Annotated in this window: 53 protein-coding genes (2 of these 53 only partly in view); 23 read left to right on the plus strand and 30 right to left on the minus strand. The window is 58.0% G+C overall.

The genetic code is table 11. From position 1 onward, the window contains the following. Positions 1-510, minus strand: partial view of a hypothetical protein gene (locus tag KTT_RS22330; protein WP_126598380.1) — the 5' portion only. Its footprint begins 123 nt before the window's first position; only the first 510 of its 633 coding nucleotides appear in the window; its start codon is at positions 508-510; the stop codon falls past the left edge of the window. A 293-nt stretch (positions 511-803) separates the two neighbouring features. Continuing rightward, on the minus strand, positions 804-2,069 hold the full coding sequence (locus KTT_RS22335) for an MFS transporter (RefSeq protein ID WP_126598382.1): 1,266 nt from the start codon (positions 2,067-2,069) through the stop codon (positions 804-806). Between the two features lie 477 nt (positions 2,070-2,546). On the opposite strand from KTT_RS22335, the gene KTT_RS22340 reads away from it, so the two are divergent. Next, positions 2,547-2,750 (plus strand): hypothetical protein, encoded by a 204-nt coding sequence (locus KTT_RS22340; protein WP_126598384.1) that lies wholly within the window; start codon positions 2,547-2,549, stop codon positions 2,748-2,750. Between the two features lie 25 nt (positions 2,751-2,775). Here the strand turns inward: KTT_RS22340 and KTT_RS22345 are convergent, their stop codons facing one another. Next, the gene (locus tag KTT_RS22345) at positions 2,776-3,342 is read right to left on the minus strand and encodes a GNAT family N-acetyltransferase (RefSeq protein WP_126598386.1); all 567 of its coding nucleotides are present in this window, start codon (positions 3,340-3,342) and stop codon (positions 2,776-2,778) included. A gap of 644 nt (positions 3,343-3,986) precedes the next feature. Between KTT_RS22345 and KTT_RS22350 the strand changes: the two genes are divergently transcribed. Both KTT_RS22350 and KTT_RS22355 read left to right on the plus strand, forming a co-directional pair. After that, positions 3,987-7,499 (plus strand): ATP-binding protein, encoded by a 3,513-nt coding sequence (locus KTT_RS22350; RefSeq protein WP_126598388.1) that lies wholly within the window; start codon positions 3,987-3,989, stop codon positions 7,497-7,499. Positions 7,500-7,821: 322 nt separating this feature from the next. Further along, complete coding sequence (locus KTT_RS22355; protein WP_126598390.1) at positions 7,822-8,580, plus strand: carbon-nitrogen hydrolase family protein; 759 nt, start codon at positions 7,822-7,824, stop codon at positions 8,578-8,580. Positions 8,581-9,105: 525 nt separating this feature from the next. Here KTT_RS22355 and KTT_RS22360 read toward each other — a convergent pair. After that, a complete protein-coding gene (locus KTT_RS22360; RefSeq protein ID WP_126598392.1) occupies positions 9,106-10,317 on the minus strand; it encodes a HEAT repeat domain-containing protein in 1,212 nt (403 codons plus the stop codon). Positions 10,318-10,688: 371 nt separating this feature from the next. On the opposite strand from KTT_RS22360, the gene KTT_RS22365 reads away from it, so the two are divergent. After that, complete coding sequence (locus tag KTT_RS22365; protein WP_126598394.1) at positions 10,689-12,176, plus strand: HlyD family secretion protein; 1,488 nt, start codon at positions 10,689-10,691, stop codon at positions 12,174-12,176. Between the two features lie 107 nt (positions 12,177-12,283). Here KTT_RS22365 and KTT_RS22370 read toward each other — a convergent pair whose 3' ends face one another. Beyond that, positions 12,284-12,817, minus strand: a complete 534-nt coding sequence (locus tag KTT_RS22370; protein WP_126598396.1) for a GNAT family N-acetyltransferase — start codon at positions 12,815-12,817, stop codon at positions 12,284-12,286. Positions 12,818-13,118: 301 nt separating this feature from the next. Here KTT_RS22370 and KTT_RS22375 point away from each other — a divergent pair, with 301 nt between their 5' ends. Further along, positions 13,119-14,156, plus strand: coding sequence for an alpha/beta fold hydrolase (locus tag KTT_RS22375; protein ID WP_160146052.1), 1,038 nt, complete (start codon positions 13,119-13,121; stop codon positions 14,154-14,156). Here KTT_RS22375 and KTT_RS22380 read toward each other — a convergent pair. The 6 genes from KTT_RS22380 to KTT_RS22405 form a co-directional block, all read right to left on the minus strand. Then, complete coding sequence (locus KTT_RS22380; RefSeq protein ID WP_126598400.1) at positions 14,153-14,518, minus strand: VOC family protein; 366 nt, start codon at positions 14,516-14,518, stop codon at positions 14,153-14,155. The genes KTT_RS22375 and KTT_RS22380 overlap by 4 nt on opposite strands. 112 nt (positions 14,519-14,630) lie before the next feature. Further along, positions 14,631-15,569: an AraC family transcriptional regulator gene (locus KTT_RS22385; protein WP_126598402.1), complete on the minus strand. Its 939-nt coding sequence runs from the start codon at positions 15,567-15,569 to the stop codon at positions 14,631-14,633. Between the two features lie 158 nt (positions 15,570-15,727). Continuing rightward, positions 15,728-16,396 carry a TetR/AcrR family transcriptional regulator gene (locus tag KTT_RS22390; RefSeq protein WP_126598405.1) on the minus strand — a complete coding sequence of 223 codons (669 nt, stop codon included), beginning with the start codon at positions 16,394-16,396 and terminating at the stop codon, positions 15,728-15,730. A 1,124-nt stretch (positions 16,397-17,520) separates the two neighbouring features. Then, positions 17,521-18,381, minus strand: coding sequence for a carbohydrate ABC transporter permease (locus KTT_RS22395; RefSeq protein ID WP_235845800.1), 861 nt, complete (start codon positions 18,379-18,381; stop codon positions 17,521-17,523). Positions 18,382-18,393: 12 nt separating this feature from the next. Next, entirely contained in the window at positions 18,394-19,356 is a 963-nt protein-coding gene (locus KTT_RS22400) for a carbohydrate ABC transporter permease (protein ID WP_126598407.1), read from the minus strand. Between the two features lie 2 nt (positions 19,357-19,358). Continuing rightward, positions 19,359-20,684 carry an ABC transporter substrate-binding protein gene (locus KTT_RS22405; RefSeq protein ID WP_160146053.1) on the minus strand — a complete coding sequence of 442 codons (1,326 nt, stop codon included), beginning with the start codon at positions 20,682-20,684 and terminating at the stop codon, positions 19,359-19,361. A 545-nt stretch (positions 20,685-21,229) separates the two neighbouring features. On the opposite strand from KTT_RS22405, the gene KTT_RS22410 reads away from it, so the two are divergent. After that, positions 21,230-21,757, plus strand: coding sequence for an NADH-quinone oxidoreductase subunit B (locus tag KTT_RS22410; protein ID WP_126599819.1), 528 nt, complete (start codon positions 21,230-21,232; stop codon positions 21,755-21,757). Here KTT_RS22410 and KTT_RS22415 read toward each other — a convergent pair. Beyond that, complete coding sequence (locus tag KTT_RS22415; protein ID WP_126598411.1) at positions 21,749-22,654, minus strand: RNA polymerase sigma-70 factor; 906 nt, start codon at positions 22,652-22,654, stop codon at positions 21,749-21,751. The genes KTT_RS22410 and KTT_RS22415 overlap by 9 nt on opposite strands. Before the next feature lie 324 nt (positions 22,655-22,978). On the opposite strand from KTT_RS22415, the gene KTT_RS22420 reads away from it, so the two are divergent. From KTT_RS22420 to KTT_RS22430, 3 genes are all read left to right on the plus strand, one after another. Beyond that, a complete protein-coding gene (locus KTT_RS22420; RefSeq protein ID WP_126598413.1) occupies positions 22,979-23,920 on the plus strand; it encodes an NAD-dependent epimerase/dehydratase family protein in 942 nt (313 codons plus the stop codon). Between the two features lie 318 nt (positions 23,921-24,238). Next, positions 24,239-26,641, plus strand: a complete 2,403-nt coding sequence (locus KTT_RS22425) for a glycoside hydrolase 5 family protein (protein WP_126598415.1) — start codon at positions 24,239-24,241, stop codon at positions 26,639-26,641. A gap of 242 nt (positions 26,642-26,883) precedes the next feature. After that, on the plus strand, positions 26,884-27,255 hold the full coding sequence (locus KTT_RS22430; protein ID WP_126598417.1) for a VOC family protein: 372 nt from the start codon (positions 26,884-26,886) through the stop codon (positions 27,253-27,255). 147 nt (positions 27,256-27,402) lie between these two features. On the opposite strand, the gene KTT_RS22435 is transcribed toward KTT_RS22430, so the two are convergent. From KTT_RS22435 to KTT_RS22450, 4 genes are all read right to left on the minus strand, one after another. Further along, complete coding sequence (locus KTT_RS22435; RefSeq protein WP_126598419.1) at positions 27,403-28,236, minus strand: alpha/beta fold hydrolase; 834 nt, start codon at positions 28,234-28,236, stop codon at positions 27,403-27,405. A 419-nt stretch (positions 28,237-28,655) separates the two neighbouring features. Further along, complete coding sequence (locus tag KTT_RS22440; RefSeq protein WP_126598422.1) at positions 28,656-28,913, minus strand: hypothetical protein; 258 nt, start codon at positions 28,911-28,913, stop codon at positions 28,656-28,658. Positions 28,914-29,367: 454 nt separating this feature from the next. Then, entirely contained in the window at positions 29,368-29,604 is a 237-nt protein-coding gene (locus KTT_RS22445; RefSeq protein ID WP_126598424.1) for a hypothetical protein, read from the minus strand. An 866-nt stretch (positions 29,605-30,470) separates the two neighbouring features. Continuing rightward, positions 30,471-30,674 carry a hypothetical protein gene (locus KTT_RS22450; protein WP_126598426.1) on the minus strand — a complete coding sequence of 68 codons (204 nt, stop codon included), beginning with the start codon at positions 30,672-30,674 and terminating at the stop codon, positions 30,471-30,473. A 173-nt stretch (positions 30,675-30,847) separates the two neighbouring features. Between KTT_RS22450 and KTT_RS22455 the strand changes: the two genes are divergently transcribed. Continuing rightward, positions 30,848-31,051, plus strand: a complete 204-nt coding sequence (locus KTT_RS22455) for a hypothetical protein (RefSeq protein WP_126598428.1) — start codon at positions 30,848-30,850, stop codon at positions 31,049-31,051. A gap of 22 nt (positions 31,052-31,073) precedes the next feature. On the opposite strand, the gene KTT_RS22460 is transcribed toward KTT_RS22455, so the two are convergent. Continuing rightward, complete coding sequence (locus tag KTT_RS22460) at positions 31,074-31,340, minus strand: hypothetical protein (RefSeq protein WP_176599823.1); 267 nt, start codon at positions 31,338-31,340, stop codon at positions 31,074-31,076. Between the two features lie 356 nt (positions 31,341-31,696). Here KTT_RS22460 and KTT_RS22465 point away from each other — a divergent pair, with 356 nt between their 5' ends. Next, on the plus strand, positions 31,697-32,512 hold the full coding sequence (locus tag KTT_RS22465; protein ID WP_126598430.1) for a helix-turn-helix domain-containing protein: 816 nt from the start codon (positions 31,697-31,699) through the stop codon (positions 32,510-32,512). A gap of 350 nt (positions 32,513-32,862) precedes the next feature. Here KTT_RS22465 and KTT_RS22470 read toward each other — a convergent pair whose 3' ends face one another. Beyond that, the gene (locus KTT_RS22470) at positions 32,863-33,189 is read right to left on the minus strand and encodes a hypothetical protein (protein ID WP_126598432.1); all 327 of its coding nucleotides are present in this window, start codon (positions 33,187-33,189) and stop codon (positions 32,863-32,865) included. 194 nt (positions 33,190-33,383) lie between these two features. Here KTT_RS22470 and KTT_RS22475 point away from each other — a divergent pair, with 194 nt between their 5' ends. Next, a complete protein-coding gene (locus KTT_RS22475) occupies positions 33,384-33,968 on the plus strand; it encodes a TetR/AcrR family transcriptional regulator (protein WP_126598434.1) in 585 nt (194 codons plus the stop codon). A 104-nt stretch (positions 33,969-34,072) separates the two neighbouring features. Here KTT_RS22475 and KTT_RS22480 read toward each other — a convergent pair whose 3' ends face one another. After that, a complete protein-coding gene (locus KTT_RS22480; protein WP_126598436.1) occupies positions 34,073-35,548 on the minus strand; it encodes an MFS transporter in 1,476 nt (491 codons plus the stop codon). Positions 35,549-36,281: 733 nt separating this feature from the next. Here KTT_RS22480 and KTT_RS22485 point away from each other — a divergent pair. Further along, entirely contained in the window at positions 36,282-37,055 is a 774-nt protein-coding gene (locus KTT_RS22485) for an aminoglycoside adenylyltransferase domain-containing protein (protein ID WP_160146054.1), read from the plus strand. A gap of 65 nt (positions 37,056-37,120) precedes the next feature. Here KTT_RS22485 and KTT_RS22490 read toward each other — a convergent pair whose 3' ends face one another. Beyond that, positions 37,121-37,864 carry a hypothetical protein gene (locus tag KTT_RS22490; protein WP_126598440.1) on the minus strand — a complete coding sequence of 248 codons (744 nt, stop codon included), beginning with the start codon at positions 37,862-37,864 and terminating at the stop codon, positions 37,121-37,123. Positions 37,865-38,153: 289 nt separating this feature from the next. On the opposite strand from KTT_RS22490, the gene KTT_RS22495 reads away from it, so the two are divergent. After that, a complete protein-coding gene (locus KTT_RS22495; protein WP_126598442.1) occupies positions 38,154-38,768 on the plus strand; it encodes a hypothetical protein in 615 nt (204 codons plus the stop codon). Positions 38,769-38,975: 207 nt separating this feature from the next. After that, on the plus strand, positions 38,976-40,382 hold the full coding sequence (locus KTT_RS22500) for an IS4 family transposase (RefSeq protein ID WP_126596114.1): 1,407 nt from the start codon (positions 38,976-38,978) through the stop codon (positions 40,380-40,382). A gap of 70 nt (positions 40,383-40,452) precedes the next feature. Here the strand turns inward: KTT_RS22500 and KTT_RS22505 are convergent, their stop codons facing one another. Next, positions 40,453-40,758 carry a hypothetical protein gene (locus tag KTT_RS22505; RefSeq protein ID WP_126598444.1) on the minus strand — a complete coding sequence of 102 codons (306 nt, stop codon included), beginning with the start codon at positions 40,756-40,758 and terminating at the stop codon, positions 40,453-40,455. A 258-nt stretch (positions 40,759-41,016) separates the two neighbouring features. Here KTT_RS22505 and KTT_RS22510 point away from each other — a divergent pair, with 258 nt between their 5' ends. Beyond that, positions 41,017-41,649 carry a histidine phosphatase family protein gene (locus KTT_RS22510; RefSeq protein ID WP_126598446.1) on the plus strand — a complete coding sequence of 211 codons (633 nt, stop codon included), beginning with the start codon at positions 41,017-41,019 and terminating at the stop codon, positions 41,647-41,649. A gap of 99 nt (positions 41,650-41,748) precedes the next feature. Here the strand turns inward: KTT_RS22510 and KTT_RS22515 are convergent, their stop codons facing one another. Continuing rightward, complete coding sequence (locus tag KTT_RS22515; RefSeq protein ID WP_126598448.1) at positions 41,749-42,057, minus strand: RNA-guided endonuclease InsQ/TnpB family protein; 309 nt, start codon at positions 42,055-42,057, stop codon at positions 41,749-41,751. A gap of 120 nt (positions 42,058-42,177) precedes the next feature. After that, positions 42,178-43,575, minus strand: coding sequence for a multicopper oxidase family protein (locus tag KTT_RS22520; RefSeq protein WP_235845803.1), 1,398 nt, complete (start codon positions 43,573-43,575; stop codon positions 42,178-42,180). Between the two features lie 667 nt (positions 43,576-44,242). Between KTT_RS22520 and KTT_RS22525 the strand changes: the two genes are divergently transcribed. Next, positions 44,243-44,629, plus strand: coding sequence for a PadR family transcriptional regulator (locus tag KTT_RS22525; RefSeq protein ID WP_126598452.1), 387 nt, complete (start codon positions 44,243-44,245; stop codon positions 44,627-44,629). Positions 44,630-44,633: 4 nt separating this feature from the next. Further along, entirely contained in the window at positions 44,634-45,392 is a 759-nt protein-coding gene (locus KTT_RS22530; RefSeq protein WP_126598454.1) for a hypothetical protein, read from the plus strand. Positions 45,393-45,486: 94 nt separating this feature from the next. Here the strand turns inward: KTT_RS22530 and KTT_RS22535 are convergent, their stop codons facing one another. From KTT_RS22535 to KTT_RS22550, 4 genes are all read right to left on the minus strand, one after another. Further along, on the minus strand, positions 45,487-46,011 hold the full coding sequence (locus KTT_RS22535) for a GtrA family protein (protein ID WP_126598456.1): 525 nt from the start codon (positions 46,009-46,011) through the stop codon (positions 45,487-45,489). A gap of 138 nt (positions 46,012-46,149) precedes the next feature. Further along, a complete protein-coding gene (locus tag KTT_RS22540; protein ID WP_126598458.1) occupies positions 46,150-46,869 on the minus strand; it encodes a TetR/AcrR family transcriptional regulator in 720 nt (239 codons plus the stop codon). A 550-nt stretch (positions 46,870-47,419) separates the two neighbouring features. Next, the gene (locus KTT_RS22545; protein ID WP_126598460.1) at positions 47,420-49,078 is read right to left on the minus strand and encodes an NADP-dependent oxidoreductase; all 1,659 of its coding nucleotides are present in this window, start codon (positions 49,076-49,078) and stop codon (positions 47,420-47,422) included. Between the two features lie 30 nt (positions 49,079-49,108). Further along, complete coding sequence (locus KTT_RS22550; protein ID WP_126598462.1) at positions 49,109-49,741, minus strand: NAD(P)-dependent oxidoreductase; 633 nt, start codon at positions 49,739-49,741, stop codon at positions 49,109-49,111. A gap of 119 nt (positions 49,742-49,860) precedes the next feature. Here KTT_RS22550 and KTT_RS22555 point away from each other — a divergent pair, with 119 nt between their 5' ends. The 3 genes from KTT_RS22555 (at position 49,861) to KTT_RS22565 (ending at position 51,961) form a co-directional block, all read left to right on the plus strand. Further along, positions 49,861-50,445, plus strand: a complete 585-nt coding sequence (locus KTT_RS22555; RefSeq protein ID WP_126598464.1) for a TetR/AcrR family transcriptional regulator — start codon at positions 49,861-49,863, stop codon at positions 50,443-50,445. Positions 50,446-50,604: 159 nt separating this feature from the next. Beyond that, positions 50,605-51,207: a GNAT family N-acetyltransferase gene (locus KTT_RS22560; RefSeq protein ID WP_126598466.1), complete on the plus strand. Its 603-nt coding sequence runs from the start codon at positions 50,605-50,607 to the stop codon at positions 51,205-51,207. 355 nt (positions 51,208-51,562) lie between these two features. Continuing rightward, positions 51,563-51,961, plus strand: a complete 399-nt coding sequence (locus tag KTT_RS22565) for a PPOX class F420-dependent oxidoreductase (RefSeq protein WP_218030963.1) — start codon at positions 51,563-51,565, stop codon at positions 51,959-51,961. A 15-nt stretch (positions 51,962-51,976) separates the two neighbouring features. On the opposite strand, the gene KTT_RS22570 is transcribed toward KTT_RS22565, so the two are convergent. Together KTT_RS22570 and KTT_RS22575 are read right to left on the minus strand one after the other, a co-directional pair. Further along, a complete protein-coding gene (locus KTT_RS22570) occupies positions 51,977-52,546 on the minus strand; it encodes a P-loop nucleotide/nucleoside kinase family protein (RefSeq protein WP_126598468.1) in 570 nt (189 codons plus the stop codon). A 91-nt stretch (positions 52,547-52,637) separates the two neighbouring features. Then, the gene (locus tag KTT_RS22575) at positions 52,638-53,213 is read right to left on the minus strand and encodes a TetR/AcrR family transcriptional regulator (protein WP_126598470.1); all 576 of its coding nucleotides are present in this window, start codon (positions 53,211-53,213) and stop codon (positions 52,638-52,640) included. A gap of 204 nt (positions 53,214-53,417) precedes the next feature. Here KTT_RS22575 and KTT_RS22580 point away from each other — a divergent pair, with 204 nt between their 5' ends. Then, positions 53,418-54,695 carry a YbfB/YjiJ family MFS transporter gene (locus KTT_RS22580; protein ID WP_126598472.1) on the plus strand — a complete coding sequence of 426 codons (1,278 nt, stop codon included), beginning with the start codon at positions 53,418-53,420 and terminating at the stop codon, positions 54,693-54,695. Between the two features lie 98 nt (positions 54,696-54,793). Continuing rightward, on the plus strand, positions 54,794-55,345 hold the full coding sequence (locus KTT_RS22585) for a PadR family transcriptional regulator (RefSeq protein ID WP_126598474.1): 552 nt from the start codon (positions 54,794-54,796) through the stop codon (positions 55,343-55,345). A 26-nt stretch (positions 55,346-55,371) separates the two neighbouring features. On the opposite strand, the gene KTT_RS22590 is transcribed toward KTT_RS22585, so the two are convergent. Then, on the minus strand, positions 55,372-56,123 hold the 3' portion of the coding sequence (locus KTT_RS22590) for a transglutaminase domain-containing protein (RefSeq protein WP_126598476.1). The gene runs 127 nt beyond the window's last position; the window shows 752 of its 879 coding nt (coding positions 128-879); the start codon falls outside the window, past its right edge; it ends in the stop codon at positions 55,372-55,374.

Genomic DNA, 56,123 nt, shown 5'->3' on the forward strand with positions numbered 1-56,123 from the left:
GAGCACGCCGAAGGCGTTCTGGGGCTGGATGGTCTGGTTCATGGTGCCGCTAGCCACCAGCTGCCGGGTGGGCGTCGCTGAAATATTGACGCAGCGTCCGACGGGGGTCCAGTTGCCGTTGACGAGCATCTGCAGCTGGGCGAGGGTGCAGCTGGTTCTGGGGGTGGTGAGATAGATGGTCTGGCCCAGGCCATTGCTGATGGTGATGCTGATGGCGTCCGTGCGTGAGTAGCTGGCCTGGTTGACGGCGACCTGGAGGCCGCCAGGGTTAGGATTGGGATTGCCGGGCGTCGGGGTTGCCCCCGGCTGAGGATCGGGTCGTGGCGTCGGATCGACCGGGACCTTGCGATGTGGCGGCTGGACATGGGGCGGCTGCGTCGGCTGCGTGGTTGGCGCCGGAGGAGGCTGCGAAGCCCTTTGATCATCCTGGCTCGTGTTGCCACAGGCGGCCAGCATGCTCAGACACAGCACGAACATAACGGAAATGATGGCGGAACGTTTGTTTATCATGATAACCTCCTCCTTCTTCTATTAAAAATAGACGAACAAGAACATAAAAAAGTTCCCGATTCGGGAACTTTTTTATGTTCTTGTTGGTAAGTTCTGGCTGGTGTGTCTGCGACCCCTGACTCTACGCGCCTTCGGCGCTCAAAAGTTAGTATATATGAGGGTTGAGGCAAAAACGCGCGTTGAACGCGCGTTTTTGCCTCAACCCTCATATATACTAGCCAGGGCGGCCGCGTATGCGGACGCCCGAGTGGGGGCGCTCAAGCGCGCCAGTAAGAGGTGTGCCTGGCACTCTCTTAGATCTTGCGCAGGCGGGTGCAGGCGGCGAGGAGCAGGGCGGCGGCCAGGCCGGCTGTTATCAGGCCGAAGACGGCGCGGACGTCGAGGGTGACAAGCAGGAGACCGCCCAGGGCCGATCCGAGCGGCTCGCTGCCATAGGTAAGGTTGCGAAAGGCGCTATTGACGCGTCCCTGCAGCGCATCGGGTGTCTGGCGCAGGCGGTAGGTGACCACCGTTACGCCGTAGGCGGGCCAGCTAAAGCTGAACAAGAACTTGCCGATCAGCAGCGAGCCGGGCCAGGGCGAGAGCGCCAGCAGCAGCGCCGCGCCGATCCAGACGAACAGCGAGGCGCCCAGGATCTGTCCGCCGCGCAAGCGTGCATGCAGCCAGGGGGCGAGCAGGCCGCCCAGGATGCCTCCCAGGCCGCCGACGCTGAAGATCAGGCCGACGAACTGGACGCTCAGATGCAGCTGACCCTGGGCTCGGATGATCAGCGCCAGTTCCAGCGGGCTGAGCAGGAAATTGACCAGCGCCGTGAGCAGGGCCAGCAGGCGCAGCACGCGCTGTCGCCACAGGAAGCGCAGCCCCTCAATGATCTCGTGATAGAGTCGGCGCGGCGCCCCATGGTCCGCGCTCGCCACCTGGAACGAAGCGCGCACGCGCAGCAGCGAGAGTCCCGAGAACAGGTACGAGGCGCTATCGACCAGGTAGCCGATGATCGCCCCTACCTGTACCGCTGGAGCCAGACCGATAATGAATGCCCCCAGGCCGGGACCAAGCAGCGTACCCGTATACTCGGTGGTGGTATCCAGCGCGTAGGCACGCGGCAGCTGTTGAGGCGCCACCACGTGGGGCAGCGCCGAGATTTGAGCCAGGCTAAAGAGCACATAGGCGCTCCCCTCGAACAGGGCCACCAGATAGAGCTGGAGCAGCGTCAGATGTCCCAGCGCGAAAGCCAGCGGCACCGAGCCCAGCGCCAGCCAGCGCAGCAGGTCGCAGCAGATCATCGTGCGCTTGCGATCCCAGCGATCGATCAACGCGCCGGCTGGCAGGCTGATCAGCAGATAGGGCAGCTGGCGCACAGCCGCGAACAGGCCCGCCTGCGCCGGAGAACGCGTCAGTGCCAGGATCAGCAGTGGCAGCGCCAGCCCCGAGACACTGGTGCCCAGCGTCGAGATAAGCTGCCCGCTCCACAGCAGTAGGAAATCAGCATTGCGCCACAGCGGCCGCGCGATCGGCGGCGTCCCGGGTCCCTTTTCGGACGCCGTAGAGGTGTGATCCATGAGTAGGTATTCCTTCCCAACAAAGCTTTCGTAGCGTAGAAAAACGAGTTTTGCGGGACGGAAATGGAGGGGAGCGGGCACTACAAATAACGCCCGCCGATCGTGGCGCGCGTCTAGCGTATGTATGCCGGCGTGTGATCGCGTGAGCCGGCCAGAACCAGAAGATGCTACCTTATAGAGGTATGGTCCAAAGTGAGCTCCTGATGGTGAAATTGATCATTGATTTTGTGATGAGTAACTGCTTACAAGCATGCCACAAAGGGGTCACGCTGTCAAACAATCGCGGCCGCGCAGTTTGGTGGATCGGATAGACGGCGGTCAATGCAAGCCAAAACGTGGTATGATGAAGAGGCTTGCAGTGAAGCCGGGCCAGGGTTGTCAGCGTATTAGTAGAAGAGTAGAAAGAGGAACCTACAGGAGCGCAGAGCGCAATGAAAAACGTATAATAGTGCACATCGCAGTTAAAGGATGGATACCATGTTCCAGCGTTGGCCAAACGAAAATATCTTGATCGTCTTTGGAGGTGTTGCCCTGGCTGTATACATTATCGATCGTATTATGCCAGGAATCACAGGACTGTATTCCTTCTTTACCAGCGAATGCCTGTTTAGCCTGGTTGGTATCTGTGCCGTCGTGCTGGGTTGTGCTGGCCTCTATAGCACCTGGAGACGTGGCTACTAGCCGCGCCCCGAGCGGAATAGATGTCCTAACTATCCGCGCGGCTCGCCAGCGACTTTGCCATCAGAATATCGGGTTTGCCGATGCCACTAGCGTCGGGGACGACGCCAACGATGGTGTAGCCCAGCTTCTGATAGAACGCATAGGGATGGTGTCGCAGGTTCTGGATACGCGCGATATGGGTATAGACATCGGGGAAGAGATTGACGCCCGAGAGAGTCGTCTGCCCATGGTCATCATCGGTCCCCAGCATCATCGTCAGGCCGCCACGCTCCCGTACCTGTTCCTCCAGATCGCGAACCAGCGCCCGCCCGATCCCCTGTCCCTGATGGTCCACATGCACCACCAGCGGATGCAGCTCCCACACATGGCCGTCGTACTGGCTGACGCCACCGATCCACCCCAGGACCGCTCCATTCTCGTCGCGTGCCACGCGGCTCAGGCGATCGGTCGCCAACGACTCGCGCACCTCGGCCAGCGCCGTCTCCATATCCGGCCACGGATGGGGTGAGTGATCGCGAAATCCCTCCACCAGGAGCGCCGCCGCCTGCTGCACGCCGTTTGTGTCCCCGTCCATTAGATCAATAATCCGCATCGCAAAATCCCTTCACTGTCTTTTTTGTTCAAGCGTCACTACCTGCCATATTATATATTTTGGTCGTTGCATCACACCCAATTGAATTGCGCGCAATTCAATTGGGTGTGATGCAACGACCAAAATATATAATGCTATCCCCTTCAGGGAGGGAAGTTCGGGCGAGAAGAACGCAGCATATTATGCGTTTCAAGGTGTAGGCAGGTCCCATCGATTTGAGCGCGAAGATTAGCCGGGGTAAGGCCGCTCTACGTCCCCATTCACGTCCGCCATCATCTCGCACAGGGCCGTCGTCTGATAGACGGCGACCCCTTTTCGCGATACAATGATACCGTCTGTAATGGTTCAGCTGGCTAACGGCGGCTCATCACTTATTGTATAGTTTGGATCTCGCATTCCTGGTCCCCGTTTTGGATAGGATATGCATCTCATAATATCATAATAGAGAGACATAGCAGGAAGACATGGTCGCGAGCCAGAGAGGGTTGTGATGCTGGCATACAAACGTTACAATAAGGGGATAGCCTGGATCTATGGGAGAGGATTGACGATATACCTGATATTTGGATGTGGCGATACGAGCAGGCACAGAAGCGCCACATGACGCGCTCGCGGAGCAGGCGGCACAGCAGAGGAGTAATGTTATGGATGATATATCGGCTGATATGATCTATCTGGATGATGAGGATCATACATTTGCAAATGGTGGCAACGTAGGCCAGCTGATGCGAGCGTATGACTGGGCCTCATCTCCGGTAGGGGCAGTGGAGGACTGGCCGCAGAGTCTGCGTACCGCGGTCAGCATCTGCCTGGCGTCTCAGTTCCCGATGCTCATCTGGTGGGGACCGGAGTACGTGATGCTCTACAACGACGCGTACGCCGCCATCCTTGGCGAAAAACATCCGCGCGCGCTGGGACGACCCGGCTTCGAATGCTGGTCGGAGATCTGGGACGTCATCGGGCCGATGTTAGACGGGGTCATGCGTGACGGGAAAGCCACGTGGTCCGAGAACCTGCCACTGCTGATCAAGCGCAGCGGCTTCATGGAAGAATCCTATTTTACATTTTCTTATAGTCCCATGCGTGGTGAGGATGGCAGCATTGCGGGTATCTTTACGGCGGTGACCGAGACGACGGCGCAGGTGGTGGGTGCGCGTCGCATGCGTGGTCTACGCGCCCTGGCTGCCAGCACCGCTGAGGCGCGCACCCTGCAGGATGTATGCGAGGTGGCGGCCCATACGTTGCTTGAATATTCTGACGATGTGCCATTCTCGCTGCTTTACCTGCTGTCACAGGATGGGGCGTGGGTGCGGCTGGCCGCCGCCAGCCACTGGCCGGACGACATGCGAGCTCCGATTGCAGAGTATGAAATAATGGATGAGGAGCGTGAGCTGTGGCCATTTTCACAGGTCCAGCAACAGCGGCGCCCGCTGTTGCTGGACGATGTGGCGGGGCGCCTGGCGGGTGTTTGGGGAGGTGGGGGACTGGCAGACGCGGGTTTGCCAGAGAAGGCGCTGGTGCTACCGGTGGCTCAGGCGGGCCAGGCGGAGCCTTATGGCTTCCTGGTCGCGGGCATCAATCCGCGCCAGGTATTTGATGATGACTATCGCGGCTTTCTGACGCTACTGGCCGGCCAGGTCGCCACCGCCTGCGCGGCGGCGCGCGCGTACCAGGACGCACAGGAGCGGGCTGAGGCGCTGGCCGAGCTCGACCGCGCCAAGACCACCTTCTTCCACAATATCAGCCACGAATTTCGCACACCGCTGACGCTGGCGCTGGGTCCGCTGGAGGCCGTGCTGGCGGACCGCACCCATCTCCTGACCGAGGAGCAGCGTACGCACCTGGAGATGGTGCGCCGCAACGAGTTGCGCCAACTCAAGCTGGTGAATACACTGCTGGACTTCTCGCGCATTGAGGCTGGCCGCATCGATGCTTTCTATATGCCGACCGACCTGGCTCAACTGACCCGCGACCTGTCCAGCTCATTTCGATCGGCGATTGAGAAGGCGCACCTGTGGCTACAGGTGGATTGTGAGCCGCTCCCCGAGCCGATCTATGTCGATCGAGAGATGTGGGAGAAGATCGTTCTCAATCTGATCTCGAACGCCTTTAAATATACCTTGAGAGGCGGCATCCATGTCTCCTTGCGCCTGGAAGGTGCGGACGCCGTGCTGATGGTGCAGGATAGCGGTATTGGCATATCGCCGGAGGATCAGAGGCATCTCTTCGAGCGCTTCTACCGCGTGCGCCAGGTTCAGGCTCGTACCCAGGAGGGATCAGGCATCGGCCTGTCGCTGGTGCAGGAACTGGTACGCCTGCATGGAGGGACCATCTCGGTCACCAGCCAGCCGGGTGTTGGTACTACCTTCACCATTCGTATCCCGCGTGGCTACCTTCATCTGCCAACTGATCGCGTGGAGATGGAGCGCACGTTGCCTCCCTCCTCTGCCATAGGAGCGCTCCCCTACGTCGAGGAGGTTCTGCGCTGGCTACCTGAGGAGCAGCGGCGGCCAGCTGAGATCGCGCCCTCGCTCTCGACCGGCGCGCTGATATCGACGCGCCATCCCGTCAATGATCATGAGGGCCGGGCGCCCAGGTTGCTGGTCGTGGATGATAACGCCGATATGCGCGACTACCTGGACCATCTCCTCTCCCCTACCTACAGCGTATCCCTGGCCTCTAACGGATACGAGGCGTTAGAAGTAGCCAGGGCCGAGCGACCGGATATGATTATCAGCGATGTCATGATGCCCGGCATGGATGGTTTCGCCCTGCTATCCACCCTGCACGGCGACCCGGCCACGCACAACATTCCGTTCCTGTTGCTCTCGGCCCGAGCCGGAGAGGAAGCCACCCTGGAGGGACTGCTGGCTGGCGCCGACGACTATCTGACCAAGCCCTTCTCCGCCCGCGAACTGCTTGGCCGAGTGCAGGCGCGGCTGGAAATCGCCCGCCTGCAGCGCGAGGCCGAAAGCGCGCGCCAGCGCCTGCACGATCTATTCATGCAGGCCCCCGCCGTCATCGCCGTCTTACACGGTCCCGAACACGTCTTCATACTGGCCAATCCCGGCTACGCGCAGATCGTTGGCCGTCCCGCTGAGGACCTGCTTGGCAAGCCGATCCGAGAGGCACTGCCAGAACTGAATGGGCAGGGCTTCATAAAGCTGCTGGACCGTGTCTATCGCACCGGTGAGACCTTCTACGGCAACGAGATGCTGGTGCGACTCGACCGCCAGGGCAATGGCGAGCTGGAAGACGTGTACTTTAACTTTGTCTACCAGGCCGCGTACGATACCACGAGTAGCATCGACGGCATCCTGGTCCACGCGGTCGACGTCACCGAACAGGTGCGGGCGCGCAAGCGGGCCGAGATCCTGCTGGAGGCGCTGGAGGAGGCCGACCGGCGCAAAGATGAATTCCTGCACATGGTCAGCCACGAGCTGCGCACCCCGATTACCGCCATCAAAGGCAACATTCAGCTCTCCCAGCGACGCCTGAAGCGGCTGGCGGCGGATCTGCAGCAGTCGACGCTGCCCTCGCTCGACGAACTGCGCCAGATGCATAGTCTGCTGACGCAGTTGTTGGAGCGGGCCGCCCGTCAGATCGAGACGCAGAAGCGCCTGATCAACGACCTGCTGGACGTCTCGCGCATCCAATCGGGCAAGCTTGATCTCTCCCTGCAAACATGCGACCTGACCGATCTCGTCAGGGAGGTCGTGCTTGATCAGCGTTCCAGCACCCCCCATCGTCAGATTGAACTGCTGCTAGAGCCCGGGCTGGAATCGCTGGCGGTCATGGTGGACCCGGGGCGCATCGAACAGGTGGTCAACAACTATCTGACCAATGCCATCAAATACGCGCCAGCTGACAAAGAGATTACCGTCGGCGTCGAGGTCGTGGACCGGGAGAGGCAGGCGCGCGTCTGGGTGCGCGATCGCGGGCCGGGGCTCAATGCCCGCCAGCAGCAGCAGATCTGGGAGCGCTTCTACCAGGACCCCGATATCCCGGTTCAGGCTGGCAGCGGGCAGGGTATGGGCCTGGGACTGCACATCTGCCAGACGATTATCAACATGCACAATGGCCGGGTTGGCGTTGAGAGCGAGCCGGGTCATGGCGCGACCTTCTGGTTTACCCTTCCCCTGCTCGAAGCCCAATAAAAAAGCCTGGGGGCGTGGCGCCCCAGGCTGGCCTCCAGTCGGCAAACGCGGGCACGCAGCCGGAGCCGCGTGCCCGTATGGCGAACCCCAGAAGGACCAGGGGGTGGGAGGAATGCCGCCAGTGAGCCTCTGCTGACTCTTTCTTGCTTTCTCTCTCAAATCTGGAAATCTGGCGCGAGGCTCAACACTTTCAACGTAACACGCTGGCGCACCTTTGAGAGGGGAGATGGTATCTTTAGTGGAACGTGCGCGCCCGGGCACGGGGCGGCTTTGCGGCCAATCCGGGGCAAGCCCAGCACCTACGAGATGGAGAACAAAAGGTATGAAGGTGACCGTGTGTGAATTTCCTGATGAGCGCAAGGCGTTCGCGCAGGTCTGGGAAGAGTTTGTTGTCTATGTTCGCGAGCAGCGGAGCGAGCTGGTGCTGCTGCCGGAGTTGCCGTTTTCCGCCTGGTTCGCCAGGACGCCGAGCTTCGATGAGCAGGTCTGGCAGCGGGCGCAGAGAGAGCATGATGAGGGGATGGGTGCGCTGTCCGCGCTGTCCCCGGCGACCGTGCTGGGGACCCACCTGGTAACCGAAGAGGGGCGGCACTTCAATCGCGGCTTCTGTTGGACGCCGGATGTGGGCTATCAGGGGGTGCACGACAAATATTATTTCCCTAACGAAGAGGACTTCTACGAGCGCAACTGGTTTGATCGCAACCGGCGCGACTTCTCGCTGGTGCGGCCAGGGGGTGAGCTGGCCATCGGCTTCCTGATCTGTACCGAAGTGATGTTCAATGAATGGGCCAGGTATTATGGCCGGCAGGGAGCCAATATCATTGCCGCGCCGCGGGCCTCAAGCATGAACTACGAACGCTGGATCGTCGCCCTGCGCATGGCCGCCATCGCCTCCGGCGCCTTTGTAATCTCGTCCAACCGCGTCGATGAGCACCTGTTCCTTGGACGTGGAGTGATCATTAATCCCGAGGGAGAGGTGCTGGCCGTGACCTCGCGCCAGGAGCCGTTTATCACGCTGGACATCGACCTGGAGGAGAGCGCGCGGGCGAAGCGGAGCTATCCGCGTGATGTGTGGGAATAAATGGGTGAGCGTGAATGTCGGGGGGATGCCGAACCGGCCGGGTACGGGGCCGCAATCGCTGGCGCTCGCGGCCCGGACGACCGTTGAAGGTCGTCCCTACAGGTGCGTGTCGCGTTGGGGTGTGCGTTACGCGTTGGGGTGCGTATTACGCGTTGGGGTGCGCGTTGCGTGTTTTGGCGCGTGTCACGTTGGGGCGGGATCATCATATATGATTGCAGCATGCTCGCCCGCACGTACTCTCGTCATTTTTCTTGTTGCTTGCGCTAAAGTTGAAAGTCTTGGCGCTAAAGGCCGCCCTTTTATGGATGCGGCACCCTTCCTCCTGGATGCGACACCCTTCCTCCTGGATGCGGCACCCTTCCTCCTGGATGCGGCACCCTTCCTCCTGGATGCGGCACCTTTCCTCCTTGAATAGGGATGCGGCAGGGGCGCGACAGCGCCCCTGCCGCATCCCTATAAAAAAACAGCGCGGCCGCGTAGCGGACGCCCGTGCGGGGGCGCTCAAAATCCCCCGCAGCGCCATCCTCAAGAAGATTTCTTACTGACGGCTTCCTTATCAGAAGGCTGCTGGCGCTGTATCTCCTCCTCATCGGAGGAGATAACCGGCTTCCCTTTGAGGAAGCGCACAATATCCTCGCGGTTCCAGAGCGAGAGCTCCAGGTTGTGCTGGGGTGGAAAATAGTGTCCAACGGTAATGAGCATGTTGGCGCTCTCCCAGATATGCTTATTTTTGACCAGCGCGGTCAGTACGTCCTTCTGCGTATCGGAGAGGTCATCGATGGTTGTGTCCTTGCTGAGGGTGCGTCCCTCCAGGGCCAGGTAGAGCAGGTTATCGACCAGAACCACGCTGCTCAGCGCGTCACAGTGGGGCAGGGCTTTGATCAGGGTAGGGATGACCAGGGGAGCGACCGAGAAACCGATGGCGCAGAAGGCCTTGCTGAGGGTGGCATCCATGTTGACATCGGTAAAGGGGAGGGTAGCGAACTTCGCCTTAACCTCTGGCGGCTGCTCGTAGCTCTCGAGCAGAATGCGCACCACCTGCCGTGGCGTATCCTCCTCCGCCAGCAGCGCGTAGGCCAGGGCTGCCGCGATCGTCAGCACCGGCTTCTTCTGCTTCTTAAGCAGGTGCATAAAGTAATCGTGCGTCTCCTTAATGGCCGGCATCAGGCGTCCCAGTGTCATTATCATGGAGGCGCGCACCGACAGCTTATCCTCCTGCTTCAGGCGTTCTTTGAGGGTCGGGATCACCTCATCGGCGTGTGAGCGACAGCACGACAGCGTCCAGGCCGCCATCGCGCGCAGTCGTGGCTGATCGGCGTGCAGCAGGTTTAGATAGGTCGGATAGCCCGCGCTCACCGCCTCCTTCGCCTGCCTGACCCACTTGAGCTCCTCGGCCAGTCGGGCCTGGAACTCAGGCGTATTGCGCTCCTGTGGGCGGCGATAGTGAACGTCCAGATAGGACGAGCCATGGGCGATCGAGGTCAGCAACTGCAGCAACCAGAGCTTATGTGCCACCTGCTCTTCATCCAGCAGCTCGCAAAGGAAAGGAACAATCGAGGCCGTCGAGCTATACACCGTCCCCTGGTGATAGACGCTGCTCCCCAGGTGGCTGCGCGCCTGCTGGCGAACCTCCTTATTGGGGGAGGCCAGATCCCTGATCCACCCCGGCACCTCGCTGGCATCTCCATAGGCATGCTGGAGCTGTTGCCAGGGGATCGTATCCAGTGTTTCTAACATTTACTACCTGCTCTTCTCTCAAAACGGTTGAGAGCACCATCCTATGCGCCTACATATGGAACATAATCAGTATACGTAGCAGTATGCATATGTGTATATATGCGTAGTACATTTCAGAGATAGACCCATCTCGTAGTATAAGCGATATGCTCCTTATTTTATACTATCATGCAAGACCCCTATCCTATGGGAAGTGCGTATGCAAAACCCCTTTGCATTATTCTTTTTCAATTCAGCACCTCTATATACTAAAGCTGAAATACCGTAGTGTACGCCATGGATATGGTTTGTTATTTATATGTTTGTTTGCCGTACAGACGGTCATTTTCTTGTCAGGTCAACAGCTTCTATAATGAGGAGATGATCGGTGCATGATACAGACACCCACTAAACCACCAGGTCCAGCACCTGATGAAGCAACTGAACAGATAGTCTCTATGAATGAAGCGCCGGTGCGGCGAGGCAGGTGGCGCGACCCCCGGAACGCCATCTGGATCTCATTGATCCTGCTGGGGGTGCTCCTGATCGGGGTGCTCTTCGGACCACTGCACTGGGCGGCGGGCTTCCAGGGGCGCCTGGCATCGAGAGGGATGATGGCGGCGCCGGTCAGCGCCACCGGCTTCTTGCAGGCGCCGGTGTACAATCTAAACTTCAGCTCGGCCATCGGTGGTTTGATCAGTGACATTAATGTGAACATGGGCCAGCATGTTGTGACCAACCAGGTATTGGCGCACCTGGGATACAATACCTATGGTGAGCAGGTGAACGAAGCCCAGGTCGCCATCGACGCGGCCCGTGTTGAGCTGAATGCCGCCCGGGCGTATGTCGATAACGAGATCGCGCATAGGCATTTTGTTGTCGTACTGGCGCAGGATACGTTGAAGGCTGAACTCAACAATCGCCAGGCATTGCAGCGCCAGGCACAGGCGAATATTCACTTTGCCCAGGTAGCGTTGGATCAGGATGAGGAGACGCTTGATGCGGTAATGAGGAGCTCTGATGCCGCGATCAGATCGGCCAGGCAGACCGAAGCCAGCGCCATCGCCGCCTGCCAGGCCGCGGCATCCAGTTCGTCACCCGGTGGCGACAGCGGCCCCTCGGCGGCCAGTAGCAGTGGTCCCGAGAACGCGGGGGGGAGCACGCAGGACGCGTGTATACAGGCGGCCCAGGATGCCTTCCGCGCCGCGGTGGCATCCGCGAAGCAGGCGGTAATCACGGCACAGGGAACGGTCGCCAAAGACCGGGCGGCGCTCAAGCAGGCGCGGGCCAACGCCGACGTCAACCTGACCGACATCAATGGACGCATCGTTGAGGCCCGCGACAGCATTGACGTAGCCAGGACCAATCCTGACGTCTCAAATGCCTATATTGCCCTCGCGGCCGCCGAGTTCACCTATCGCACCTCGCTGGCCACGCTGCTCACCGACGAAAGGCTGCTGGCGCTGACCGTGATGCACGCGCCCCATCCCGGAGTTATCACCGCCGTTATCGGCACCGTGGGTGGTGTGCCGGGCGCGGTCACCAACCTGGTCCCCGCCGGTGGCCTCGAGAGCCAGGGTGTTCATGGTGGCCTCACCTTTATCCAGATCACGGATACCAGTTGCGTGAACCGCGTTCTCACCTTTGTCGACGAGACCGATATCCCCAAAGTGCACCAGGGACAGGGGGCCACCTTCACCCTGAAGGCCTTTGGCAGCCACCAGTTCTCGGGTCATGTGATCACGATGTCGCCCAACGGGTTGGGGTATCCTGGCAGCCAGACGAGCATCAAATACCAGGTCATCGTGGCCATCGATGGCGACAGCGTGGGCTCCTACGATCTTTTGTCGGGGATGACGGCGAACGTCTCCTTCACTTAGCTGACCAGCTTTATGAGAAATACAATGGCGCCCTGGAGGGGGCCCGGTGATCCAGCCGGGTCTCCTCTTTTGTACGGCTCGCCCACCAACTGAACAGTGATAGAGGCTCAGGTGGTGGGCAGGTTTTTGTAGAAGTAGATGGTGCCGTCGAGGGTGCCGGAGGAACTGATGGCGTAGCCCGGGATGCGACCGGCCTCGATATAGCCCATCCTACGATAGAGCTGTTCGGCGGCGTCGCCCTCGCGCGTATCGAGCACGAGCAGGGTACGGCCATGGGCGCGGGCCGCCTCCTCCACCGTCTTCATCAGACCGCGACCGATGCCGTGACGGCGTTGGGAAGGATCGACAAACAGCTTCTGCACCTCCGCCCGGTGACGTCCGTTGGGCTTCATAGCCAGCGCCAGCTGGACCGAGCCCAGGACCTGACCGTCTGTATCCAACGCCACCAGCAGCACCTGTGAGCCGTCGGTGACATCCTGCAGCGTCGCCTGCCAGTAGCGCCGGGCCTCATCCTCGGCCAGCGGTGGCAGGAAGCCGACCGAAGCGCCACCGTCGACGGTTGCCCGCAGCAGGCGGATGAGATCCGGCAGGAGCCGCTCCCCATTCTCTGGTTTTACAGCTTCGATTGATGGTGTGCTCATGTACGCGAAACCTCCTCAATCATTGAATTTGTGCCTATCCTAGCAAAGGTGGGCCTGTCTGACAATAGATAGCCCAACATTCGTGGTCATAATTGATAGTGATCGCCAGGAGGCGATACATAGATCGCGATCGAATGACTTGTGGACGCGCAAGGTATACTTGAAGAAGAACAGATTAGCGTTGTTTCAGATGCGTGAATGCACTATATAGATAGATGCGTATCGTGTATGCGCTATGTCCGCCATAGGTAGCTGATTGTGCTGCAGGTGGGCTGGAAGCTGGATGAAGGAGCCGCTCTCTATGCTTGTGAAGGAAGTTGAAGCCAGGCGTGGGGTCGCGCCATGGATCAGGCCGTTAGTGGGTTCAGCGATCGGGCTGGGCGTGATGGCGGCGGGCGCGGGCGCGCTCTACCAGGTGCTGGCCGAGGCGAAGGATCGGCGACGCTATCCGCCGCCGGGCAGGCTGATCGATGTCGGAGGGCACCGTCTGCACTACCTGGATATGGGCAAGGGAGGACCGACCGTGGTGCTCGACTCGGGTCTGGGCTGTTCGATGCTGGATTGGTGCTATATCCAGCCTGCGGTGGCGCGCTTCACGCGTGTGTGCGCCTATGATCGCGCCGGCTATGGCTGGAGCGAGCCCGGACCAAAGCCGCGCAGCGCCGGGCGCATCGTGGATGAGCTATTGACCCTGCTCAGGCGCGGCGGCATCCCGGGTCCCTACGTGCTGGTGGGCCACTCGCTGGGCGGCCTGCACATGCAGCTCTTCGCGCGCAGGCATCCCGAACTGGTGGCTGGACTCGTCCTGATTGACGCCTCGCCGCTCGACCAGCGCCGGCGCGTGCCCAGGCCGGCGCGTGCCAGGTGGTTGCAGCAGCAGCTACGCTGGCAGCTCTTCTGCTGGAGTAGTCCCCTGCTGGCCCGGATCGGCGTGGTGCGCCTCCAGAAGCGCCTGCAGCGTCCCAAAACGGGTCCCACGCGCTATCCCGCCACCGTCCAGCCGATCGCCGAGGCGCAGCGGCTGCGCTCCCGCGCCTTCGACTGGACGTTTGGTGAGGCCAGGGCTATCGAGCGTAGCGAAGAAGAGGTGCGTACCGCTCCCGCCTTTCCGCCGATTCCCCTGATTGTGCTGGCCGCCGAAAACAGCTCCAGCGGCGCCATTCAGCAGCTCTGGCTGCAGCTGCAGGGCGAGCAGGCGCTGCTCTCACCCGAGAGCAGCCTGCGCATCGTCAAGCAGAGCGGCCACTTCATCCAGATCGACCAACCGGACAGCGTCATCCAGGCCATTCGCGACATCATCGTAGGTGCCGGGTTGGCTCCGGCTTGTCCAGGCGTTTAATCAGCGGTGAGCATGACGATATTGCCATCGGGATCGTTGATCATGGCGAAGTAGGCGTTGATGGTCTCTGAAAAGTTGGGTGCCTGGTAGCTGTGGTAGCCGAGTCCGGTGAGCTCGGCGTATTTCGCTTCCACGATCGCGCGGTCCCGGACATAGAATTCGAGCACCACGCCCTGGGCGTGCTGGCGATCCAGCGGGATCATGCTGTTGAGGAAGAAGGTAATGTCGCCCTTCATCTGCACCTGAACGTGTGGTCTCCCCTCGCTGTCCGCCGGGAGCTCCAGACCGAGCTGGCGATAGAAGGCCAGCGACTTTTCCATATCACGAGGGAGCAGGCCAACCATGTAGAGGTCAAGTGGCATTGTACGGTTCCTTTCCTATCTGGCGATGCGTATCAACATCGCCGTTCGCGTTATCATGTGTCTATGATAGCGCAGAGGAAGGAGAACGATCTTGCACATCCGTGCGCTTCTATCACAAACGTGCGCGAGTAGTGTATTGCTGGCGAAAGGCGCGTGGCGTCAGGCCGAGGTAGCGCTTGAAGACACGTGTCAGGTGGCTCTGATTGGAGAAGCCGCACGCTAGCGCGACCTGGGCCAGCGGCATCTCGCTTTTCTCGCACAGGTGTTGCGCCTGCTCGACCTGTTGCCGCAACACGAACTGGTGCGGACTCTCTCCGGTTGTCTGGCGGAAGAGACGCGCGAAGTGATAGGGACTGAAGCCCACCTGCCGGGCCAGCGCCTCCAGTGAAAGCTCCTGATCGAGGTGTGCCAGAACGTAGTCGCGCACGCGTCCTATCTGCCGCTCCGTCAATCCCTGCGTGGGCTCCTTGATGGTGGGTGGCTTCGCCGTATAGTGGCGCAGCAGGTGAACAGCCAGCAACTGGGAAGCGGTCTGCGCGTAGATGTTTCCGGTCGGCGAGCCCTGTTCCAACTCCTGCCAGAGCGTCAGACAGATCTGCGTCAGCAGTGGATCTTTAAAACCCGAGTGTGCCAGCAGTGATAGTTGAGCGGGATCTCCGGCCGCCACCTCCGCGGCGGTATTGGCGAGCAGCCGGGGGCTCAGCTGTAGATGAAAGGTCCGCGTTGGTGCCCCGACAAGTCCCTGCCAGCGTATCTCATGGGCTATGTCCGTCGCTGGCTGCAGAATAAGTTCCCCCTGATGAATATACTGCGATTTCCAGGGACCGTTGATTGGACGTTGCTCTATGTGCATGGTTCCCCCGGAAAAAAGGACCAGTGAGATATCCGGTATATCCTGTGCCATCCAGCCCTCTAGCTGTGTTGGTTCATGGAAGGCACGCGCCACCAATCCCTGCCAGCCCGCCTCCTCGCTCGAAAGGTAAAGCAGCGGCGCGGTCAGCCGATCGTATATGGTGGTGTATGATCCGATCCGTGAAGGCTGCGTATCCATCTATGCTCCTGCCATCCTTTTCTTTTTTTGGTGTGCTTGATTGTGTACAAATCAATTGTACTCAATTTAATTGCGTCAAAGCAAAGCCGGTTATAAAACAAAAGATACCAGGTGTATGTCCTCTGCGAGAAGCATCGTGGGAGCCACAGGATGTGAGATCACGGGTTTGGCGCCGAGGCGAGCAGGTGGTGGGCGGCGGGCATGAGATAGGGATGGATGAGGGCGCGCACCTGTTCGATGCCGGCCTGGATCTCCTGCTCGGTGATCTGGTGGTGGATGTGGCGGCTCTGGCAATAATCGATCCAGTAGCGATTGATGATCCAGATATTGGTTGCCAGCAGCGGGATCTGCTGTGGCTCGATCTGGAGCAGGCCAGCCTGGCGCATCCGTTCCAGCACACGCTCGATGAAGTTGTGTCCCTCGTTGGTCAGGGTGATCAACTGTGCATAGACCTCGTGCTGGTCGCTGGCCCAGTTGATATGATCGCGGAAGAGGAAGCGGTACTCCCACATCAGTTGAAAGCCGCGCACCAGCAGACCGCGCAGATTGCTGGTGAGGCTCTGCTCGTCCAGGTTGATCTGCTGATTGGCCTGGGCTCTGGCCTGCAGCTCAGCGAAGAGGGCAATGATCAGATCGTGCTTGGTATGGAAATGGTACCAGACGTTGCCCTCGCTGATGCCCACCTGCTCCCCGATATGGGCCAGCGTCACATTGGCCTCCCCCTGCTCATTAAACAGCCTGCGCGCCATCTCAAGGATTAAATCGCGCGTCTTCTTACGCTTTTCGCCGCCCTGGCGCCGGGCCCGCGCACCAGCTGGTGTCTGCATATCTCTATCCACTTTCTAGCCTGCATTGCCAAGTTTAGTAATGAGTCTTATCCTCGTTGCGCTTAGGGAAATGACTGTAAATAGCGTATTCATGGGTAGTATAGCACATGCGACCTGCTGGCGCTGATGATATGGGTAGCTCCGGCCGGAGCGATCATGCAGAGAGCGCCAAACGGTTTTGTGGGCGTGATCGTATGGGGAGGGGGGGCATATGTGATTTTTTCTATAGGTAGAAGGTGTATAATGGATATATACAGGATTTGTTGATTTGAGGTGAAGGCTTCGTTTCAACAGGGGAATGCGGTGCCGCGTTTCCATTCCATCCAGGGCGCAATATGGGGCGGAGCTGGCAACGATCAAATCGCTGATAGGGCCTGTGGTTATGTGGATATGGGTATATCCAGGAGGAGTAATGATGCGTAAAACTTTGTTTCGCATGTTGCTTGGAGCGTTCCTTATTGTAGGAATAATGATGACCGTCCTCGCGGCTCCCCATGCATTTGCCTCGCCGGCTGCCTCATCTTCTATTCCAGGGTGCGCTGACTCGGATTACAGCTGCGGTTATCTGCGTGGTTTCGCTGATGGGAGAACCGCGGCGGTCAATGGTCTCTGTTCTAACTCGCCGTACCTGTATTCGTCTAACATGACGGCTAGCGAACGCGGTTATCGGGACGCTTTCTCTTATTATTGTAAACCGTAGTACCTACCACCTACCATACGAGAATGCCCCGGGGCGTGGAGAGCCTATGCTCCCCACGCCCTTTGATGTGAGCACCCTTTTTAATATGGTACAACAGGCTCTCCACATCCTTTGATGTGCGACCCCTCTTCTCCTCTTTATAATAGGGATGCAACATATGAGTCATCCCGGATTTTTGAAAAATCCGAAAATGGATTTCGCGCTCCCAATGCGGGAGGTGCAGGAGGGCGGCGAGCCCTCCTGCCGGGGGGCGGGGAGGACCCTGCACCCCGGTTTTGGGAACTTTTTCAAAAGTTAGTGATGACTCATATGTTGCATCCCTATTAAAAAAACAGTGCGGCCGCGCACGCGGACGCCCGAGCGGGGGCGCGCACGTCCCCCGACCAGGAGCCGCTTCGCGGCAAAGCCAGGGCGAGTCCGGCCCCTACCCTTTGAGCCCCGTGGTACTGATCCCTTCGGTGAGCAAGCGCTGGAAGAGCAGGAAGAAGACGATGATGGGGACCAGCGCCAGCAGCGACATGGCGAACAGGGACCCATACTGCGAGACGCCCGTACTATCCAGGAAGGCATTGAGGGCGACGGGCAGCGTAAAGCTGCTCTGATTATTCAGGAAGATCAGCTGACTGAAGAAGTCGCCCCAGGTCCAGATGAAGGTGAAGATGGCGGTCGTCGCCAGCGCCGGCCGGGCCAGCGGCAGGATGATGCGCCAGAACATCTGGATAGGCCCGCAGCCATCGATCTGCGCCGATTCATCCAGCTCGCGCGGCAGGGCGCGGATAAACTGGACCATCAGGAAGATAAAGAAGGCGTCGGTCGCCAGGAACTTGGGCACGATCAGCGGCAGGAACGTATTGATCCAGCCGACGCTCTTGAAGAGGATGTACTGTGGCACCACGATGGCGTGGTAGGGCAGCATGATCGTGCTGAGCATGATGGCGAACCAGATCGACTTGAACTTGAAGTTCAGGCGCGCGAAGGCGTAGGCCACCATCGAGCAGGAGATGACGTTGCCGATAACGGCCCCCAGGCAGACCAGCAGCGAGTTCCAGAAGAAGGTGCTGAAGGGAGTTCCCAGCGCCATCCAGCCGCTGGTATAGTTCTTGAACGTCACCTGCTCGGGCAGCAGGTTGGCGTTGCTGAAGATCAGGTTGTTGGGCTTGAACGACGCGCTCAGCATCCACACCAGCGGATAGAGCATCAGGATGGCCCCGACAATGAGCACGATGTGCAGCAGCGGCTTCGACCAGCTGGTCGAGCGGCGCGCGACGGAATAGCTTTTGATCATATCACTCCCTCCCTATTTCTCATCCTGATAGAACACCCACAGCCGGGACGAACGGAACGCGACGGCCGTAAAGATAGCGATGATCAGCAGCAGCACCCAGGCCATCGCCGAGGCATAGCCCATATGGAAGTAGCCAAAGCCCTGCAGATAGATATAGAGCGTATAGAACAGCGTCGAATCGTAGGGTCCGCCGTTGCCGTTACTGACGATAAAGGCCGGCGTAAAGGCCTGGAAGGCGCTGATCATCTGCAGCACCAGGTTGAAGAAGATGATCGGGCTCAGCATGGGCAGCGTGATGCGGAAGAAGCGCTTCCAGACGCCGGCGCCATCGATGTTGGCCGCCTCATACATCTCCTGCGGGATCTGCTTGAGGCCGGCCAGGAAGATCAGCATCGGCGAGCCGAACTGCCAGACGGCCAGCACGATCAGCGTCAGCAGTGACGTATTGGGGTTGGCGACCCAGCTGCCCAGGTTATGGAAGCCGAGCAGGGCCAGGCCAGCGTTGACGATGCCGTCCTTGCCGAAGATCTGCTGCCACAGGATAGCGATCGTCACGCTCCCACCCAGCAGCGACGGCACATAGTAGATAGAGCGATAGATAGCGAGTCCGCGCAGCCCCCGATTGAGAACCATGGCCACCAGCAGGGCGAAAATAAGCTTGAGCGGTACCGAGAGCAGCACATAGATGGCCGTCACTTTAAGCGCGTCAAGGAAGCGGATATCCGCCAGCATGGCGCCATAGTTCTGCAGGCCGATCCAGCGCGGGGCCGACAGCAGATCGTAGCTGGTGAAGGAGAGATAGAGCGAGCCGAGCATCGGGCCCAGCGTCAGGGCGATCAGGCCCACGAACCAGGGCAGCATAAAGAGGTAGCCGACCAGGTTCTCGCGCCGTGCCCGGCTGGAAACGGTCTTTCGGCGCGGCTGCTTCGCCGATCGCGTCTCGGCCACCTGTTGTGGCTGTACAACACTGCTCATCGTTACACACCATCCCTTTCTAACGCTTTATCGGCCTGTGTTACCAGCGTACTGGCGGCCTCATCGATGCTCATCTTGCCGAAGCCCAGTCCCTGGGCGATCAGCACCAGCAGATCGCTCACCTCGCCGGCGCCGGGAGGATCGAGCACCGACTTGGGGCGCGTGATCGCGGCCAGCTGGTTGACCATGGTGAGCTGCTTCAGGTCGGCTGATTTGAGTGACGGCTTGAGCAACGCCTGCGCCCGCGCCGAGCCCGGGATGCCGCGCTCGATCTTGAGAGCCTTCACCAGGGCTGGATCATTGAAGACCGCGTTGATAAACTGCGTCACCGCGTCCGGATTTTTTGTGGATGAGGAGGCGCTGAGCAGCATCGACGCCTTGAGGTAGTTACCATTGTCTTTGACGCCCGCTGAAGACGGCGTCGAATAGAGTCCCAGCTTTGTCGGCGTGGCGGCCTGGAAGGCCTGGATCTGGTTAGAGGTACTGAAATTGATAGCCGCCTTACCCGCCACGATCGTGGTCAGCGCTGGCGTGGCCCCGCTGTACTGCACCGAAAGATCGGGTGGGATGCACAGGCCGGCCTTGCGCAGATCGCTCCAATAGCCAAACCAGTCGAGCGCGTCCTGTTTGTTGAAGGCCCGCTGACCGGCATCGGTATACAGCTCCTTGCCGCGCTGGCGGATAAAGACCTCGAAGGCCGTGATATTGCTGCTGGCGTCGTCCACCCCATAGACGCCGGGTCCCGCCGCCTTCACGATCTCCTGCGCCACCTGCTTCATCGCGTCCCAGGTCCAATCGCTGAAGTTGCCCGGCATCTGATAGCCAACCTTCTGGAACAGAGACGTATTGTAGAAGACGCTGGTAAAGTTACCGCCGAACGGAATGCCGTAGATTTTGCCACGTGCCTCGCTGCCCTTGAGCAGCGGCTGATTGAAGTCGTGCAGGTCGATCGGCTGAGGGATATATCTGGTAAGGTCGAGTAGCAGGCCCTTGCGCACATACTGATCGATGTAGCGCATATCCATTTGAATCAGATCGGGGGCGCTGCCTCCGGAGATCTGGGTGGCTAGCTTTGGCCAGTAGGAGCCGAAGCCGGTAAACCAGGTCGAGATCTTCACCTGAGGATGGCTCTGCTCATATGCGTGAATGGCTTTGGTGGTCAGACCGGCGCGCACCGACGAGCCCCAGAACGAAAACTGGAGCGACGACGCCCCGGCCTGTGCCTCTGAAGCGTCTCCGCAACCTGCCAGACCCAGGGCCGCCGCACCGGTGAGCGCGCCAGCCCCGATCCTCAAGAAGTCACGTCGGCCTAAACGTGTAGCTACCATAACTGTAACCCCTTCGTTACGCATGCATTCTTATAGTCTGGAAGCGCCTGTCTCGGCAGATATCTTGTGTCGCAGACCTTGCGTGCTTCCCTTCCACATGAATGTACGCGGATATAGAGATATATGTCTGCAAACATACATCAATACACGGCATAATAATTGACCGTAATTTCAGCAGCGATGGTATTTGGATATATAGTAGAAAATGTAACTACTATAGCGAAAGTGTAGTGTCTCATCCTTTGCTTTGTCAAGCGTGATGCTCATAATCGAAACAATCCGAAAGGGACGCGCGCTTTTGAATCGCAGGTGTAAAGCAGGTGCATAAGGATTATGATGCCTGTCTTTATAGCGCAGGAATATGTCACAATTTCGCACCCTGTCCTGTCTACTGTTTGGTGAGCATGTGTCTGACTCTCGTCACATGGAGGGTTCGTGCGCACCCCACGCACCACTATATAACTGAATAATGAATAAGAAGTACGATGAAAGGACAGTGACATATGTTGGAGAAACAAGCGACGCGCAGGCCGGTACCTTTGACCATGGCGAGCGGCCCAGACGGGTACCTGCCGGGCCAGCAGGAGGCGCCGGTCGTTTTGACGACGATGAAGGACATGTTGCAGTGGGCGCAGAACTGGACCCGTTCAAGGTCCGTCTGGCCCTTTATGTATGCTCTGGCCTGTTGTGGTATCGAGATGATGGCCGCCGCCTCGGCGCCGCAGCACGACCTGGCGCGCTTCGGGTCCGAGGTCTTCCGCGCCAGTCCCCGGCAGGCGGACCTGATGATCGTGGCCGGAACCCTCTCAGTCAAGATGGGTCCCCGGCTCAGACTGCTGTGGGAGCAGATGCCTGATCCCAAATGGGTGCTCAGCATGGGGCAGTGCGCCAACTCCGGCGGCGAGTTCTACGACAGCTACTACACGGTGCAGGGCGTGGATAGTATCGTACCCGTCGATGTCTATGTGCCTGGCTGTCCGCCCCGCCCCGAGGCGCTCATCGAGGGCATCCTCAAGTTGCGCGAGAAGATCGAGAAGCAGGGATTGAATATCCAGGCTCCATCCTCACGATGATGAGGATGGAGGTTGCTGGTTCCATTGACGCTGCATGAAAGCGAGCTTGTCGGGATTGAGGACGCTGCGCAGGCCGACGATGCGGTCGCCGGACAGCTCGAGCGAGAGGATCGAGTGGAGCTGTCCGGCGCTGCGCGTGATGATGGCCGGAGCGCCATTGACCTCCTCGATGGAGAGCTGGTGGTCCGTCGGCAGCTTGCGCATGAGCGTGATGAACAGCTTCGCTATGGTCTCGCGACCGGTGACGGGCAGCAGACTGGCGTGGACCTTGCCGCCGCCATCGGCCCAGGCGGTAACGTCGTCGGCCAGCAGTTCTTTGAGCGCGGCCATGTCACCGGACTGGCAGGCGGCGATAAAGGAATTCAGCAGCTGACGATGGGACTCCGGTGTGGCGCTGACGCGGTGGCGCTTCTCGCCGACGTGCTTTTTGGCCCGATGGAAGAGCTGGCGGCAGTTCTCCGGGCTCTTCTCGATGATCTCGGCGATCTCATGGAAGGAGTAGTCGAATACCTCGTGGAGCAGGAAGACGGCGCGCTCAGGCGGCGTCAGGGACTCCAGCAGGACCAGAAAGGCCAGCGAGATCGATTCTTGCCGCTCGACCTTCGTCTCCGGGGCCTCCTCAAGCAGAGCTGAAGTCAGCACCGGTTCGGGCAGCCAGATCCCGACGTACTCCTCACGCTGCACGCGCGCGGACTTTAAATAGTTGAGGCAGAGGTTGACGACGATAGTGGTAAGAAACGACTTCGTGGAATGGATGGCCGTCCTATCGGTCTGCTGGTAGCGCAGATAGGCATCCTGCACAATATCTTCGGCCTGGCTCGCACTTCCCGTCATGCGATAGGCGATCGAGAACAGGAGCGGGCGGTACTCCTGAAAAGCATCGACGAGGATATTCACAAAGCTCCTCCTTGCTAATGTATAGACCTATCATAGTCGAGCAACGGCAAATCTACAAGTTTTCCGCAGTTTTTGAAGAAAGCTGTCACGTTCCTATCGACTCAGTTGTCCCCTATATAGAAGCGCCCGGAAAGTGTGCCGGGGGCAATGTATATCTGGTGCTTACAAGTTTATTGTGTTGGTGCAACAGGGGCGCATCCGCGCCCCTGTTGCACCAACACAAAACCAGTGCGGCCGCGTAGCGGACGCCCGTGCGGGGGCGTTCACTTGCCCCCAGGGTGACGAGAGTCAGACTCATTCTGAGTACAAGGGAGAAAGATAGAGATGAACATTTTTGTGACTGGCGCGACAAAGGTTTTAGGTCAACCGGTAGTACGGATGTTAGTCGAGAACGGTCATAACGTGTATGCTTTGAGCCGTTCGCCGGAGAATGACGCCATCATACGGGGGCTGGGGGCTGAGCCGGTAGTAGTGGATCTGTTTGACGCGGCCGCGCTGACGAAGGTGTTGCGCCAGATCAGGGCCGAGGCCGTGGTGCACCTGGCGACGAAGATCCCGCCGACGGCGCGCATGGGGAAGGCGGCCTCGTGGCGCGAGAACGACCATATCCGCCGCGACGGCATGCGTGCCCTGGTCGATGCCGCCCTGGCATCAGACGTGCGCACCGTGGTCTATCCCAGCTTCTATTATGTCTACCCCGATAGCGGTGAGCGCTGGATCGATGCCGCCTCGACGCCGGCGCAGTCTCATGTGACGCAGCAGGCGACCATCGATGCCGAGGCCGAGGTGGCCCGCTTCGCGCGGGATGGTGGAGGGCGGCGCGGCATCTCGCTGCGCATGGGTAATCTCTACGGACCCGGCGTGCCATCGGCGCTGGAGCAGCTGCAGATGGCGCGCAAGGGGATGGCCATGCTGCCGGGTCCTGGAGGCGCGTATCTCTCCTATGTCTGGCTGGAGGATGCCGCCCACGCCATTGTGACCGCGCTGAGCGAGGCTCCATCTGGTGTGTATGATGTCGTCGATGACGAGCCCGTCACGCGCGACGAGTTCGCGGCCGCCCTGGCGCGTAGCGTCGGCAAGAAGCGCCTGTTCCGCGTCCCCAACGGCCTGATCAAGATGCTCTCTGGGGTGTCGGCCGACCTGATCACGCGCAGCCAGCGCGTCTCTAACCGCCGCTTCCGGCAGGCGACCAGCTGGCGGCCTACCGTGTCGACGGTCAAGCAAGGATGGTCTTTGATCGCCGATCCTTCGGTGGTGGCGGCGTAATTCCTTTAATGCCTCTCCATATCCCGAATGGTATCGGGCTTATGGGGAGGTTGTCATATGGGGGGTAATCGGACGCGAGGTCCGAAGCTATGTAGGGGGGATTTGGGGAAAGGGGGTATTTTTGGGTACTTGACTTTATGGGGGGCTTTGGATTACTATTGTGTTCACAATGAAATATTTGACGTTTCACCGTGTTTTTATTGGTGAATAATGCGGTTTTGTTCATTGAACGTGGTGAACGGCAGGTGTGGTGCATGATCCTGTGGAGCCTGACTCGATGGATGTGAGGCATGGCTCGGCGAAAAAGGAGTTTTGAGCATGAAGCAACGGCGCCATATTGGGAGCATGTTCTGTGTGCTTGTCTGTGGATTAGCTTTGCTGGGGGCGAGCCTGTTCACGCAGACAGCATCGGTACATGCCGATCCAGCTCTCTTTTATGGGTTTGAGGATGGTACGGATGGCTTTACGGCGCCCGGCTGGCTGGGCGCTAACGCGGGTCAGCCGACGCAGAGTTCCGCCCAGCATTCTGAGGGGGCTAATAGCCTGGCCTTGCCGGTGAACTTTAGCGGCGGCAGCTGGGACCAGGCGGGGGTGGACAAGGTATTTGACAATTATAATCCGGTCGATCTTACCCCCTACTCGGCGATCACGTATGATGTCTACGCGCCGGTCGCCAATATCTCGACCGACCTGGTCTTTAATGATCCCTGGCTGCAGCCGGCCAATCCGAAGCCGCTGAACGTCGGCTGGAATACAGTCACCTTCGATATCAGTCCGACCAGCCAGGATTTCGTGAACGCGGGCAGCTATTTTTCGACCGCCAAAGAGTTTCTGCTGCGCGCCATCGGGCGCGGCGCTACCTATAGTGGTCCCGTCTACTTTGATAACGTGCGTTTCGTTCCGACCACGCACCCCGTGATTCGCACGCTGGCGCCGCAGGCCGACGATGTGCTCTCGACGGCGCAGGGGCAGAGCTATACCATTCAGGCCAGAGTCACACCGTCGCCGGGACGCCAGATCAGCAGCGTCACGTTTAAGACGGCCACACAGTCGGGGGCGCTGACCTTCGATAGCGCCAACGATGTCTACACCGGCGCCTGGGATCTGTGGAAGGAGGGCGATGGCCTCAAGACGCTGACGATCAGCGCCACCGACTCGACGGGGGCCTCCTCAACCAGCCAGACGAGTGTGCTGGTGCAGAATAGCCAGCTGCAGGTACACATCACGACCCCCACCTTTGATCAGCAGTTGAAGGGAACGGTCACCGTCAGCGCCCAGATCAAGGCGGATCCTCGCTTCGCCCTGGGATCTGTGATCCTGCAGGCAGGGGAGCATGAGACACGCATGATGGCTGGCGTCTCGGGTGTCTATAGCGCCCGGCTTAACACGCGCGAGCTGCAGGACGGCGTGCAGACCCTCAAGGTGGTGGCCCGCGACGCCCATTTCACGGTCAGCGACCTGGTAGATGTGCTGGTCGAGAACCACGCCCGTCCGGCCACGATCGTACACGCCAGCAAGACGCAGTTCGTTGACGGCCACACGCAGTTCCGCTACGTTGGCTGGAACGAATATGATCTCTTCACGCGCAACGACCAGACCGTCGCCCACAACGAGCAGACCAGCGAAGGCAACATCGTGCTCAAGGGAACGGTCATCCCCTGGCAGCAGCAGATCGACCGCCAGATGATGGAGGCCGAGCGCAACGGCCTGACCGTGCTGCGCACCTGGGCCTTTGACAGCAGCGCCGACTCCAGCGCCTTCGAGACGGGTCCCAACCAGTTCAACGAGGCCACCTTCCAGAAGCTGGACTATATTCTGGACAGTGCCCAGCGCCACCACATGCGCGTCATCCTGGCCATGGACAACTACTGGGGTGACTACGGCGGCATCGCGCAGGAGAGCAAGTGGCTGGGCCTGACCAACAAGCTGCAGTTCTTCACCAACCCCCAGGCTAAGACGCTCTACCAGCAGTACGTGTCGCACCTGGTCAACCGCGTCAACACCGTCAACGGGACCGCTTATAAGAATGATCCCACTCTCTTTGCCTGGGAGCTGATGAACGAGCCGCGCATGGATTGTAACGACGATCCCACGCCGACGCATCAATACTGTGATCCCAGCGGCAACACCCTGCGCGGCTGGGTGGACACCATGAGCAAGTACGTCAAGAGCCTTGATCCCAGGCACATGGTGGCCGGTGGTTTCGAGGGGCACAGCTTCGTGTCGACCGGTCCCAACGGCCAGGGCATCCAGTGGGGTGGAACGCAGGAGGGGAATGGCAACTCCCCGATCATGGCGCAGAACGTACCCGGCATCGACTTCTTCACCTTCCATCCCTATCCCAATGCCTCCTGGGCCAATCTGACGCTTGATCAGACGAAGCAGCTCATCACCGGCATCACCCGCGCGGGCCTGCAGGCTGGTAAGCCTGTCGTGATGGAAGAGTACGGCATCGACCGCGCCCAGCCCGTCTACGACCAGTCTGGCAAGCAGATCCAGCCGACCGATCCCGCCTATGCCGCCGCCCGCGTCATGTGGTACAAAGTGATGCTGGATACCTTCTACGGGGCCGGAGGAGCAGGCAGCAACATCTGGCAGCTCGCCGACTGGTCCGACAACAACTATAACGTCAACCCCTATCTGCCGCAGGCCGACGCCCAGCGCGACGCGCCCCTGATGGCTGTTCTGGCCTACGAAGCCCGGCAGCTGGCAGACGACTAGCGATCGATCAAGGAAAAAGGAGACCCCGGCAGTGTCTGACGCTGCCGGGGTCTCCTTTTTCGTGCGAAATGAGCAAGATTCGAGAAGTTTTGTTGAGCTATACGGGGTATCATGGGAAGCATTGGAGGATGGTAAAGTCGGGGCAAGCCCGACACCTACGGCGGGGTTATCGGAGAGGATAATGGTAAAGTCGGGGCGAGCCCGACACCTACGGCGGGGTTATCGGAAAGGATAAGGGAAAGATGTTTACGAAGATTGGTACTATTACCGTGGGCGTGAGCAATCAGGATAAGGCGCGTGATTTTTATGTTAATAAGCTTGGTTTTGAGGTGGTAAATGATCAGCCGATGAGCGAGAATGAGCGCTGGCTTGAGATCGGGCTGCCTGGCTCGCAGACGCATCTGATGCTGGGGTTGCGTGGTCAGAGTGCGGGCAACAGCACGGGGATGACCGGCTTTGTGCTGCATACCGACAACATGGAAGAGACGTGCGCAACCCTTAAGGAACGTGGGGTCAAGCTGACGGTGGAGCCCGGCGCGGAACCCTGGGGCAAGTGGGCGCAGTTCGCCGATCCTGACAACAATGAATTTGGGATCTGGGCGCCACCCGCATAGACGGGGGCCGCAAAGCCGGAGCAAGCCCGGAAGCCGGGGCAAGCCCGGAAAGCCGGGGCAAGCCCGGAAAGCCGGGGCAAGCCCGGAAAGCCGGGGCAAGCCCGGCACCTACGGGAACGTTCCGTTATATGTTGGGTTTTTTCGGGTTCAGGCGATTCCTCTCTTAAGGCAGGAGAGCCAGGGCCGCAGGATGGGGATGACGTGGGTGGGCTGCATGGCCTGGATGTGATCGAGGCCGTCCAGGATGCGTACGTCCCAGCCGAGGTTTTCCAGGTAGGGTTGTTCGTGGATGATGGGGCTTGCTATGTCCACCAGCGTGTTGTCCCAGCGCTGGTCGTACTGGATCTTGTCCGCTGAGCCCGCGAAGCAGAGGCGGGGGCAGCGAAGGTGCTCCTGGGCGGCCCGGTCGTCGAAGTGCTGGAGCGCCTGGTAGAGGGTGAGGAACTGCCGCGCCTGATCCAGCGAGAGTCCCACCTCGGACCATTCCGATTCTTCGGGTGCCTGCGAACTGCGGGAGCCGCTGGTCATCTCGTAGGTCGCGTTGGTGACGGTGAGCATCTCTTTGTAGGGACCGGCCAGAGGCGGGAATCCGCCCATAACCAGCGCCGACAGGCGGTCGGTGCGCATGGCGAGCTGGAGTCCCAGCATCGCCAGCCAGGAGTAGCCATAGTAGGCGAAGTGCTGGGCGCCCGCCGCGTCGGCTATGGCGAGGAGATCGTGGGCCGCGTTGTCTGGCGTCAGGGTGGTCGGCTGCGGTGTACGCATGACGTGTCCCTCGAAGTCAAAGGCCACCACGCGAACGAGATCGCTCAATCCATTGATCAGAGATTGGCCCAGGGCCGGGTCGGTGCCATACTGGCGCATCTGCTCGGCCAGGGGTCCCTCAACCGGTTGTGGATTGACCGGCAGCAGCAGGGCGGGTCCCTGTCCATAAACTTCGATAATGATTGTGCTTCCATCGTGCAATCTTGCCTGGGGCATGTGAATTTCCTCCATCAAATGCTCTCAAACTCATTTCAGCGAGATGCATGCATGCATAGGGGATGATTCACGCTGGCCAGGCGATGCAGAATCATCCATATCCCTACTCTACAACACTCATGCCCAACTGGAGGGTTGGGCGGTGTGGAAGCAATGCAGACAAAAAAGGAGCATCGCCCTTTTCTGATCCTGGCCGAAACCAGGGGAAACGGACGATGCTCCCGGAGGAAGCGAAAATAGACGCTTCTCTGCTGAGAAGGAAATCAGTACCTGCAAGAAAAAATACGCGTGTTGTATGTTCGGAACCTATGACCGGGCCTGTGGCGTTCTTAAGGGGTCATACACAACCCCTTAAGAACGTTTTTCTGGTTGATTACCGTGAAAGGGCCACTGTTGTGACGTATGCTAGCCAGATGTGGTTAGTCGCGGTCACCGCCGCCATGGCCGTAGCCATAGCCATAGCCATTACCGCCGTGCCACCAGTTGCCGCCGCCGTAGCCCCAGCCACCCGGGTGCCACCAGTTGCCGCCGCCGTAGCCGTAGCCGTAACCGTAGCCGTAGCCCCAGCCACCTGGGAAGTCGCCGTGTCTCGTGTTTCTTGTGCTTCTCGCGCCGGAGACCTGCTCCAGGTCGCTATCGGTCAGTTCAATCGCGTCGAGGTTCATCTTATCTTGCATGTAACTGTCCTTTCGCTTTGCCTGCGCAAAGCCTATAAACTTACTGGTGCCAGGCGCGTTATGGAGAGTTTCTGTCGATGGACGCCAGCGCCTGTTATTCTCACCAGGGTTTTCATAGCATTTATTCTGTTTTTTGTGATTTAAGCATGCTTAAATTGTTTTATTATCTGGTACCTATCTATATTATAAAAAGCCATCCAAATTTCCTGCGGAACTCAACAGCCCATAGTATGGTGGTGCTCCAGGGGCGCATCGCACCCCTGGAGCACCACCATACAAAATTAGCGCGCCGCGTAGCAGACGCGCGCACGGGAGCCCCCACATACCCTCTGGGTGACGAGAGACAGATCCATTCTTAAGGGGTTTGCGCGGGACCCCTTAAGAACGGTTTGCGGTATTAAATCACCGTGAAAGGATCAATGTTTCGAGCGATAGTTGTCGCGCGCAATTAATCTTAACGGAACAAACCGTAGCGATAACCCCAGAAACCGGGGTAATAGAAACCGGGGTAATAGAAACCGGGGTAATAGCCATAACTATAGCCGTAGTAGAATGGTGGGTAATAAAAATCATGCTGCATACCAGTTGCGCCGGAGATCTGCTCCAGGTCGCTATCGGTCAGTTCAAGCGCGTCGAAGGTCTGAGCTGAACTGTTGCTGGTAAGAATGTTGAGGTTTACCTTATCTTGCATGTAACTGTCCTTTCGCTTTGCATCGGGCAAAGCTCACAAACCTGCTGATGCCAGGCGCTTCCTGTTGAGTGGCTACCAACAAACGATGACGCCTGCTGTTTCACATCAGTAGTTTTCGCTTGGTAACACAGTTGGCTTTGTTTAGCTTGCTAAACTTTTTTCTAAGGTACCTATATATATTATAAAGGCTCTTCAAAATAACTTTTACGTTTTTTGACTCGTTATGCATGGTATTTTAGATGTTATGCAAGCAATTGATGTATTATTTGATAGATCCTGTTGGCGCATCAGAGTGCTGTAAACTGTTCCTCTTGCGCTACGATATAAACGATTCATAGAACGTGTCAGACTTCCGTCATGTTGGGGGCGCGTGAGCGCCCCCGCACGCGCGTCCGCTATGCGGCCGCACTGTTTTTTTGTGTTCGTGCATGGGACGCGCATCAGCGCGTCCCATGCACGAACACAAAACGGAATTCTGAGCACCGGAGGTGCGAAAACCCATGCAGGCCGCAGGCCATCATCATGAGAGTCAGACACTCTCATAGAGATCGTGTGATTGTCGATGGGGGCGTTGAACCGGGAAAGAAGATAGAATTTGTGGAGAAGAAAGAGGGAGCATCGCCCTGGCTCACTGGTTGTGGCCAGTAGCCAGGGCGATGCTCCCGGAGGAAGCGAAAATAGACGCTTCTCTGCTGAGAAGGAAATCAGTACCTGCAAGAAAAAATAAGATTGGCGTATGCATTAAGGGCGTGAAGCGGTGTCTGACCCTGTAGCGTTCTTAAAGGGCTTGCGCAGGCCCCTTAAGAACATTTTCGAGCTCTATCACAGCGAACGGTCAACGTTGCTAGCTGTGTAGAACCAGGTGATTAGCAGCCGTGACCGTAACCGTAGCCGTAGCCATAGCCATAACCGTAGCCATAGCCCCAGCCCCGGAATTGATCATGCTCCCAACCTGACGCGCCATTGACCTGCTGCAGGTCGTTGTCGGTCAGTTCAAGCATATTGGTGGTCTCTTCCATCTGAGAAAGTTCGTCGCTGATGAGAGCATCGAGGTTCATCTTATCTTGCATGTAACAGTCCTTTCACTTTGCCGGGAGGCAAAGGCTACAAACTAGCTGGTGTCAGACGTTTCCAGTTGAGGTCCTATCAGCTTGAGATCCTGGTAACAGGTGAGCGCCTGTCGTCCGCACCAGGAGTTGCTGTTTGATTTCCCTGTTTTTTGAATTGACGTTGGATTGGTTGCATGTTTAAACATGTTTTATTGCGTGGTACCTATTTATATTATAAAAAAGCAGCCAAATCACTGCAATATAAAATATATGTTTTTATGGTTTATATGGTTTTATATATAAATATATCTGAAGCCAATCGTGACATGGCATTACCTACAAAAAAACATGCACCCTCTGAATGCAGAACAGAGGATGCATGGCCCCTAAATGGATAATTAGTCTGCTAAAAGTATGTAATTACTCACCATCATCAAAGCCCCAGCCACCGCCGTAGCCCCAGCCCCAGCCATTGCCATAGCCCCAGCCATTGCCGTAGCCGTAGCCCCAGCCCCAGCCATTGCCATAGCCCCAGCCATTGCCGCATTTGCCATGACCGTAGCCGTAGCCCCAGCCGTTACCACCACCCCATTTGAAGAAGCCGCCGGTAACATATTGCAGCTCGGTGTCAGCCAGTTCACGCGCCCTGGTGATTTCTTCTGTTACAGTTTTAGTTGTTTCTTGCATATTGCTATCCTTTCGCTTTGCCTGATAGAGAGGCTACACATTACCAGTATCAGGATTTTCTTTTTCGAGCCCCTGTTGACGATTGCCGTAGTGATTAAAAACGCCATTGTTCTTAATATGCCAGCAGCCGTTTTTCGAATACTTCGTATGTTAAGGCATGTTTTGTCACTGATACCTACATTCATTATAAAAATACATCAAACAAGCGAACTGTAAAATATGAAATGAAAATGCAATATATATACATAGTTAAAAAAACAGTAAACAGCGTGAAGGAAAAGGGATTTTGCCGTTTCAGGGTGGTGAGAAAAGAATAGTCGAGATATGAATGTTCAGTTGTAGAAGGAAGGCATACAATGCGAACAATGACCCTTGATATCAAGGAAGATGAGAGGTATCAGCTCACTCAGGACACCCATCTGCAGGCTGTTGAGAGCGCTGTGCGGGTTATGCGCGCCCACCTCCACGAACTTCTGACCCTATCGGATCTTGCCGACGCTGCCTGTCTCAGTCCCTTTCACTTTAACCGCGTTTTTCGCCGCCTGGTCGGTATCCCTCCTGGTGAATATCTAGGAGCGCTGCGGTTGCAGGAGGCCCGGCACCTCCTTTTATCCACCCCGCTCAGCGTCACCGATATTTGTTTTGAGGTAGGCTATAACAGTCCTGGCTCTTTCACGACCCGCTTCACGCAGCTGGTTGGTTTCTCACCGCGTCTCTTACGTCGCCGGGCGCAGGAGTTCATTCCGCCCGGGCTGGAGGACAACGCGCGCCAGCGCGCCCGGCACGAGCCGTTGCCGCTCAGAAATACGTTCAGCGGCCTGGTGAGCGTTCCCCCGACTTTTCAGGGTATCATCAACATCGGACTGTTTAGCCGGCCGATTCCCCAGGGGGCGCCCATCTGCTGTACGCGCCTGACGGGTCCTGGCAGTTATCGCCTGAACGGATTTCCCGATGGCGTTTATTATCTGTTGGCCGCCGCCTTCCCGCTGAACACAGATCCCCAGGCGTACCTGCTTCCTGGTGAGCGCATGCTGGTGCACAAGCCCGAAGGCCCGCTCGTCATCATCAATGGACATATTTCTGGTGAGCGTAACGTCACGCTGCGTCCACAGCGCCTGACCGATCCGCCGCTGGTGATGGAGCTTCCCCTGCGTCAGCGCGCGGCTCTGTAGCACGCCGGCGTGGCATCCGCATGAGCGATCCAATGGTCCGGTGTGTGCGACGCACTGGTCTCCAGGGACGTAAACGCGTGATCCAGGTGTAAGGGAAGACGCACCTGGGAGCGTACAGAGGAGGGGTATAATCGACACTAGCTGCTAAAGATTCAGCATGCGTCTGTACGACGCCGCCGAGGCGCTGGCCGAGCTGGCCCGTAGCGAAGATACGAGCGCCATGGAGATCGCCTGGCGCATCCTCTCCACTACCTGCCAGGAGAAGGCATAGCAGTTCCGATGGAACTAGAGTATGGGCGTGCTCCCAGATGAGCAGATTTATGCCTGACATCGGCCACACAATTGCTATGTTAGATGGTCCAGGAGATGGGATAGTTGACAATCGGAATAAAAGTCACGCCAACGGCCTCCGCATCGCGTCTAGCATCGACAATCATCTCTTTGAGCATGCTCAACTGTTCTGCATGTTCTTCGCTGTCCCAGACGCTAACATGAACCATAGAGCCATCTGGCGATGCGCCTGCGTAGTAGGAAAGCAGGCCAGGGAGTTTTTGAATCGCGGGAATAAGGTACGTACCGGTTTCTTTTGTCATACGATGAACTTCTTCAAAATGAGCAGGATCAAAGTTGCCGCGTGAGACGCGGATAACCGCCGTGGGAGGAAGGGCTTCGGTCATTGCCATCTCCTTTCATGTTGCGCTATCATTGACTGACAGCGATAGAAATGCTTCTAGCGCTCCGTTGACAGATATACTATACAATGTTGTATAGTAATTAGTCAAGGGACCAGCCCACCGTGCTGGTGGAAAACAGTTGCGATGTGAGCAATGAGAATGAAACGTTGTGCCATGAGGTAAGAGAGGAATGGTGTATGTGTGCTAAACAACTCCGTGGTCGGCCGCGGCAAGCCGAACTTGACCGGCGCATTCTCGAAGCTGCACTACGCCTGCTGGCTGAGGGGGGATACGCGCATATGTCTCTGGATGATGTTGCGACCGCGGCTCACACCACGCGGGCGACGATCTACCTGCGCTATGCATCTAAAGCTGCACTGGTGGCAGATGCGATTATGCATGCGCGCGGCGCGTCCGGCCTGCCAAAACCGAGCGGCAATCTGCGCCAGGATCTGGTGACACAATTACGGCATTTTCGCGCAAGCATGGATACGTCGTATAGCCTGGCGATCATTGGAAGCGCACTGGCCGAAGAGCACGCGACCCCGGAATTGCTCACCACGCTACGTGACCATATCGTACGATCGCGGCGAGAGATACTGTACACTATTTTGCACGAAGCGCGGGCACGTAATGAACTCGCGCCACAGGCAAATATCAAGCTTGCCGTAAGCCAGCTCGTTGGCAGCTACTACGCTCTGGCGATCGCGGGCGATCCCATTCCTCCTGATTGGCCAGAACTGCTGGTTGATCAAGTACTGGGTGGCCTCCTGTCTGGATAACCTGACATGGCAATATTGTTTCAGCTAACGGAAATCCGCGTAGTGCTGGCCCTGGTGTGAGCAGAGATGGGGCCGGCTCTACGCGGGACGAGCGCACTTTGATGTCAGGGGCGCTCTGAACGGGAGGTGATGAGGATGCCGGCAAGGGCGACGGCTGCGCTGACGATAAAGGCCCAGCGGAAGCCACCGATGAGGGCGGCGATGTCCGTGCCGCTGATGCTTTTAAGCATGGTCGTCGCGGTGGCGGCGATGATGTCGAGGAGGGCGAGTCCGAGCACGGTTCCCAGCTGCGCGGCCGTATTGAGCAGGCCGGCCACCAATCCCTGTTCTGTGTCATCGATGCGGGCCATGCCGGCGCTGGTCGCCGCTACCGAGCCGACGCCCAGACCGAAGCCGAGCACGATGAAGCCGGGCAGCAGGGCATGCAGGTAGCCATCGCCGAGCGATAGCGTGGTCAGCAGGAGCATGGAGAGCAGCAGGGCACCCATGCCGATCACCATGCTGCGGCGCGTGCCCAGGCGCGTCGTCAGGCGGGCGCCGATCACGGAGCAGACGGCGATACACAGGCTCTCCGGCAGGAAGGCCAGTCCAGTGAGGAACGGCGACGCGCCAACGATCTGCTGCAGGTAGAGGGTGGCGAAGAACGAGGGCGGACTGGTCAGAAAGGTGAGCAGGAGCGAGACCAGGATCGACACGGTCAGGGTGCGGCGGCGGAAGATGGCGAAGGGGACCAGTGGAGCGTGGACGCGCCGCTCGATGAACGCGAAGGCCAGCAGGAAGATTAGCGCGAGCGCCAGGGCCAGCAGTGTGGGTGGGGCGCCGATCCCCAACGACTGCATCTGTGTCAGCCCAAAGATCAACGCGGCCAGTCCCACCGTGCCGGTCAGCGCGCCAGCGATATCCAGCCGGGCCGCACCGGGGGCGCGGCTCTCGCGCAGGATGAACGGCGACAGGGTGGCGCCGACGAGTCCGAGCGGCACATTGATGAAGAAGACCCACGGCCATCCCGGCCCGCTGGTTAGCAGTCCCCCCAGCAGCAGGCCCGACACCCCGCCCAGCGGCGCGGCGGCCCCCCACCATCCCAGGGCACGATTGCGCTCGGGACCGGCGGGAAAGATCGAGGTCAACTGCGCCAGCGCCGAGGGCGAGATGCAGGCCGCGCCAAGACCCTGCAGGGCGCGGGCCGCGATCAACCATGTCTCTGAACGCGCCAGACCGCAGCCCAGTGAGGCGAAGGAGAAGAGGAGCAGTCCCGTGATGAAGAAGCGCCGGCGCCCAAAGAGATCGGCGGCGCGACCGGCCAGCATCAGCAGGCCGCCAAAGAGCAGCACATAGGCGGTAATGATCCATTGCAGATCGGTTTGCGTGATCGCGAACTGGCGCTGGATGGCGGGCAGCGCGATCACGATCACCTGGACATCGAGCACGACCATGAACTGCGCCACGCACAGGAGGACCAGGGCGAGCCAGCGTGAAGAAGGGGTGCTTGAGAGAGAGTCGTTTGTTTGCTGTTTTTCTGGTGGAGCGGGGATGAAGCGCGGCATGCGTGTAACCTCCTTCTGTCGTACAGTTGTTCCCATAGGAACAGCCAGAACATCCAGAGGGGCGCATCTCTGTACACGGTGAAAGCTATGAAGTCTCCAGCACAAACGTGTGTGCCCCACCCGGAGCCATAGCGGACGATGATCTCAAATATTTGTTCTAATAATGATACCATATAGATGGGCATAAAAGCAAGCCCTGTGAGGATCGAGGGTGTTATCAATGCTTTCGTCATGTAGCGTTTGGGGACACGTGTGCGACGTTGGCGTGCGGGTACCACGTGGGCGGGCGTGGAAGGCAGGGGAAGCGGTGTCGTGGGGGGACGTTGGCCGACACGGAAATGTATCCTTGTAGGCGGCATAGGATTGCGGCCGTGCCAACACGCAGAATGCCCGAAAAGCAGCAATCCGGCCTTGTGCATGCCGCCTGTTGGTGTACGACACGTTGGTTGGACATGGTGATCGGACAATATCATCGTTGTCGTGAGGAACATTCCGTACGTGAACGGGGGCTGCGGTTTCGAAGCAGGAACAGCGATCTACTGGCCGCAAAGCCGGGGCAAGCCCGGCACCTACGGTCGCCTACGAGGGCGGTGTCGTGTTTGTGGGGCGTTAACGATGCTTCCGATGTCGTTACCTGCGGGGGTATGTACTCTCTAATCCTTATGTTCCTGCTTGCAAAATTTTGCATGACAATCGCGGAGTGATATGCGAGCTACATGTTATAATGGACGCCAGAACAGGAAGAGGCATAGCTGCGGAGGGAGGCTTGATGACTATGGTGGAGAATCCAACTCCATACGACGATATTAATGGGTTGATCGCGCAATTGCTGTCGGAGGTGCGGCAGATCTTTGGCGACAGGCTGGCGGGCTTTTATCTGTTTGGTTCCCTGGTCACGGGTGATTTTGATCGGGGGAGCAGCGATATTGATCTGGTGGCTGTGACCTCAACTGAGATTGATGAGAAAGAATTTGAGGCGCTGCGCAGGATGCACGAGGACTTCGCGGTCAAGAACAGGGAATGGGAGGGTCGCATCGAGGTCGCCTATCTGTCGGCTGCCGCGCTCAAAGCGTTTAAAGATCGCCGCCACCGGATGGCCATTATCAGTCCGGGAGAGCCTTTTCACGTCATCGAGGCCGGCAAGGACTGGCTGATGAACTGGTACACGGTACGCGAAAAGGGGGTAGTGCTGCTGGGTCCTTCGCCCGCGGCGCTGATTCCCCCGATTTCAAAAGAAGAATACGTTCAGGCCGTCAAGGAGTACGCGCTGCTCTACCATGAGCGCATCCATCGCCTGCCTGTGCATCGGCCATCCCAGGCCTACGCTATCTTGAGCATGTGCCGCGTGCTCTATACATCTCGAACAGGCGAACAGGTATCCAAGAAGCAGGCCGCGTTGTGGGCGATGAAGGAATTTCCTCAATGGGCCGCGTTGATCCAGCAAGCTCTGGTATGGCGTGACGAGTGGCGCGATGAGCAGGTGGACCATGCCGCGGCTCTCCCCCAGACACAACAATTCATCCGCTTCGTGGTCGACCCGTAGGTGTCGGGCTTGTCCCGACTTGCGAAGCGGCCCCATGCCCGGGTGCGTACGTTGAGTCGATATTTTTAATGTGTGAAGTCGAGGTTGGTTGGTCGATCAGAGAGTGGCGGTTTGGTTGTGGGTGTGCCGGTATCGACGACGGTGAACTGGATATCGCTGATCCAGACCTGGCCGGGCCCATGCAGCAGGATGCCGAAGGCGAGCTTGCTGCACTCCTGTGGCACGTCGAGCACGATATCGTAGCGCCGCCAGTCGGTGATGCCGGTGATGGGACGATCCTTCATATTGTCGAAGGCCAGCATGCGCTGCTGGGTACCATCGGCGCGCAGCCAGAGCCCGGCCCAATCCTCGACATCCTCAGTCTTGACCAGGGCAGAATAGCGCAGACGTTTTCCGCGATACTCGCCGGCGGTAAAGGTCTGCATCAGCGTGCCAAAGCCCTCGCTCCATGTTTCCTTTGAGCGCAGGTAGCCGCTGTTCTTCCCATCATCCTGTTCCTCAACGCCGGACTCATAGCACTCCGCATGATCACCAGAGAGCAGCCAGCCGGGAGCGGCCTCTGATTTGCGCGCCTGACTCTGCTGGCCGGTGGAGGCGCTGTCCCAGCCACCCTTCAACAATGCCTCCTGCTCCATCTCCGTCCAGCGCTGGCGCAGGGCGGGATTCCGCTCGATCTCGCGCATGATTGCGTTGGACAGCAAGCTGGCAGCATAAGAGGCTGAATTACTGCCATCCAGCAAGGCACACAGTTCGAGCGCCTTGCGCAGGCGTGGACTGAGCGTAACATAGATGCGGTTTTGAGCGTTCATGACAACTCCTTTCACTAATTCGAGCGCCTTACGCAATCGTGGATTGAGCGTAATATAGATGTGGCTCTGGGCATTCATGACGAACCCTTTCACTATATAGCATCTATATAGCAACAATGTAGCATTACTTTCGTGCATTTTCAAGTGCGTAAGGCAGAAAATGTTGAGAGAAGATTGGATTGCATTGATAGATGCGAGGTGATGCTTGAGCACGATAGATTGGGAAGGGTACGGCAGCTCATCTAGATGCCCTTTTCGCACGTATATGCAAGTGAAAGAAGGTGAGAGCATGCGCAAGGATGATCAGCAATATATGCAGCAAATGACTGCTGCTCAGAGCTATAGTATCGGGGTGCAAACGAGGCTTCCTATACTTTTTATGTTTTTTAGCGGCGTTGCCATTCAACAAATTGTTTCATTGGTAAATGCGGCCCAGCAACATGATATGAGACATGTGTGGATAGACGTGGGCGTATTGCTTCTCATTTTTCTATGTGGAGTTTATTTCTGGGTTTTTAGTATCAGGCGACAGCAAGTAATCATTGCTAATGAAGGCATCATCTATGTTACTGACATGTACACACTGTATACGCCGTGGGAGAATATCTTGAGGGCCACATCCTCACCTTATGGTGGATTGCCGGCGCTGCAGTTGCGCACATCTGCTGAAGCCTTGCCGATCGAGCAGGGCATTAGAGAGAGGCGCGCCGCCATCAAGATGCGCTTGCGCGGCAGGCGTTCGGTGAAGATCCAGAGCCGCTACGAGGTCTACAACTATATTCCGCTGACCAATAATAGAGAGGGTGGTTTATGGCAGGATGTGCGAAGGCACCTGCCCGATCTGGAGATGAATCTTCCCGCCACACAACCCGTGAAGCAATCGATCTCGACGCGCATATTTTAAGATAATCTCGCCGTAGGTTCGACCCTTGCGGTCGATTTCGTTCCTTACACGATTATGATGTGCGTGATCGTACGCGGAGGGGAAATCGACCGCAAGGGCACCTACTCCAACAAATTCACAGAAGGGGTTGTAATAGCGCCAAAAAAAGAGGAAAATCTTTCTTGATACATCTTTTCTGTCACTTGATAGCAAGAAAGGTTTTCCTGGATGCATCATAGCGAATCGCACCCCCATCTGTCTATCCCCACTCCTGACCCTCAGCAGGTTTGTCAGCTCGTACAAGCCGATGGGAGAGAGCTGCTGACTCTGTCCGTGCGCCGACGTGGCCGACCGACACATCTGAGTTGGATGCACCTCTGCCTGGGCGTGCTTGCCTGTGTCTTGATGCAATGGCGCAGCCAGCTCGATTTGCGGCGGCTGCTCTGTTTTGAGGGATTTTGGCATGTGCCCCCTGTCCTGCCCATCTGCGATCAAGCCATCTACAACCGTCTTGAGCGCGCTGGTCCTTGGATGCGGCAGCTCTTTGACCAGTTGAGCCAACGCATGCGGGCGCGTCTGGAGCCCTGGCAGGATCACAGCTTGGCTCCGTTTGCGACGCAGGTGATTGCCTTGGATGAGTGTGTCTTGGACCGGGTCGGGCGCTGGCTCCCCGAGTTACGCGCGTTGCTGCGAGGTGATGCCCGTTTACGCGCCGGACGCCTGAGTGCGCTTTTTGACCTGCGCCTGCAACAATGGCTACGGGTTGATCTGCTGGAAGATGCCGCCACCAATTGCAAAGTGCATGCCTTGGAGATGATCGAGCAGCTGCAGGAAAACACCCTGCTGCTTTTTGATCGGGGGTATTTCAGTTTTGAATGGCTTGATGTCCTCACCGAGCGTCGGCTGTGGTGGATCACCCGCTACAGCAACCGCGCCAGCTACACCGTGGTGCATGGCATCTATGAGGCTGATGGGGTTCGTGATCTCATCGTGTTGTTCGGAGTCCATCGCAGTGACCGTGCCCGCTATCCCGTGCGCCTGATCCAGTTCTGGTATCACAAGAAGTTCTATCAGTATGTGACCAATGTGTGTGATCCGACAGTGTTGCCTCTGGCTGAGGTCGCCCGACTCTATGCCCGCCGCTGGGATATTGAACTGGGGTTCCGCTTGCTCAAAGATCATCTGCAGCTGCGTCTGCTGTGGTGTGCGAAATGGCCTGTGATCCAGGTCCAGCTGTGGGCGGGGCTGCTCCTGGCGCAGTACTTTCATGGCCTGCAACATGAGATTGCGATGCAAGCGGGCGTGAGGCCACAAGATGTGTCGCTGGATCTGCTCACCCGCATGACGGGACGCATGTTCCAGGCAGGGCGCGATCCTCTGGAAGTCGTGCGGTGGTGGGGGCGGGAAGCCGGGCTGATTCGGCCCAGCACCCGAACCGTCTATGCGGTCCCATTTGTGGACCAGGCATGGGTGAGGCCGCCCCCGGAAGAAGTGCTTGAGCCACGTGAGCACGTTCGCTATGCCCACCGTTCCGATCGGCAAAGGCAGGAACGTGCTCAGGCCCGCGCCGCCAAGCAAGCGGCTAAGACCCATCAAGGGGCTTGCCACGCGCCTCCTACGAATTTGTTGGAGTAGGTGCCGCAAGGGTCGAACCTACGGTTGGGCGTTGCGTACGTGGAGGGGAAATCGACCGCAAGGGTCGAACCTACGCGATGTGGCTCTGCCAGGCTGCGGAGAGGCCGGGATCGATGTAGACCAGCGAATACATGGGTTCTTCGTCCTGTTCGCTGTCCACCTGCTGGAAGCCGAGGGCCGGCTTTTGGAGGTCATTGGTGAAGCGGTAGAGCAGATCGATCGGGCCCGATGGCTGATTGGATGCGTCCGCGAATATCTCTTCTTGCTGAACCTGTTGCTCTATGAGAGGTGCCGATTCCGCGATATTCTGCTGGCTCGACACGAATGTACGAATGGTTGACTGCGAATAGCGGTCCTGGTGGACTTCATTTGACATAACAAAACTCCTTATATAGTGCTGATAGCCCTGTTTGTACTACGCATCAATGGCAGGCGATGGATACCAGAGGCGCCTGACGGCGGGGGTGGTGCGACTGAATCGTGCGGGGGGGCTTAGAACAGCATGGGTGCGTGTGGCAAGAAGACGCAGGTGATACAATAAAGCGGTATATTGATACATTCATACAAAAGATTTTTTGTTCTATAAAAGGAATTGAAAGATCCAAAAAATAGTTGAGGAGAGCGTAAACTACATATGGAAGTTTTTATGGTACGGCATGGAGAAATGGGCCGTACATCCAGCAATGATTTCTTGACGGAGCGGGGCGAGAAGCAGGCACTGGCGACCGGACGCTATTTTTCGCAGCTGCCTGTGACCGCGATCATCAGCAGTCCCCTGGTGCGGGCGTTGGGAACGGCACATGTGATCGCGCGCGCCTGCCAGGACATGCCGGTCGAGGTCTGGCCGGAGCTGCGCGAGGGTCTGTTCAGGGAGATGATCGGCTATGGGGCCGAGGAACTGCGTCCCCGTTTTCCCCTGGCCTGGTTCCCCAAAGAGATGGAGGCTGAAAGCCTTCTCTATGCGGCCGACACCCAGGAAAGTCTGCGGCAGCGCAGCCAGCAGGTAGTGCAGCGGCTGGAGAGCAGCTTTGGCCCCAACGACTACGTGGTCCTGGTGGCGCACGGGGGGCTGATCTCCTATATCTTTCACGCTTTCTTGCGCATGCCTGCTGACACCTTCAGCTTCTTCAAGACCAACTTCGCCTCCATCAGCCAGGTCAGCTTGATTCCCCCCGCGATGCGCCAGGAGTATCCGCCCATCTATCCCGCGCGCAGCGTCGATGTTGTTACCGTGGGTGATACATCTCACCTGACTGGCATTGATTGACACTCTCCCGGATACATCCAGGGAGATTCTTCTTTCATCCATCCAGCTTGCCCAAAGGTCTTGCAACCAGAAAGTAGCGGCCAGGTGTCCAGAAGCGTTTTACGCACGCTGCGGTGCGTTGGTTCCTGCCTGCCCGGCAGTACCGTCCTCGATAGCTTTCTTGAGGATGTTGCGTGCTGCGTTTTCATCGAGGTCCATGACTAGCCCACACCTCGGACAGATGTGCGTTCGTACGCTTAACGACTTCTTGACCAGCGTTTTGCACAGGGAACAGTGTTGGCTTGTGAAGCGCGGTGCCACCTTGATGATCGGGATGGCATGCAGCATTCCATAATAGCTCACCCAGGTGAGGAAACGGCCCCAGGCGGCATCGCTGATCGATGTGGAGAGATGGCGGTTGCGGACCATGTTGGCAATCTGCAAGTGTTCATAAGCGTAGATCTATCAACTTCCCTGAGTGTCACCAGGACTAACCAATGGCAATCGGGCGTCCTGGTGGACAAGGGCCAGGACGCCTGATCGCTTGTTTTAATGGACGATGACCAACGGGCGCATCATCTCGTTATCCTCGTGTTCCAGGATATGGCAATGCCAGACATAGTTACCACAGAAATCGGTAAATGGAGCCTGGATGCGCGTCACCATGCCAGGATAAGCCTTAACGACATCCTTGAGTCCCGTTTCATTCGACTCGGGTGGAATTGGTTGACCTGTAAACACCAGCTGCCCGGTGTTTTTATAGGTATTGACATCAAATGGTTGCCGATTAAGTACACGGAATTGCGTCAGATGCAGGTGAATGGGGTGCGTATCAGGGGTCAGATTTATGAAGTTCCAGATCTCGGTCGTATTAACTTTGACGATCTCGGTAGGTGGAGCTGCGAAAGGCTTCTCATCCAGCAAGATAACGATTGGGTTATCATTTTGATCCACAACCTCGGTGAGTAGCAGATTCCTGGTCTTAATCGGCGGCTTCATCGGGTGTGGTTGAGGAAGATAGGGAGGAATGGAGCTTTTATCCGGACGGCTGAGTGGAAGGGTGACCCTGAACTGCATGATCAGCGGCAGATCCTGTCCACCACCGCCCGGATAGGGCGCGGGCGCGTCATTGGTGAGGTTGAATGTCTGGCCAGCGAAATTGGAAAAATCAAGGATGATATCCGCCCGCTCGCCGGGCGCTATCAGCAGTTGATTGAGCACGGCTGGTCGCGGTAAGAAGCCTCCCTCGGCCCCAATCTGGATAAATGGTTGCCCGGACCCCAATGAGAGCTGCAAGAAACGCGCATTGCAGCCATTCAGCATCCGGAACCGATATTTTCTGGGTTCTACCTCCAGATACGGCCAGACCTTTCCATTGACGACAGCGGTATCTCCAAAGAACTCGGGCACCCAGACCGGGTGGTAAGGTGTTACGCCGGTGCTCGGATAATTTAGCTGGCCGTTTGACAGGAATGAGCGATCCTGGAACACCAGGGGGATTTCATATGGCCTGCAAGGGAGATTGAGTTTAAAATCTGCCTTGCTTCTCAGGATGTACAAACCGGCCAGGCCCGCGTACACGTTCAGGCGTGTGATCCCTATGGCATGATCATGATACCAGAGCAGGGCTCCCGGCTGGATATTAGGATAATAGTCTGTACGAGACCGGCCGGGAACATACCATTGCATGGGATTGCCATCACTTTCAGGGCCGACATGGCCTCCGTGAAGGTGGGTGACTACACGCACATCGGGTACGTCTAACCCGGCTCCATACAGGGTATGGTCGATGGGCAAGAAGTGTGTCGTCGGCAACTGATTGATCCATTGCACCCAGATAGGTTTGTTTGTGCGAGCCTCAAAGGTTGGACCCGGATAGGTTCCGTTATAGCCCCACACAGTAGTTGGCGGTAGATCCCGGTGCAGTTTCTGCTGAAATTGTGTCATGGTAACCTTGTAAAAAGGGGCTTTCTTATGCCTGCCCACCGGTCTGATCACGCTCGGTATCGGCAGCGGATCAACAAAGGGGATCAGTAATGGGGATCTGGGAAGCTTTGGCGCAGGTCGGTGAGCCAGGACTAGTGGCACAGTACGTAGTGAATCGAACAGTATTACCCCTGTCATTGTGCCCGTGACCTTCAAGAATTGTCGTCTTTTCATCATCACATACCTCACATTATAAAGTGCTAAGAGAGTGCTTGCTTCCTGTTATCATGGGGCAGGTGAGCACCCCGCACGCGCGGCCGTATTGGTTTTTTGTGTTGGTGCAATGGGAGGTACGCATCCGCGCACCTCCCATGCACCAACACAAGTAGAGAGGCTGTTCTCTGCGCGCTCAAGGCGGCAAGTACAGGAGGTGCGTGTCGGCACAAATCCTGCGCCAACACACATAGAAACGTAAATAACAGCACCGGCTCTCAAGCATTAAATATTACTATTTATAGTATATAAAGTATTAATAATCCGACTATGCCAATGTGCATTTATAATAAAAACAACTATAGGACAGCGTAAATTGTGTGGTACTACTTGACAGAGCTTTCTTTGTGCGTTACTGTACCCGTAGTGGGTATAGTCAAGGTGTTAGAAACTATTTGAGAGAGGACGAGGAACGATGGGTGCAGATAGAGAGGCGCCGGAGGTCAGATTACCGTTGACGCCGGAGGTGTTTCATATCTTGCTGGCGCTGGCCGATGGTGAACGTCATGGGTATAGCATCATGCAGGAGATCGTGGCGCAGACCGATGGGAAGCTGCGCATCGGCCCGACCACGCTCTATCGATCGATTAAACGCATGCTGGAGGATGGTCTGATCGAGGAGATGGAAGAGCGGCCCGATCCCGCGCTGGACGATGAGCGGCGGCGCTATTACCGATTGACGGAGTTGGGATTGCAGGTGGCGCGGGCCGAGGTGCAGCGACTGGCGCAGGCGGTGGAGGTGGCGCGTCAGAAGCCCTTGCTGGGTGATGCCGTGCTCAAACCGATGTTTGGGGGAGCATAGATATATGACACGAGTCGTAGGAAAGTCGTCGGCCATACTCTTTGTCCTCGGCTATCTCACGCTGATGCACGTCAGCGATCCAGCGGCGCCGTTCAATGCCGTAGCGCAGGTGCATCCACCGGTCGGGATCGCCTATCACGCCATCTCGATCAGCATAGAGATCGCTGCTCTGGCCATGCTGGTAGTGGGGGGCCTGGTATTCTATAGCATCGTCACATCCGCCCGAGCCAGTGGTGTCAATCTCATCAAGCTCTGCCTGCCCACGAAGCGGCACCTGGGCATGCTGATCAGGGGTACGCTGCTGAGCGCGTTCTGCCTGACGCTATACATCGTAGGGTTTGGGTATATCGCTTCTGGCCCGCCGCATATCTCCGGCCAGCCCCTGTGGATAGCCTTGCTGGCTGCCCTGGTCGCCGTTTTCGTGGGATCGGCGCTCTGCATTTTTGTGATCCTGCTGGTCAGCATGCTGATCGCGCTGGCCGTCGCGCGCAGCCACATCGGTACACGCATCTTCCGCCTCGTGCGCCTATGCATGGCCGGCACACTTCTGGGGATGGGTATCTCCTTCATCGCCACGCTCTGCTGGATCGCCATGCTCTGGAGTAGCGCTCCCCAGTTCACCATGAGCGATGCCGGACTGGGCATGGGCAACCTCACCTGGGTTATCCTGGCGCTCGGAGCCATGCTCGTGGCGCTGTACCTGGAAATCGCCGCCTGCCGCCAGAGTTTGAAAGTGCATCCGTTGACGCTGCCGCAGAGCTAAGCAAGCTGGCCCTGGCGTATGCAACAAGAAACGCCCCCTCGCAAGGGGGCGTGGTCCTGATGGATGTTTGCATGTTATATGGTACGGATAGGAGCTACCTGGTCGGAACTTCGACCGGCTCGTCCAGCAGTTCGCCAACGGGGGTCGTAGTGGTTGGTGTTGGCCGATAGACGAAGCGCTTCGAGATAAAGAAGTTGTAGATAAAAACGACGATGATACCGATCGGGTTGGCGAGATACTCGTTCACATGCAGGCCATAGACGAGCACCAGGCCGATAGTAAAGGAGAGGAGCAGGGCGGACAGACTGGTAAGCTGGGCCTTCAGCGCGCGCCGCACCCAGTGCCAGCCATGGAGCCGCTGTTCGCCATAGGTAAAGATCTGATTGAGCAAGAAATTGATGGTCGTGCTGACTTCAAACGCGCAGGCTGATGCCAGGGCATAGAGCAGATTCACCGACGAATGGTGGCCAAACCAGGAAAAGTTGACGGTCAGGTGGAAGATGCTGAGCAGATGTTGAAAAATGAAGAGCGCCACAACATTGATCGGTATGCCGATGCCGCCCACCAGCCCGTAGCGAACGATGCGCATATTGAATAGTCGTTTTATCAATGCAACCATATATATTATAAATTCCTTATATACAATTGAGACAAACTATGTGCTCATCCTACCATGTCAGGATGTATCGCGCAAGGAAGATCACCATTTTGTCTCTGTCTTGTCTATATCAACGATATGGTGAAGCCCCAGGCCACATTACGCCGGGTTCTTGCTCTTGCGTATCGCCTGTACCCAGGTGTCTACCATGGAGATGTCGGCGCGATAGAGGGAGTGGTCAGGGGCGCCCAGCAGGCGCTCGATCGCTTCCATGTAGGCGGCGTGGGTCGAGATGATCTCGTCGATGATGGGCTGCTCGTCGGATTCATGTTCTAATGAGAGCAGCAGTCGGGCGTGGGTATTGCTCATGCCCTGCAGCAGGGACAGGATGACTTCGCCGGCCTTTTTGGGGTAGCTGAGGGAGAAGCTTCTTTCCTGGATGCCCTGTTGGACGATCGCGTTGAGCAGTGGCGCGCGCTGCGCGAGCACCGCCTCATCCACTTTCAGGCGTACGACGGCATTGTCATCAGTGTACCAGACGCGTAGCAGCTGGATGATATCGGCTTTGTTGGCGCTGCGCAGGCGATCCAGGGTATCGAAGAAGCCCTGCAGCTTTTCGATGGCGCTCAGGTGGGGATCATGGAAGATGGGGAGGAGCGGCTTCTCCGATTCTTGTCTGATATGGTCGATGATGGCCTCCAACAGTGCCTGGCGTGAATCGAAGTAGTGGTGGAAGGCTCCGCTGGAGATTTTCACATAGTCCAGGACATCCTGGATCGACATCTGCTCGTATCCCTTGGTGAACACCAGGCGGCGGGCGGCCTGGAGGATTTCTCCACGCCTGGCCGCGAACTCTTCAGGCTTGACGGTGCGGGCCATTGCTGCTCCTAGAATAATAAATGGATGGTCTTTTTATGAATTATTGTCTGCTGGCGGCTTTTTTGTCAATAGGAGGTGGTTGGTTGTAAGCCTTGCTGTGCGTGCCTTCGGCCCCTGACGATACGCGCCTGCGGCGCTCACAAGGTTTTATTTAAAGGAGACGGTGTTGAACATAAGGCGGGGCGCGCCCCGCCTTATGTTCAACACCGTCTCCTTTAAGTCAGGGAGTAGGTGAGGAGAAGAAGTGAGAGGTGAGCGGTGTTATGTTCAACACCGTCTCCTTTAAGTCAGGGAGTAGGTGAGGAGAAGAAGTGAGAGGTGAGCGGTGTTATGTTCAACGCCGTCTCCTTTAAGTCAGGGAGTAGGTGAGGAGAAGAAGTGAGAGGTGAGCGGTGTTATGTTCAACGCCGTCTCCTTTAAGAGAGCGTCTGACTCTCATGACCTGGATGATTATATCTTTGAGCGTAACGAGTAGCTGGAAATAATTGTCTACGTTGGCTCTAGTATGGTCGGCGTGCGTCTACACCGTAGACGCGCGCCCAAAGTGGCTTTATGCGATCTCCAGGATGATGCGACCTCTGACCTGGCTCTGTTCGAGCAGCTCATGGGCCTGGCTGGCCTGGCTGAGTGGGACGACACGGCCGATCTCCGGCACGCGCAGCTGGCTCTGCTCAAGCAGCGCGGTGACCTGGCGCAGGAACTGGCTTTCGTTGCTGCTGTTCTGATTCATGACGGCGCGCACGCCATAGCGGGCGGCGAGTGCTGGATCGGGGAGCGGAGGGACGAGCGTCACCAGGGTGCCCCCGCGCCGCAGCACCTGCCAGGAACGCTCACGCGTCTCCCCACCGATGGTGTCCAGCACGACATCGAGATCGGCCAGGTGCTCCTCGAAACGTTGGGCCTGGTAATCGATCACCTCGTCAGCTCCCAGGTCGCGCGCATAGTCGAGCCGGGCCGCCGAGGCGGTGACGATCACATAGGCGCCCGCGCGTTTCGCCAGCTGGACCGCGAAGCCGCCGACCGTGCCCGAGCCCCCATGGATCAGCACGCGCTGACCCGGCTGCAGGCCGGCCATGGTAAAGAGGGCGTTATGCGCCGTACCAACGCCAACGGGGATTGAGGCCGCCTGCACAAAGGTCAGGCCCATTGGTTTAGGCTGGAAGAAACTGGCCGGGGCGGCCACATACTCGGCGTAGCAGCCGCGCACGAAGGGCGAGTCTGTGCCGTAGACGGCCTGCCCGATCAGCTTCTCATCCACGCCACGTCCCACGGCTTCAATAGTGCCTGCCATGCCAAAGCCCAATATGTCCTCCGGCCAGGCGGGATGGATGGTCTTGACCGCGCCCGAGCGCATCTTCAGGTCCAATGGATTGATCTCAGCCGCATGCACGCGCAGCAAGACCTGTCCAGGACCCGCCACTGGCCTGGGCGTGTCCTGGTAGCGGAGCACCTGGGGACCGCCATAGCCATGCATGACGACCGCCTTCATGGTGGCTGGTAGCGGGGTTGGTGGACCCTGGAAGGCATGCGCGATGCGATAGAGGCCGAGGTAGCTATGGACTGGTGGACGACCAGAAGACGTCCCGGCGGCGGCCCGCGCCTGGCGAGGAAAATGCTGCTCAAAGCCGGCCAGCGTATCCGCGTACCTGGTCGCGCTCTGCCACTCCGCGCGATTGAAGGCCGCGATGCGCACATCTGGCTGGACGCGCCGGTGCAGGAACGCGGAATAAAAGCCCTCCTGCTGCGCCTGATAATCGCCGCGTGCCGGCCAGCCCAGCACAAAGCCCTGCTCAATCGCGGGCCCTCCACTGATCTCAAAGCAGTTATAGAGCAACGTCTCCGGTGAGCCGGTCAACTCAGGTTTCACAAATGGATGCGCGATGGTGAACAATCCCTCGACCACCTCATAGCGGGCCGCGATATCCACGGGCAGCGTGGGCAGTAGCGAGGGGTCCTGATCGGGTTGAAGGATCGCATAATCGATAAACTCGTAGGGGTTAGGATTCTGGGCCTCCTCGTGTACCAGCTCGTTCCACTCATCCGCCTGCTGGCAGAGCTCGCGGTAGATGAGTCCCTTTGGCTGCTCACCCGCTGCCACAGTAGCCTGCCAGGCCGTGATAAACTGTCCGGCTGGCATTCCCGGTCGAGGCTGGTACCCGATAAAGCGAATCAGGGTGTTGGCGCGAGCCAACTGACTTGCACGTATCATGGTCTTCCTTTTATATACACTATGCCTGTCTTAGTTCCAGATGCCCACGATCTGTCTACTGTAGCGGCGCTCACTGGCCTCTTTGACCAGAAAATCGGCCACGTCGGCGGGCGAGATAATCTTGAAGCCGCCGGGGAAGCAGTCCGGGGCCATTTTATAACTGGCCGTGTGACGACCATCGCGGATGTAGGGGCAACCGGCCAGTACCCAATCCACAGCCGCCTGTTGGACCAGCGCGTAGGCTGTATCATGATCGCGTACCGCGTGGCGGATCGGCGAGCGCCGCAGCAGGGCCGCCGTAATCGAGCCACCCAGACCACAGGTAGGCATCTCCGCCACCCCGGTAATGCCCAGGTAGCGTCCGATAGAAAGTTGCTCGGTGGCCGCCAGCGCGGCCCGCACACTGTCGGTTACCACCGTAGACGGCTTAAAGACATCGCCCCCAACCACGTTGATCAGGGTATCGAACGTTTCGGACGAGAGCTGATCGATCCAGGCCTGTGGCCGCTGGATATCGCCCTCGACCACGGTCAGATCGGGGGATGACACCTGTATTTTGCTCTGGTTGCGCGCTATAGCCGTGATCTGGTGATCGGCGGCCAATGCATACTCGATGATGTGCGACCCCACGCGTCCCGTCGCACCAAGAAGAAGAATTCGCATCAATGTTGCTCCTGACTGAACCTGATGAGAGGCTATCCAGGCATAGCCCCTCCTGCTATAATAGATACTAACAGTTTAAAAGTTGGACGTCAAGTATAGAAATAGACTGAGAGTATAAATTGGCGAGATCATTTCGTGAGCGACAGCGTGAGCTGCGGGAGGACGTGATCCTGGACACGGCCTACCAGCTGCTGTTAGAGCAGGGATATCAGAAGATGAATATGGACGAACTGGCGGCGCGTGTGGGGGTAGCGAAAATGACGATCTACCAGCACTTTCCCTCCAAGGAGGCGCTGGTTATCGGGGTTATCGTGCGTGGCATGAAGATGATCGAGGAGGAGCTGACACCGGACTTCGCCGCTCCAGCGCCGGCGCTGGAGCGGCTTGAGGCCATCCTGGCAAAAAGCCTGGAGCGCCGCTCAACGTTGAGGCGCGTCAACGTCGAGCTGGCGCCGGCTGCCGTCACACAGAATCCACGCTATCAGGCCCAGCGGGACCGCCTTGCCGAGCAGTGGTCAGGGCTGATCGAGCAGGCCAAGGCCGAGGGTTCTGTTGACAGGACGCTCTCCACGCCGGTCCTGGTGCGCCTGCTCTTCAACACTTTTCAGACCGACTTCGACGATCTTTTGCACGCAGGTGCCATCAGCGCCGATGAACTGGCTCATACCCTGATTACCGTAGCCATCAAAGGTATGCGGTCCTGAGGCGTGTGTTTTGTGCCTGGAACCAGGCACAAAGAGGTAGGAGTGGTGTTGTGTTTTAAGCCGGGGCAAGCCCGGCTCTATGGGCATATAGTAGGCTATAATAGATGGTAGGCGTTGCTATGTGTGCAGCAAGGACAGAGCGTGAAGGAGCTAGAGATCGTGCATAAAGTTCCAGATATTGTGTCGTTGAGAAAAGAGGATGTAGAGGTGGCGGGTGAGATCCTTGAGCAGGCGTTTGCCGAGGATCCCTTGAACGTGTATACCGCCCCTGATCCCAGCAGGCGTCGTAGTCTGTTTCGCTGGCTGTTTACGCGGCTAGTGCGCATGGCGGATACGACGTATACAACCGCTGAACAGATCAGGGGGGTGGCGTTATGGGTTGCGCCACAGAGCGGTGAAGTGGTGGAGGGAGACGTGGACGATCTGGAACAGATGGAGCGCATCTTTGGGCCCGAAGCTTATCAACGATTTTCACGTGCATTTGACTACTTTGAGGACCGGCATCGACAGCACATGCAGGGTCCGCACTGGTACCTGCAACTGCTGGGCGTGGCTCCCCGGTGGCAGGGACAGGGATTTGGAACGGCCCTGATGGCGCCCGCGCTGCGGCAAGCTGACCGCCAGGGTTTTCCCTGTTACCTGGAAACCTTTGTCGCCGCCAACGTCCCATTTTATCAGCGCCATGGTTTTCAGGTTGTGGCCGCCGGCGAAGAGCCACGCAGCCATATCCCCTTCTGGTCCATGCGGCGCGAACCCCGATAGTGGTACTGGTTGAGAAGCCCGGCATTGTCCAAATGAACAGGTGGAATCTGTGCGAATGAACAGTGTGTTGTTGTCGTTTGGGGAAATATAGTCATGGTGACAAGAACTTCCGCATGCGGAAGTTCTTATAGTCTGAAATGGGTCTTTCTCTCGTCATACTGAGACGTAAGCGCCCCGCACAGGCGTCCGCCTGCGCGGCCGCATTGTTGTATATTGGTGCATGGGAGGCGCATTCGCGCCTCCCATGCACCAATATACAACGGACTTCTGAGCATCGCAGGTGCGAAACCTCATGCAGGTCGAGGCGATGATCGTTAGAATAAGACCTTATACATTGAGAAAAGTGAGGTGTATCGTGAGCAAATTTACCGAGGCGGAGCTGGCGTATCTGAAGTTGCAGAGGCTGGGACGGCTGGGGACCGTCAATAAGCGTGGCGAGCCGCAGGTGGCGGCGGTCAGCTTCCGCTATAATGAGGAACTGGATACTATCGATATTGCTGGCTACAACATGGAGACATCGCAGAAGTATCGCAACGTTGCCCGCAACGGGCTGGCGTCTTTCCTGGTCGACGATGTCCTGCCGCCATGGAAGACGCGCAGTCTGGAGATCCGTGGGCGCGCCGAGGCCGTCCCTGATGGCAATCCTGTTGGGCCAGCGGGCGTGAGCTCCGCCTTGATCCGCATCACTCCCACGCGCATTATCTTCTGGGACGCAAGCGTTGAGCCCCAGGTCGGCTCGCGGCGCGACGTCTAGTCGAGAGAAATGGTCTCATTCTGACCGCAGGGCGGCGCGCAGCGTAGAAAGCAGGCCCGCGTAATCGTAGGATTGCGGATCGCTGGTATCGAACTCGATGAAGGGGCCATCCAGTTCAAGCGGCTCACAGCGTCCGGCGACGAAGCGAGCACCATTGAGGGCGACAAACTCCAGGTCGCGGTGGCAGATGTGGCGCTCACTGGAGCCGGCGCGCCGCAAGAAGCGCTGGCGCAGCAGATCGCCGCTAGCATAGCAGGAGACCTGGAGCGGCCGGAAGTCATGGACCCGTTGTAGCTGAAGGAATTCTCCGCTGGCCAGCGTGGCATTCATCATGCTGGCCTCCACGATCAGGTCCTGACCAGTGGAGAGTATCTGTCCAGCGCAGTAGTGCAGGAGCTGGAAGCCCGCGTTGCCCAGGGTCGAGGGACGGCCATGGGTCGGGCAATCCAGGGCATCGAAGAGCGTCTCGACGATCTCGTCGCGGCATAAAACGGGCAGGGCGAGGTCGCGTCCCAGGCGTTTCGCCAGCGTAGTTTTGCCCGCGCCCGGCAAGCCATTGATAATAATGAGCAATGGTCTGCGCATCTGCAGAAAGTCTCCCTATAGAATGTTTTGCTACCATCTATTATACGTTGCCTATCATGCTTTGTGCTGCCGATACATAGCATTTCCCTGATTATTTCTGAAGCTGCTGATCGATGAGCCGGGTAGCCAGGGGTTTGAGCTGGAGTGTAGGACCAGTTGCGCCAAAGATGGGAACAGAGGCCAGGGCGCCATTGATCAGGAGTACTAACTGGTCGGCGAGCTGTTCAGGATCAGGGGCCCCAGCCTGCTGGCTCAGTTGCAGGAGGCGCTCCCGCAGGGCTTGCTTCTGGGCGACCGCCTGGCGGTGGGCTGCGTGCTCCTGGTCAGAAAACTCGGCCAGCGCGTTTAGAAAGGTGCAGCCGCGATAGTTGGGCTCCATCATCCTGGCGACGACGGTATCCACAAACGCCAGCAACTGCTCCCGAGGGGAACCCTCGTGCTGCTGTAGCGCCTCATCATATCGCTGCCAGTAGGCCTGCTCTTTTTCGTTGAGATAGGCCGCGATCAGGTCATCTTTGGTCGGAAAATGGCGATAGAGGGTGGCTTTCCCCACGCCCGATTGCTCAACGATAGTATCGACACCGATGGCGCGAATGCCCTGGTGGTAAAACAGATCAGCCGCCACATCCAGGATACGCTGGCGGGCAGACGATGGTGCCGCAGACATTTTTTTCTCCTCCCTTGACACGAGACAGAACTGTCTTGTACCATTTGTAGGTACGAGACAGAACTGTTCTGTCTCGTGTTATAAGTATAGCACTAATGTGGGTGGTCGACAAGCGTGTATGAACTTTGTATGATTTGATGCCAGGCTGAAGGTGAGAGGATGTAAACAAGACCACCGCGAAGGCGAGAAAAAGGAGTGATAAGGATGTTTAGCTTCGTAAAAGGTCTCCCAGGACAGCAGGGACGGGGGTGTGAGGAGGGGACAGCCGACTATCAACACGCCTTGAGCTGGTTTACAGCCTGGGCCGCTTTTGTCTTTGCTACCCTGCTGGGTTTTGCCCGGCTATCCTATGGACAATTACTGCCCGCTCTGAAGGCGGATCTGCATGCTAGCTATAGCACGTTGAGCGCGGTAGCGACCTTGAACTTTGCTGGCTACCTGCTGGGGACACTGGCGTTGCCGTGGTTGTTGGCACGCGTCAGGAACCAGCAGCGTTTGAATCTACTGGCCCTGCTGGCGACACAGATCACGATGGTTGGTGCCGCCCTGAGCGCCGATAGCGGGCAGCTGGGAGCATGGCGGCTGACGAACGGAGTATGTGCCGCCGTCGCTACCGTCTTGACAATGACGCTCTCGCTGGAATGTATCTATCCACATGAGCGCGGGCAGGCCTCAGGCATGATCTGGATGGGTGGTGCCCTGGGACTGATGCTCTCCGGCCTGATCGCTCCTCCAATTATTCTGGCAGGGACCGCGCCTGGCTGGCGATTGGTATGGCTGATCATGGGAGGGGCGGGCATCCTGGCTGCGCTGGGTTTCTTTAATGCGAGACGCAGACAAACTGTAATTCGTATAGCCATAAAAAGGAGCAACGCTTCCACGAGTGAAGAACGGGCCTCAACGTGGGTGACCCTGAGGCCGCTCTTTCTGCCCGGGCGCCTGCTCTGGCTTTCACTCACATTCTTTGGCTTTGGTGGTGGCTACATTACCTACTTCACATTTTTTATTGCGTTGCTAACCCAGCAGGGGGTGCCCACGCTATATGCTGGCTTTGTATGGGCGGCTATTGGTCTGGCGGCCGCCGCGAGTGCTTTGATCTGGGGTCGTTTGCTTGATCGCAGGCCGACAGGTTTCACGCTGGCGCTGCCGTTAGGGCTGGGGATGCTAGGATCGCTGGCCGTCCTGACGAATATACCGGCGATAGAATACGCCGGCTCGGCGCTGGTCGGTCTCACTGCCTTGCTGGGTCCGCCGCTGATGATTACGGTCCTGCTCAAGCGAGCGGTGCCGGATGGAGCATATGCTGTCAGCTATAGCACGCTTACGGCCCTCTTTGCCTGCGGACAGATTGTGGGACCATTGCTGGGCGGGCTCATTATCGGCTGGCTCGGGCTGCAGGCTGGTATCGCCAGTAGCGCTCTGCTGCTTGGGCTAGCCGCGCTCTGCGCCTGTAGCTATGGATGGGTGCAGCGGGGCAGGTAGAGCGAAACGGATAGGATGCATATGCTTGACGCTGACGCCTGGCATTTCTATAATTGCTATACTAATCTGTATGAGTTGAGTTGTCTGGGGGCGCCGGAATGTATGAATTGATTGTGCTATCGCAGTTGATGCGTTTTCCGCTGCATGGGTATTTGATCGCGCAGATCGCCAATGACATGATCGGGCCATGGGCAAAGATCAGCAACGGCACGCTCTACCCGCTGCTGAACCGTCTGGAGCGGTCCGGCCTGATTGAGCGCGCAGGCGACGCGCCGTCCCCCGGCAATGGGCAGGGTGAGCAGCAGGCGCGCACCTTCCGGATTACCGAGGCCGGGCGCAAGCGCTTCCACCAGGTCATGCTGGATACCTCCTCCAATATCGGCGACTATCAGCGCATCTTTCATCTCAAAGTGCCCTATCTGGATCTACTGCCGGTGCGTGAGCGACTACACCTGCTGAACCACTATCTGAACTACTGCCAGGCCTGCGTCCTGCACATGCAGACACAAGCGGCCAACCTGCTGCACGAGATCGAAGATGAGCAGGCCACCTTCCGCGACCTGGCTCTGAACTCTATGCGGCACCGCGAACAGCTCTGGCAGACCGAGATTGAATGGATCACGCAGCTGCGCGCGCAGGTGGCCGAATAGATCAAGCTCTGCGCGCCGCCGGATGCTTAGATGAGTGAGCCCCGCAGCAGACGGAAACCACGATTGGTCTCCCAGATGTCCTGCAACCGGGTGAAGTTTTCCTCCGGCCGCAAGAGCAGGTGTGCCAGGGCGTCAACCTCCTGTAGTTGCGGCTCGTTGGTGTCTTCAAACCCGGAGGCGATGAAGGCGGGGATGTGGGTGTAGGTGATCTCGTTATTCATCAGGTAGTGAAAGTCGGTAATGACCTGTGTGGCGAGGGCATGCAGGGGATGTTGTCCTTCGTGGGTGCTGTAAGCCGTTGCCTCTTTATGTCCCGCGCGCATGGTAAGCCAGGCGGTGGCGGCGAAGTCGAAGACTCCAGGTGGCATATCGAAGGGATCGAAGGGGCGATCTTCAAGCGAGGTATCGACGTCGATGGTGACCCAGCGCGCATGGGAGTCATCCCAGTACTGGGTGATCCAGTGGGTTTCGATCTGATCAGAGGGGATATAGGGAGCGTATCCAGCGCGAACACGAGCGGGGATGCCCCTGGACTTCAAGATCGAGGCCATCATGATCGCGACAAAGCGGCAGGTCAGAATAAGTTTGTGCTCTTCCGCGCGGTCAAGCACGAAGCCTCGCGCATCGCGGCGATACAGCTCAGCCAGCATGGCGGTGGCGGTGGGGAAATAGTCATCCTCTGACTGACGATACCAGGGGACTTTGCTCATATCCCCATAGCGAGTTCTGGTGTCGGTGCGTGCTCTTCCAGCGTACAGGGTCCCCTTGTGGATCATCT

This window comes from Dictyobacter aurantiacus, assembly GCF_003967515.1.
GTDB lineage: Bacteria > Chloroflexota > Ktedonobacteria > Ktedonobacterales > Ktedonobacteraceae > Dictyobacter > Dictyobacter aurantiacus.

What these genes read in the sequence shown, in the direction of transcription:
- KTT_RS22335 (WP_126598382.1), bottom strand. Translation starts at nt 2,069, where the DNA reads ATGGATCACACCTCTACGGCGTCCGAAAAGGGACCCGGGACGCCGCCG.
- KTT_RS22340 (WP_126598384.1), top strand. Translation starts at nt 2,547, where the DNA reads ATGTTCCAGCGTTGGCCAAACGAAAATATCTTGATCGTCTTTGGAGGT.
- KTT_RS22345 (WP_126598386.1), bottom strand. Translation starts at nt 3,342, where the DNA reads ATGCGGATTATTGATCTAATGGACGGGGACACAAACGGCGTGCAGCAG.
- KTT_RS22350 (WP_126598388.1), top strand. Translation starts at nt 3,987, where the DNA reads ATGGATGATATATCGGCTGATATGATCTATCTGGATGATGAGGATCAT.
- KTT_RS22355 (WP_126598390.1), top strand. Translation starts at nt 7,822, where the DNA reads ATGAAGGTGACCGTGTGTGAATTTCCTGATGAGCGCAAGGCGTTCGCG.
- KTT_RS22360 (WP_126598392.1), bottom strand. Translation starts at nt 10,317, where the DNA reads ATGTTAGAAACACTGGATACGATCCCCTGGCAACAGCTCCAGCATGCC.
- KTT_RS22365 (WP_126598394.1), top strand. Translation starts at nt 10,689, where the DNA reads ATGATACAGACACCCACTAAACCACCAGGTCCAGCACCTGATGAAGCA.
- KTT_RS22370 (WP_126598396.1), bottom strand. Translation starts at nt 12,817, where the DNA reads ATGAGCACACCATCAATCGAAGCTGTAAAACCAGAGAATGGGGAGCGG.
- KTT_RS22375 (WP_160146052.1), top strand. Translation starts at nt 13,119, where the DNA reads ATGCTTGTGAAGGAAGTTGAAGCCAGGCGTGGGGTCGCGCCATGGATC.
- KTT_RS22380 (WP_126598400.1), bottom strand. Translation starts at nt 14,518, where the DNA reads ATGCCACTTGACCTCTACATGGTTGGCCTGCTCCCTCGTGATATGGAA.
- KTT_RS22385 (WP_126598402.1), bottom strand. Translation starts at nt 15,569, where the DNA reads ATGGATACGCAGCCTTCACGGATCGGATCATACACCACCATATACGAT.
- KTT_RS22390 (WP_126598405.1), bottom strand. Translation starts at nt 16,396, where the DNA reads ATGCAGACACCAGCTGGTGCGCGGGCCCGGCGCCAGGGCGGCGAAAAG.
- KTT_RS22395 (WP_235845800.1), bottom strand. Translation starts at nt 18,381, where the DNA reads ATGATCAAAAGCTATTCCGTCGCGCGCCGCTCGACCAGCTGGTCGAAG.
- KTT_RS22400 (WP_126598407.1), bottom strand. Translation starts at nt 19,356, where the DNA reads ATGAGCAGTGTTGTACAGCCACAACAGGTGGCCGAGACGCGATCGGCG.
- KTT_RS22405 (WP_160146053.1), bottom strand. Translation starts at nt 20,684, where the DNA reads ATGGTAGCTACACGTTTAGGCCGACGTGACTTCTTGAGGATCGGGGCT.
- KTT_RS22410 (WP_126599819.1), top strand. Translation starts at nt 21,230, where the DNA reads ATGGCGAGCGGCCCAGACGGGTACCTGCCGGGCCAGCAGGAGGCGCCG.
- KTT_RS22420 (WP_126598413.1), top strand. Translation starts at nt 22,979, where the DNA reads ATGAACATTTTTGTGACTGGCGCGACAAAGGTTTTAGGTCAACCGGTA.
- KTT_RS22425 (WP_126598415.1), top strand. Translation starts at nt 24,239, where the DNA reads ATGAAGCAACGGCGCCATATTGGGAGCATGTTCTGTGTGCTTGTCTGT.
- KTT_RS22430 (WP_126598417.1), top strand. Translation starts at nt 26,884, where the DNA reads ATGTTTACGAAGATTGGTACTATTACCGTGGGCGTGAGCAATCAGGAT.
- KTT_RS22435 (WP_126598419.1), bottom strand. Translation starts at nt 28,236, where the DNA reads ATGCCCCAGGCAAGATTGCACGATGGAAGCACAATCATTATCGAAGTT.
- KTT_RS22440 (WP_126598422.1), bottom strand. Translation starts at nt 28,913, where the DNA reads ATGCAAGATAAGATGAACCTCGACGCGATTGAACTGACCGATAGCGAC.
- KTT_RS22445 (WP_126598424.1), bottom strand. Translation starts at nt 29,604, where the DNA reads ATGCAAGATAAGGTAAACCTCAACATTCTTACCAGCAACAGTTCAGCT.
- KTT_RS22450 (WP_126598426.1), bottom strand. Translation starts at nt 30,674, where the DNA reads ATGCAAGATAAGATGAACCTCGATGCTCTCATCAGCGACGAACTTTCT.
- KTT_RS22455 (WP_126598428.1), top strand. Translation starts at nt 30,848, where the DNA reads ATGTTTAAACATGTTTTATTGCGTGGTACCTATTTATATTATAAAAAA.
- KTT_RS22460 (WP_176599823.1), bottom strand. Translation starts at nt 31,340, where the DNA reads ATGCAAGAAACAACTAAAACTGTAACAGAAGAAATCACCAGGGCGCGT.
- KTT_RS22465 (WP_126598430.1), top strand. Translation starts at nt 31,697, where the DNA reads ATGCGAACAATGACCCTTGATATCAAGGAAGATGAGAGGTATCAGCTC.
- KTT_RS22470 (WP_126598432.1), bottom strand. Translation starts at nt 33,189, where the DNA reads ATGACCGAAGCCCTTCCTCCCACGGCGGTTATCCGCGTCTCACGCGGC.
- KTT_RS22475 (WP_126598434.1), top strand. Translation starts at nt 33,384, where the DNA reads ATGTGTGCTAAACAACTCCGTGGTCGGCCGCGGCAAGCCGAACTTGAC.
- KTT_RS22480 (WP_126598436.1), bottom strand. Translation starts at nt 35,548, where the DNA reads ATGGGAACAACTGTACGACAGAAGGAGGTTACACGCATGCCGCGCTTC.
- KTT_RS22485 (WP_160146054.1), top strand. Translation starts at nt 36,282, where the DNA reads ATGACTATGGTGGAGAATCCAACTCCATACGACGATATTAATGGGTTG.
- KTT_RS22490 (WP_126598440.1), bottom strand. Translation starts at nt 37,864, where the DNA reads ATGAACGCTCAAAACCGCATCTATGTTACGCTCAGTCCACGCCTGCGC.
- KTT_RS22495 (WP_126598442.1), top strand. Translation starts at nt 38,154, where the DNA reads ATGCGCAAGGATGATCAGCAATATATGCAGCAAATGACTGCTGCTCAG.
- KTT_RS22500 (WP_126596114.1), top strand. Translation starts at nt 38,976, where the DNA reads ATGCATCATAGCGAATCGCACCCCCATCTGTCTATCCCCACTCCTGAC.
- KTT_RS22505 (WP_126598444.1), bottom strand. Translation starts at nt 40,758, where the DNA reads ATGTCAAATGAAGTCCACCAGGACCGCTATTCGCAGTCAACCATTCGT.
- KTT_RS22510 (WP_126598446.1), top strand. Translation starts at nt 41,017, where the DNA reads ATGGAAGTTTTTATGGTACGGCATGGAGAAATGGGCCGTACATCCAGC.
- KTT_RS22515 (WP_126598448.1), bottom strand. Translation starts at nt 42,057, where the DNA reads ATGGTCCGCAACCGCCATCTCTCCACATCGATCAGCGATGCCGCCTGG.
- KTT_RS22520 (WP_235845803.1), bottom strand. Translation starts at nt 43,575, where the DNA reads ATGACACAATTTCAGCAGAAACTGCACCGGGATCTACCGCCAACTACT.
- KTT_RS22525 (WP_126598452.1), top strand. Translation starts at nt 44,243, where the DNA reads ATGGGTGCAGATAGAGAGGCGCCGGAGGTCAGATTACCGTTGACGCCG.
- KTT_RS22530 (WP_126598454.1), top strand. Translation starts at nt 44,634, where the DNA reads ATGACACGAGTCGTAGGAAAGTCGTCGGCCATACTCTTTGTCCTCGGC.
- KTT_RS22535 (WP_126598456.1), bottom strand. Translation starts at nt 46,011, where the DNA reads ATGGTTGCATTGATAAAACGACTATTCAATATGCGCATCGTTCGCTAC.
- KTT_RS22540 (WP_126598458.1), bottom strand. Translation starts at nt 46,869, where the DNA reads ATGGCCCGCACCGTCAAGCCTGAAGAGTTCGCGGCCAGGCGTGGAGAA.
- KTT_RS22545 (WP_126598460.1), bottom strand. Translation starts at nt 49,078, where the DNA reads ATGATACGTGCAAGTCAGTTGGCTCGCGCCAACACCCTGATTCGCTTT.
- KTT_RS22550 (WP_126598462.1), bottom strand. Translation starts at nt 49,741, where the DNA reads ATGCGAATTCTTCTTCTTGGTGCGACGGGACGCGTGGGGTCGCACATC.
- KTT_RS22570 (WP_126598468.1), bottom strand. Translation starts at nt 52,546, where the DNA reads ATGCGCAGACCATTGCTCATTATTATCAATGGCTTGCCGGGCGCGGGC.
- KTT_RS22575 (WP_126598470.1), bottom strand. Translation starts at nt 53,213, where the DNA reads ATGTCTGCGGCACCATCGTCTGCCCGCCAGCGTATCCTGGATGTGGCG.
- KTT_RS22580 (WP_126598472.1), top strand. Translation starts at nt 53,418, where the DNA reads ATGTTTAGCTTCGTAAAAGGTCTCCCAGGACAGCAGGGACGGGGGTGT.
- KTT_RS22585 (WP_126598474.1), top strand. Translation starts at nt 54,794, where the DNA reads ATGTATGAATTGATTGTGCTATCGCAGTTGATGCGTTTTCCGCTGCAT.